The organism is Sphingobium sp. L-44 (assembly GCF_056859495.1).
Window position 1 is genome coordinate 1 of record NZ_JBSXOQ010000046.1, and the last position, 52,929, is coordinate 52,929.

A 52,929-nucleotide genomic window follows, 5' to 3' on the forward strand; every position below is an offset into this window, starting at 1 on the left:
CGATCGGCGATGATGCGTCAGGCGTCATGATCGAGATCGGATATCTCGCATGAGCGGCTGGGGCATGAGGGTGAAGCGCGCAGGCGTAGTCGAGCAGGACCCGTTCACAAACATGGGGCGGATCATCGGCCGGGTGAATACCAACGGCGCCAATGGCTCTGTCACCGATGATGGCCTGCTGACCGGCACGCCCGAATGGCAGGTTGTGCTGCTCAGCACGCCATCGGCCGCGTCGGCCGCGCCGACGATCAGCGTATCGGGCAACAAGTTGTCCTGGGAATATCCCAGCGGCGCCAGTTGGCCCGCCGTCATCGTCTATTGGGTGCGCTGAGATGGCGAGGTTCGGCGCCAGATTTAAGAACGCCGCCACCGGTTCGGTGCAGATCGACGATCTGTACGCGAACATGGCGCTTCTCTCGAAGTCGTCTCACACTGTGGGCGCTTCGGTCGGTAACGACCTGCGCAACACCACTGTCACCTTCACGGCGACGGATATGCCGACGATCGCCTTCAGCTGCACGGCGCCCACGTTCCTCGCTTGGGTCGTGCGGGACAACAGCGCCAACACATGGGCCTTCACCTTCTCGACCTATACGACCAACACATCGCTGGCGATCACCGTCTATCGCTTTGCTGAGCCGCCGGAACTTGGGCCGGGCTGGGGGATCAGGATCAAGCGCAATGGCGTGGTCAAATATGATAGCCGGCACAAATATGCCTCTATCCCCGCCTCGCTGAGGGGCACGTTCGACACCAGCTCCGAGATCGGCGCGGCCGGCCCGTCCACGACGCTGGCATCCGGCAAGACCTATGCTCTGATGATGGGGTCGAGAACCGGCCGCAACACGCGTGTCGTGACGCCGGTGTCCGGCGCCCAGAATGGCTACAATGACAATATGTCGTCGGCCGCGCTGGCAGCCGCGATCAACGGCAACGCGATCACGTCGCGCTACTGCCTCACGCAATTCAGCACGACCTTCTTTCCGGTCCCGCCATCACCGCCTGCGCCCTCCGGCTACAGCTACAACCAGCGCCAATATTCCTGGGCAATCCTCGACGTAACCAACTTCTGACTGAAGGAAACAATGAATGCATAATCTCGTGAAACTCGTGCAATCCAGCGGCAAGGCCATTTTGCTGCCGGCTGATGCCATCGCGGGCGGCATCCTGCGGACGCTCGAACCGCATGAGCGCAAGAAGAACCCGGAAGCAAAGAGCTTCGCCTGGATCATCATGTCGGGCCAGGCGCAGACAGCGCTGCTGCGCGAAAGCCTGGGCTTCATCCTCAATAAGGCTGGCGGTAACAGTGGTGACCGCGTCGTGCTCAAGGGGCTGGGTGGCACCAAGGTCTCGATGCCACGCGGCGCTTTCGTTCATGCGATCGAGAGCGAGCGCGTTCTTCGGGAAGACGACAAGCCCAACGGCAAGGAAATCTCGCGCGAGGATGCGACGATCCTCCAGACCAACCTGCATAGCCCGAACGGCCCGGTGGCCTTCTTCGTCGAGGAAAGTGCTGCCGATTTGTTCGACATCTTCAATGCCGATGCGTCGGAAGATGATGGCAGCGTGGAATATGACGACGATGGCAATCCCATCATTTCCGACGAGCCGGCCACGCCCACCAAGAAGCGGGCGAAGGCCTGATCCTCAGCCCCGCACCTGCGACCAATTCGGGCCGTCCTGGACATTATAGGCGTCCATCAGCTCGTTAAGCGCGCTGCGCGGCTGCTCCAGGCGGGTCAGGTGCGCGCCATCCAGATTGATATTGCTGATATGGTAGGCCCGGCCCTTGTCGTCCAACAGGACGGCCACAAGGCGGGTTGCCCCAAGATGACTGGCAAGATCGCCGTCGGGGATCGGGCCATCGGGCGGGGGCGCGCAGTCCGCCCAGCGCTTCATCTTATCAACTTCAGACTGCTTATCCGCCATGGCCTGCTCCGGATTTCGGGGAGCGGGCACCTTATCACTGCAACCGGAGAATAACCATGAGCGAACATGATTTGGCGAAGGCGTCTACGGACCTCACGGCGGCTGCCTGCGCAGCCGCCAGCGCCTCGTCGGAACTCGAAGGCATCAAAAGTGATGCCCTGACACGGGACGTGCCCTCGACGCTCAGCGAGCGCATCGCCCGCCTTGAGTCTCAAATGGCTACCGTGATGAGCAGCCTCAGCACCAACGCTGGCATTTTGAGCACCCTCGTCTCGAAGAAGGGAGAATAACCATGAGCACTACAAAACCGACCCCGGCTGAGCTGCTGGCCCAACGCAACGAAATCGATCGCCAGATCGCCATCGCCAACTTGGACGGCCTCAAGGCCATCCAGGCTGCGCTGAAGTCCGGCAAGGTCGCCACCCTGGCCACCGATCTGGAAGCGCTGCTGCCCCAACTGGCCCCGTCCGGCGAGATGGGATCGCCGCACAGCCAGGCCAACAACGTCATCACGACCGTTCGCAACGTCAGCAACTTCTTCGACGCTGAAGTGGCGCGCGTGCAGGCGATCGTCGACGCGCAGGCGGCCGCCTGACGCATGTCTGATCCGGGCTCGGCCGCCGGCGAGGCAGGGGGAATTATCGCCGGGGCTGTGGCCGTGCTTTATGCCTTGGGCAAGGGCGCGGCCTGGCTACTCAACTGGAAAGACGCGCGGGCGCAATCCCGTGCCGCCAAGCTTCAGGTCTGGCACGATGAACTTGCCAGAAAGGAAAAGGATCAAGACGAACGCGACCGGCAATATCGGCAGCATATCGAAACCCAGCTGCGCCGGCTGGCCCTCGAAAACAGGGTGCTGCGGCGGGCATTTGAACTGGTGGCCGAGCCGTTGCGCCGGCTGGAGCCGGACAATCCGAAACTGGCGCAGGCGCAATCCATGCTCGATCGCGCTTTCCCGCTCGATCCGGGCCTGCCGATCGACATGGGGGCGCTCCTTTCGATGATCGACGAACCGGGCGGCGAAGCCGAACTGGTCTGATCCACCGCACTACCAAGCTGACAGGGCGCCTCGGGCGCCCTTTTTCATGGAGCACAGAATGCAGAAAATCACCCAATGGCGCCAAGTGTGGCGCTGGTGGAGTGTGCGGCTTAGCGCACTTGCCACAATGGTCTGGGCATATCTTCTGGCATCGCCGGATTTGCTTTGGACTGTCCTCAATAGCCTGCCGCCCGACTTGCGTGACGTGGTGCCGCCGATCGCGCCGGTTGCCGTGTTCTTCGTCGTGACGATCGCGCGGAACCTTCAGCAGGGCCGCGACGATGGCAAATAAGAAGATCGTCTTCGGCGGCACCGGCACCGCTCTGGGCGCCGCTGTCGCCATCATCCTTGCCGGCATCTATCATGATGAGGGCGGCTATGTGAACCATCCGGCCGACCCCGGCGGGGAAACACAGCGCGGCGTGACCAAGTCTGTGGCGCGAGAAGAGGGATACAAAGGGGCTATGATCGCCTTTCCCAAGCAATGCGATGCAGACACGCCGATCTGTTCGGACAAGGTCTATTTCGAACGCTTCATGAAGCGGCCGGGTTACCTGCCCATCATCGCCGCATCGCCAGCGGTGGGCGAAGAGCTTGTCAATTCGGCTGTGAACTTCGGCCCGGCCCGTCCTTCGGCTTGGTTGCAGCAGTCCGTCAATGCGCTGTGCCCAACGGCGCGGCTTAAAGTCGATGCGAAGGTGGGCGCAGGGACGCAGAGCGCATTCATTTCCTGCCAGCAGAGCCTGGGCAAAGTCAGCTTCTGCCTTCGGATGCTTGACCAGATGGATGGGCGGCAGAAGGCCGAATATGACCGGCTTGTCCGCGTCAATCCGCGCCTCAGGGTTTTTCATCGCGGGTGGATCAGCAAGCGGATCGGCAATGTCGATCGCGCCAAGTGTCATGTCGAGCGATGAGCAGCTTGGCAACGATTGCGGGCGGACTGGATAAATTTGGAACGGCGAGCGTGAAAGCGGTCAATTTCTACATCTCAGTTGAGCGCCCAGAATTGCTGGATTTTGACGGGATTTGATTAATTGCGACCTACCCCGCGCCACAGATAAATTTGTTAACTGTGGCGCGGCATTGCTTCCTGCATTAGGCGATAGGGCGAGCAGGGAGGTTTCCATGACGACGATTATCAGTATTTTCAATAACAAGGGCGGCGTCGGCAAGACGACGTATATGTATCATGTTGCGCATATGCTTGCGGAGCGGGGCAACAAAGTCCTGATGGTTGATTGCGATAGCCAGTGCAATCTGACGGCATACAGCCTGAGCGACACAGAAATCAGGCGCGCTTGGGCTGCCGAAGGAAACAGCATCTTCCGCAACATCGAGCCGGTTTACCGAGCTTTGGGCGACATCCGGCAGCGCAGTCCATCCCGCGTCCAGCACGCGAAGGGCGACCTGTTTATCATTCCGGGTGACCTTCGCCTCAGTGATTTTGAAGATCGGTTGGGCGATACATGGAACTCTGCAAAGGGTGGCAGCGAGTCCGACGTTCGCGCGCAATCGGCCATTCACCGTTACGTGGAATTTGCTGCCGAAAAGGTTGGCGCCGACATCGTTCTAATGGACCTGGGTCCGAACCTAGGCGCCCTCAACCGTGCGGTGCTAGCATCATCCACCTACTTCATCACGCCGGTGGCCCCAGATTTGTTCTCCATCCAAGGCACTGAGAACCTAGGGAACAAGCTGGTGGCATGGCGAAAGGATTGGGATCAAGTCAATCAGGCGTGGCGTGGCAATGAAATTAGCATTCCGAACGGGAGCCCCACCTACCTTGGCTATGTCATTCAACAGCATAACGTGCGGTCAAACCCGGAAGGAATGACTGCTGGGTGGCAGATTTATGGTAATGAGCTAGTGCCTGCCATCATGAACAACATTGTCGCAAAGCTGAGGCCTATCGGACAGGTGATTAACTGGACCAGCGTTGATGACTACAAGCTCGGTCAAATCCCGAACCTGCATAGTCTCATTCCATATTCCATGGACGCCAAGAAGCCCATTTTCTACTGCAATGGGTCTGACGGCTTGAAGGGCGCTCATATCACCAAGGCACGAGAGAGCGTCGAGCATTTCGAAGATATCGTCGAAACTCTGGAACAGGTTATCGACCCGGATTTTTGACACGCAGAAGGCGATAAAGTGTCCGGTGTCATTCCGGTGAAAGCGCTCGATTTTCACGGTTCGTTCACGGTTAAATAGCGCACGGTTGAAAACAAAAATAACGGTTTTCTGCCATTTTCTGACATAAGCCATGTGTTGACATCGCAGGGGTCGCAAGTTCAATCCTTGCCACGCCCACCATGATAAGGCCTTGGAAGTCTCCGGATTTCCGAGGCCTTATTTTTTGCCCTTTTCCGGCTATGACGCGCAGCAGCGAGACGGAGACCAGCAGATGACGGCGACATGTGGGATGATGGGCGGACGGCGGGTGCTGTTCGTGATGGCGATCGACGCCGAATATGGCCCGCATCTGCAAGCCCGGATCACCCCGTTGATGACCGGCGTCGGCCCGGTCGAGGCGGCGCTGGCCATGGCCGTGACGCTCGACCGGATGGCGCAGGCGGGCACCCTGCCGGATCTGGTCGTATCGCTCGGCTCCGCCGGGTCGCGCGTCGGCATGTTGGGTGAGGTCTATCAGGTCGCCAGCGTCTCCTGGCGCGACATGGATGCCTCTCGTCTGGGCTTCACCAAGGGGGTGACACCGCTGATCGACCATCCGGTCGATATTCCGCTGGTCACGCCGCTCGAAATCCGCGCCCTGCGCCTGTCGACCGGTGCCAATGTCGTGGGCGGCGAGGAATATGCGGCGATCGACGCCGACATGGTCGACATGGAAACTTTTGCGATCGCCCGCGCCTGCCAGCGCTTCGGCGTGCCGCTGATGGGGTTGCGCGGCATTTCCGATGGGCCGGGCGAGCTGAACGACATGCTCGGCTGGACGCAGTTGCTCTCGCTGATCGACGAAAAGCTGGCAGTGGCTGTCGATGCCCTGGGCGAGGCGCTTTAACAGCCGCCCGGCTGGCGCGCGGCGCCGCGCGGCCAGGACAGTTCATAGGTAACGAGGAAGCCATCATGGTCGGACAGTTCCGGCCCGCTCGGCCCGCCATCGAACATCGCTTCCACCCGGATCGGGCGAACCGAGACCCGATCACCCGGCCAGAAGAATTGCAGATCCTGCGTATCCATCCACGGCTCGTCGCCATCCCAGGACATGCGTACATCGCAGCCTGACGCGGCATCGGCGCAGACGCGATGGACCAGGTTGAGCGCCTGGTAGCGGGAGAAATTCTCCCAGCGCGGTTCGGAATGGCGCATGTTGAAATCGCCGCCGAAGATCAGCGGATAGGCGTCGTCATGGCTGGCATCGATGAAGGCCGAGGCTTCGAGCGCCTGCCGTTCATGGGCGGCGAGATTGCGCGGTCCGGGCGCGCGGGAGGCCCCGCGCGAGTTCATGTGCGTGTCATAGATGTCGATCGGCGTCGGCACGCCGGGCATGGCGATGCGGGCCAGCACGATCCCCTTGTTCGACAGGCAATCGAGGCCAGCGCAGGATTTGCGCCCATAGGCGCGCCTCTGTGTCAGGAGAATCGGATAGCGCGAGGCGACCGCCAGGCCGCTGCCGGAAAAATGAACGCCGATCTCGCCCCGGTCGATATGCGACTTGCCCGGCAGCTTGTCCTTGGTCGACCCGCGCGCGCGGGTCGTGCGATGCGGGCCGGCGGCGATCGCCGGATAGCCGGTATCGGCCACCGCCTGCTTCGCCGATCCGCTGAACATTTCCTGGAACAGCACCACGTCGGGTGCCGTCCCCGCCGCGCGCATGGCGGCCAGACGCTCCGCTATCTGCTCGAGCGAGGGTCCACGCCCGCTGCGTGCCGGCCAGCCCAGCCCCTCGATATTATAGGTCAGCACCGACAGGGTGGTGGTGATCCGCTGCGCATCCGGTGCGGCGAGCGCAGGCGCGACTGCCGCGCTACAGGACAATTCCCGATAGGGGGCCGGCGTCGCACAGGCCGACAGCAGCAGCGGCGCCACACAGGCGCCGAACCGGTGGAGGAAGCGGGAAGTAGCAGCCATATGCTCCTCGTCATCGGATCGGCGCATCATGACGCGAAAGGGCGCCGGCGACAACCGGCGTCTGGACGGGATCAGTCGCCCTCGAACAACAGGATCGCGCGCGAGGGGACACCGTCCTGCTCCAGCGCGGCAAGCCCGCCCAGATCCGGCAGGTCGATCGCGAACAGCGCCATCAGCACCTGTGCGCCCTGCTCGCGCAGCAACCGCGCCGCCGCCTGCGCCGTCCCGCCGGTGGCGATCAGGTCGTCGACCAGCAGCACACGCGCGCCCTGTGGCACCTGTCCTTCATGCAGTTCCAGCCGGTCGGTGCCATATTCCAGCACATAGTCGATGCCGACAGTCTTGCCCGGCAGCTTGCCCTTCTTGCGGACCGGCACGAAACCCTTGCCCAGCTTCAGCGCCAGCGCCGCGCCCAGGATGAAGCCGCGCGCCTCCACGCCGACGATCAGGTCGGGGTCGAGCGGTCCTGCCACCTTCGCCATCTGGTCGATCAGTTCGGCCAGACCCGGCCCATCGGCCAGCAGGGTCGTGATGTCGCGGAACTGGATGCCCGGCTTGGGGAAGTCGGGGATGGTGCGGACCAACGCGGTCAGACTGTCGATGCTCATGGTTGAAGCCCCATAAGGAAAGGGCGCGCTCCCGACAAGGAAGCGCGCCCCGTTCTTTCATGCCATCGGGCGAACGTGCGGTCAGGCCGCCTTCTTCTTGTCTGCCCAGATATTCTGATAGGCCATATAGGCCAGCCCCGTGGCGATCAGCAGGAAGAGGATCGTCGCCACGCCCGCGCGGCGGCGATTTTCCAGCTTCGGCTCGGCCGTCCAGGTGAGGAAGGCGGCCACGTCCTGCGACATCTGGTCGATGGTCGGCTTGGTGCCGTCGCCATAGGTCACCTGGCCATCGGCGGACAGCGGCGGCGCCATGGCAAGGTTCAGGTTGGCGAAATAGGGGTTGAAGTGCAGCCCCTCGGGCGTCTTGGCATCCGGGAAATGCTTGAGCAGTTCGGCCGGCTGTTCCTGGAAGCCCGTCAGCAGTGAATAGACATAGGCCGAACCATGATGGCGCGCCTTGGTCATCAGCGAGAGATCCGGCGGGATCGCATTATTGTTCGCCGCCGCCGCCGCGACATTGTTCGCGAAGGGGGACGGGAAATAATCGGCCGGAATGCCATCGCGGGTCGAGGCCTCACCCGTCGCCGGATCGACGCTGGGGGTCTTGATCGCCCAGTTCTTGGCGATCGCCTTGATCTCCGCCTCGTTATAGCCAATGCCAGCCAGATCGCGGAAGGCGACGAACTTCAGGCTGTGGCAGGCCGAGCAGACCTCCTTGAACACCTGGAAGCCGCGCTGGAGCTGCTGATTGTCATAGCGACCCAGCGGCCCGTCGAACGAGAAGGAGACATGCTTGGGGGCCAGGTGGAACTCATGCTCCACCGTCTTGGCCGGAGGCTCCACCACGTAGGAATAGGCACCCACGAGGAAGGAGATGAGCAGCCAGCCGGCGAAGAAGAGGCCGACAAGGAATGCGCCGATGCGTACCATGCTTGTCTTCCCCCTTATTCGGCCGGGACTGCGGCGGGTTCGCCGTCAGCCTTGGCATATTTGGCCAGCACCGCCTCGGTGATCGAATTGGGCAGCGGCAGCGGCTTTTCGAAGCGCGCGATCATCGGCAGGATGATCAGGAAATGCGCGAAATAATAGGCCGCGGCGACCTGGCTGATCATCACATAGGGCTCTTCCGCCGGCGCACCGCCGCAATAGCCCAGGATCAGCACGTCAAGCACCAGGATCCAGAAGAACGTCTTGAAGGTCGGCCGATAGCTGCCCGAACGCACCGGCGAGGTGTCGAGCCAGGGCAGGAAGAAGAGCAGCAGGATCGATGCGAACATCGCCAGCACGCCCAGCAGCTTGGCCGGCACGAAGAAGAAGTCGACGGTGAAGGCGCGCAGGATCGCGTAGAAAGGCCAGAAATACCATTCGGGCACGATATGCGCCGGGGTCGAGAGCGGGTTCGCCTCGATATAATTGTCCGGGTGGCCCAGATAATTGGGCGCAAAAAACAGCAGGATCGCGAACAGGATCAGGAAGACGCCCGCCCCGAAACCGTCCTTCGCGGTATAATAGGGATGGAAGGGCACGGTATCCTGCGGGCCCTTCACCTCGACGCCGGTCGGGTTGGAGGAACCGGGAATATGCAGCGCCCAGATATGCAGGATCACCACCGCTGCGATCACGAAAGGCAGCAGGAAGTGGAGCGAGAAGAAGCGGTTCAGCGAGGCATTGCCGGGGGCGAATCCGCCCAGCAGCCAGGTCTGGATCGGCTCGCCCACCACCGGGATCGCGCCAAACAGGCCGGTAATGACCTTGGCGCCCCAATAGCTCATCTGTCCCCAGGGCAGGACATAGCCCATGAAGGCGGTCGCCATCATCAGCAGGAAGATGACGAGGCCGAGCAGCCAGACCATCTCGCGCGGCGCCTTGTAGCTACCGAAATAGAGGCCGCGGAAAATATGCAGATAGACGACGATGAAGAAGAAGCTGGCGCCGTTGGCATGGGCATAGCGCATCAGCCAGCCCGCATTCACGTCGCGCATCGTCTGTTCGACGGTGCCGAAGGCGACCAGCGTGTTGGCGCCATAATGCATCGCCATGACCACGCCGGTGACGATCTGGATCAGCAGCGCCAGGCCGGCGAGCACACCGAAATTCCAGAAATAATTGAGGTTGCGCGGCACCGGATAGCCGGCACCGACGGCATTGTAGACGAGGCGCGGCAGCGGCAGCTTCTCGTCGACCCACTGCATCAGCGGATGCTTGGGGGTATAATGTTCAGCCCATGGAAAGCTCATGATGGTCCCCCTCAACCCACAAGAATGGCAGTGTCGGAAGTGAAGCTATACTTCGGCACTTCCAGATTCTTGGGGGCAGGCCCCTTACGGATGCGGGCGGCCGTGTCATAGGACGAGCCGTGGCAGGGGCAGAAATAACCGCCGAATTCGCCGCGATTTTCGCCCTCGCCCGCGCCCAGCGGCACGCAGCCCAGATGGGTGCAGACGCCCATGGTGATCAGCCACTGCTTCTTGCCGTCGACGGTCCGTTCCGCCAGCGTCTGCGGATCGCGCAGCGTGGACGGGTCGACCTTGTCGGCCTCGGCAATTTCCTTTTCGGTGAGCTGGCGAACGAACAGCGGCTGCGACCGGAAGGTGGTCTTGATCGCCTGGCCCGGCTGGATCGCGGAAAGATCGACCTCGGTCGATGCGAGCGCCAATACGTCGGCGCTGGGATTCATCTGATCGATGAGCGGGAGAATGACGCCGACGGCGCCCACCCCTGCGAAGCTCACCGCAGCGATATTGATGAAATCGCGGCGACGCACTCCGTCTTCGCCGGATAGACCTTGCCCGTCAACTTGTTCTGAGTTCGCCATGCACCTCTACCCTTGCAAGACTTCCCTATTCACGCCGGAATGCCTTGAGTGATCCTGATTATCAAGGGAGTTAGGGTATACCCCGCCTCCCCCCGGCGTGGGTCAAAGGTCTGATAACCGGACTGTCAGGGCTTTGCCAACCGCAAAGTCATCCAGACTATGACAAATCGCCGCGCTGCATTATGCGACAGCCATGCGTATCGCTCTCTACCAGCCCGAAATCGCCGGCAATGTCGGCGCCATCCTGCGCCTCGCCGCCTGTTTTGCCGTGCCCGTCGACATCATCATGCCGACCGGATTCGCCTTTTCCGATGCCCGGCTGAAGCGCGCGGCAATGGATTATGGCGCAGCGGCCGAAGTCGTGCGCCACGCCAATTTCGAGGCATTTGATGCCGAAAGACGGGCCGCCGGCCGCCGTTTGCTGCTGATGAGCAGCCACGCGTCGGAACGACTGCCCGACGTGACATTTCGCAGTGACGATGTCTTGCTGATGGGATCGGAAAGCGCGGGCGTGCCCGATCATGTCCGCGATCTGGCCGATATTCGCGTGCGCATTCCGATGGCGCCGGGCTTCCGCTCGCTCAACATCGCCGTTTCCACCGGCATCGCAGTTGCCGAGGCCCTTCGCCAGACCGGGAGCTTCCCCGCATGACGCCTGACATCCGTTTTCCCCTGACCCCGCAGCAGCAGGCGGCCCGAACCTGGTTCGAATCGCTGCGCGACCGGATCTGCGCGGAGTTCGAGGCGATCGAGCGCGAAGCCGGCAGCGACGCCAGCTTCGCCTACACCCCCTGGGATCGCGAGGCCGACGGCGTGGCGCCGGGCGAAGGCGGTGGCGGCGTGCGCGGGGTGATGAAGGGCAAGATCTTCGAGAAGGTGGGCGTCAATGTCTCGACGGTGACCGGCGATCTTGCCCCCGGCTTTGCCCAGACCATCCATGGCGCGGCCGACAATCCGGCCTTTTTCGCCACCGGTATCAGCCTGGTCGCGCATATGGCGAACCCGCATGTGCCGGCCGTCCACATGAACACCCGCTTCCTCAACACCAGCAAGACCTGGTTCGGCGGCGGCGCAGACCTCAATCCGCCCCTGCCGCGCGACGAGGATACGGCGGATTTCCATGCGGTGTTGCAGGCCGCCTGCGACGCCCATGATCCGGCCTATTATCCGCGCTTCAAGGCCTGGGCCGACGAGTATTTCTTCATACCTCATCGCGGCGTGCACCGCGGCGTCGGCGGCATCTTCTACGATCATCTCGAATGCGCGGACGATGCGGCGTTCGACGCCAATTTCGCCTTCACCCGCGATGTCGGCGATGCTTTCCTGGCGGCCTTCCCGCCGATCGTGCGGCGGCGGATGAACGAGGCGTGGAGCGAGGAAGAGTATCGCACGATGCTGGAATGGCGCGGCCGCTATGCCGAATTCAACCTGGTTCATGACCGCGGCACCCTGTTCGGGCTCAAGACCGGCGGCAATATCGACGCGATCCTGATGAGCCTGCCGCCGATGGCGAGCTGGAGCTGACCCGATGGCGCTGACCCCGGTCGATCCGCGCGAGATCGCGACCATCGTCACCCATCTGGAAATGCGCGAACGGCCCAGGCCCGCGCCGATCCCGCCCGCGCCGCTGCGGCTGGTGCCGTGGAAGACGCCGGACCTTGGTGCCTATCGCGCCCTGTTCCGCCGCGTGGGCGAACCGTGGCTGTGGTTCTCGCGGCTGGTGATGCCGGACGATCAGCTCGCGGCCATCCTGCATGATCCCTTGGTCGAGGTCTATGCCGTCACCGACCCGCGCGGCGTGGAGGTCGGCCTGCTGGAGCTGGATTTCCGTAGCCCGTCGCAATGCGAGCTGGCCTTTTTCGGGCTGGTGCCCTCGCTCAACGGCAAGGGACTGGGCAAATGGCTGATGGCGCAGGCCAAGTCGCTCGCCTGGCGCAAGGGGGTGGAGCGCTTCTGGGTCCATACCTGTACGCTCGACAGTCCGGCGGCGCTCGGCTTCTACATCAAGTCGGGCTTCACGCCTTATGGCCGGGAGATCGAAACCTTTGCCGATCCGCGCCTGCTGGGCTTGCTGCCGCCCGAAGCGGCGCCGCAGATCCCGATGTTCGGTCAGCCCGCCGACGCCTGACGATATATACGAGCCAGCATCACCAGCATATAGACCTGGATCACCGTCGACACCGCCGCCGATGCGACGCCGCCCACCAGCCGGGCGGCCTCCGGCCCGGCGGCAAGGCCGGCGAGCGCACCGAAGATCGTCTGCGCCGCCATGCTGGCAATGCCCGACAGCAGGGTGATCAGGATGATGAAGCCCAGCAGCCGCCAGAAACAGCCGCGCGTCAGCGCCCAGGCATGGCGCAACGAGGGCACCACCCCCTGATTGCCGTCGATCACCGCCGGATTGAGCAGCATCAGCCGGACGCTGGCGAAGATGGTGGCGCCGCCGACAAAGGCGCCGAGGATGGCGCCGATGCTGGTGCCCACTGACTCCGAGACGAGGCTGGCCAGGACGGCGACCAGAATCGCGGCCAGCATCAGCCCGCCAATCAGGAACATGGCGAGCAAGGCGGTGCCCAGCAGCACCGGCAGTCGCGCGAAGCCCAGGCGCAACGCCTCCCCCACGCTGATGCCCGGCCGCAGCGCCAGCGCAAACAGCGTCAGCGATCCGAACCAGATGATGACGACACCCAGCAGCATCGCCAGCGCAAAGCCCGGCGGAATATCGGGCAGGCCGGTGCGCTGGGGATTGGCCATCCATTCGGCCAGTTGCGGCGGCGTCATTTCCTGCAGGATCAGCCCCGGCAGGGCCAGGAACAGCAGCGCGACGGGAAAGAGCAGCGACGCTTCGCGGGCGACGAAGGCAACTGCCTCCTCCCACGCCTTGCCGATCGAGACTGCCGCCATATCTAATGCCTACCCCTGTCCTGCGAAATGCGGCCCGAGACTTGATCGCTCGCCCCGCTCAAGTCAAGGAAGCGCCATGACTGATCCCCTGCCCTTTCCTGACGTCGAGTGGCGCAGCGATGCCGCCCCCGTCGACTATCCGACCGCCCTTGCCGATATGGAGGCGCGGGCCGCCGCCATTTATGAGGGCGAGGCACGCGAGCGCGTCTGGCTGCTGGAGCATCCGCCGCTCTACACCGCCGGCACCAGCGCCGATCCGGCCGAACTGATCGACCCGCGCTTTCCTGTCCATGATGCCGGACGCGGCGGCCGCTACACCTATCATGGGCCGGGCCAGCGCATCGGCTATCTCAACATCGACCTGCGCGAACGCGGCAAGGATGTGCGCAATTTCGTCCATCATCTCGAAGGCTGGATGATCGACGCGCTCGCCGATCTGGGCATTGCCGCCCGCCGCGCCGAAGGGCGCATCGGCATCTGGACCGACGACAGGCAGGGGCGCGAGGCGAAGATCGGTGCGCTGGGCATCCGCGTCCGTCGCTGGGTCACGCTGCACGGCTTTTCGATCAACGTCGATCCCGACCTGTCCCATTTTGGCGGCATCGTGCCGTGCGGGATCAGCGAGTTTCCGGTGACCAGCATCGCCGCGCTGGGCGGCAATGCCTCGATGGAAGCCCTTGATGCCGCGCTCAAGGCGCATTTCCCCGCCTTTCTCGGCCGGCTGCGGCGCTGCGGATCGGGCGACGGCACGGGACTTGAGCAATGCGGGACCGCCCGCTAGGGTCCGCCACTTCGCCAGGTGGGGGGCCGCCGGGCATGTTGAGCCATGTTATGGAGACCCGGATGCGCCTTGACGCAAGGATGATGACTGCCGCCCTGTTGATCGGCTGCATGCCGCTGGCAGGCTGCGGCGGTGGCGGCGAAAAGAGCGGCAACACGGTGCAGATGAAGGATATGGAAGTGGTCGATGGCACCGCCACCGACGCCATGACCGATCTGGACGGCGTGCAGAGCGAGGGCACCAGCCTGGCCCTGCCGGACAACCGCACCGAACCCAAGGCCGCTGCCCCGGCCAAGGCGGACAATGGGACCGCACCCGCCAATGATGAGGAAGTCGTGTCGGATCAGTGAGGCTTTTGCCGTTCACTTCCGATATAGCCGCGCTATAGTCGATGCCGTTATGGGGGAATTGGGCGTTCGCGCCGTCAAGACCCCGGCTGAGAGGGTTTATTCAATGACGTTCCGTTTTCGCTCGCGCCAGGCCTTTGCCGCCCTGACGATCGCTGCCGCGTCGCTCGCCGTCGCGCAGCCGGCCGCCGCGCAATTCTTCTGGTCGCCGCCCGACATGTCGGCCCCTGCCCTGACCGACGAAGCCGCCGCCACCGCGCTGGGCCTGCCTGGCGCCACGGCCGACGAGATCAAGGCTGGCCTCACCTGGAACCTGCGCGCCGCGATCAACGTCGCCGCGCTGCAGTGCCAGTTCGAACCGACCCTGCTGTCGGTCAGCAACTACAACGCCATGATCGCCCATCATGACGCCGAACTTGACGCAGCGCAGGCGACGCTGCTCAGCTATTTCCAGCGCACCAAGGGCAAGGGCAAGCCCGGCCAGTCGGCGTCCGACATGTATAATACCCGCATCTATTCGGGCTATTCGACGGTCCAGGCGCAGCGCGGCTTCTGCCAGGCGGCAGCGGCGGTCGGTCGCCAGGCGATCTTCGCCGATCGCGGCCAGCTCAACGTCGTCGCGCGCCAGGGCCTGGCCTCGATCAAGAAGTCGCTCGTCCATGCCGGCGAGCAATATTATGGCGATCCGGGCTGGAACTATCAGCTCGCTTTGCCCTCGCTCGACGCCAAATGCTGGAAAAAGGGCGTGTTGCTGCCCGAATGCCACCAGCAGTGGAACCAGAAGGCGGGCGTCCAGCCCTGATCTGACGAAGACTTAACGCAGGCCCAGATATTTATGGGCCTGCACCGTCAACCGCCAGCGCGGCCGGGCCATCACCAGATCGATGGCCGCGCGGGCATTGTCCACGGCATGGGCATCATCGAGCGGCTGGACCAGCAGATGGTCGAAGCCCCAGCCCTCCATCGCCTCGACATCGGCCAGGCTGTGGCCGCCATCGGGCTGCGGCCAGACCAGCTTCAGCTCATTGCCCTTCATCTGGACCACGTCGCTGCCCGCCTTGGGGCTGATGCAGACCCAGTCGATGCCCGGATGCGCCGGCAAGGTGCCGTTGCTTTCGATCGCGATGGTGAAGCCACGGGCATGGAGCGCGTCGATCAGCGCATCGTCGACCTGCAACATCGGCTCGCCACCGGTCAGGACGATATAGGGGCCTTCCCCCTCGCCCCAGAAGACGAATGCCGCATCGGCGAGCGCGTCGGCGGTCGCGAACTTGCCGCCGCCATCACCGTCAGTGCCGACGAAGTCAGTGTCGCAGAAGCGGCAGACGGCATCGCGCCGGTCCTGCTCGCGCCCGCTCCACAGGTTGCAGCCGGCAAAGCGCAGGAACACCGCACGCCGCCCCGCCTGCACGCCTTCGCCCTGCAGGGTCAGGAACATTTCCTTGACCGCATAGGTCATGTGTCAGGCCTTTCCGGGACGCGTCGCATAGACGGTGGGATCGGGCAGCCCTGCTTCCTCGAAGCCCTTCGAGCGCAGGCGGCAACTGTCGCACAGGCCGCAATGCTTGTTGTCAGGCGTCGGATCATAGCAGGACCAGCTGAGCCCGGCGTCCAGGCCCAGGCGATGCGCCTCGCGCACGATGTCCGCCTTGGTCATGAACTGCAGCGGCGTGTTGATGCGGATCGGATGGCCCTCGACCCCCGCCTTGGTCGCCAGCGTCGCCATTTTCTGGAACGCATCGATGAATTCGGGACGGCAGTCGGGATAGCCCGAATAGTCGAGTGCATTGACGCCGATATAGATGTCGCTGGCCGAAGCGACTTCGGCCAGGCCCAGCGTCAGCGACAGGAAGATGGTGTTGCGCGCCGGCACATAGGTGACCGGGATTTCGTCGCCCACGCCGCCCTTGGGCACTTCGATGTCGGCGGTCAGCGCCGACCCGCCAAAGGCCGTGAGGTCGAGCGGCAGCACGATGTGCGACATGGCATTGAGCGCCGTCGCGACCTTGGCCGCGGCGCGCAGTTCGACGCGATGCCGCTGATTATAATCGATCGTCAGCGCCAGGACGCGATAGCCCGCTTCACGCGCGAGCCCGCCCGCGACCATTGAATCCAGCCCGCCCGAAAGCAGGACGACGGCGAATTTTCCATTCTGTGCGACCATGATGCTGCGCTAGACCTCGTTATGTTGCAGTGCAAGGGGGCCGCCGGTCAGCGGCATGCCCCGACATGGCGCCCTTCGACCATGTTGGAAAAGGGCGCGCCGTCGCTGATCCCCTGCGATCGTATCTGGATGAGGCGCGGCGTTTCGACGCGCAGGTCGGTGCGCGCATTGCCGGCCGCCCCGCAATCGAAGGTCACGGTGGCGGCAGCAGGCGCGTCGCTGACCACGAACGGCTTGCAGCCGGGGCCGGCATTGGCCGGCTCCAGCAACTGATGCGGCATCGTCACGCACAGGCGGCGGGGCGGCGCGGTGGGGTCATCGCGCAGGCGCAATTCCCATTCGCCCGTTTCCAGCTTGGCAAGCGCAGCCAGTTGCGGCGCGTTCGCCGCCCCGGCCCAGCTTGCCATCATCATTGCCGCCGCGGCGCCCAGCGCCTGCAGCCCCAGCCTTGCCATCTTGCGTCCAGACCTTGTCATCGGCGCCGGGGGAGCGGCGCCATGCTTCATCCTGTTGTGCCGCGCAATTGCGGCAATTTGATAGCGCGGGGCGAACGGCCCTGCCGCAATTGCCCCGCGCCAGCTTTCAATGGGTCACGAAACTGTCGAGCGCGAGCGGGAACAGCCGCGAGCAGAAGGCGCAATCGACGCCGATAATGCCCTTCTCGTCCGCCATCGCCACCCGCTCGTCCGCCGGAAAGCGGCCGATCACGTCGCGAATATGGGCAAGGTCACAGCGACAGCCCTTGGCAAGCGCCGTCGTCTCGGTGACGCGCACCTCTTCCTCCTCATGGAACAGGCGCCAGGCGATGTCGGTCAGCGGCAGGTCGAGATCGGTCAGTTCCTCGTCGCGCAGCGTGCCGGCCAGCGCCTGAACATGTTCCCATTCGGGATGATCGTGGCGCACATGCAGGCGCTCGCGCCCCACTTCGCCTTCAGGCAGATGCTGGAGCAGCAGGCCCGCCGCGACACAGCCTTCGCCCGGCTCATGCCGGGTCGCGATCTGGACGATGCTGGGGATCTGTTCGGACTGGAAGAAATAATGCTCCGCCGCCTCGGCCAGTGACGATCCGTCCAGCGGCACGATGCCCTGATAGCGCTCGCCGGTCGCCGCCTGGTCGAAGGTGATCGCCAGATAGCCCTTGCCGAACAGGCCGAACAGGGTCGGGTCGCTGCCAATTTCCGCCAGCCGCTCGGCATCGAACTTGGCATAGCCGCGCAGCTCGCCGCCCTTGTAATCGGCCACCAGCAGGCTGACGACGCCATTTTCGGTCTGCGCCTGCAGGGTCAACTGACCGCCGGCATCCTTGAGCAGGCTACCGAGCAGCGCGCCCAGCACCAGCGAGGACGCCAGCACCCGCTCGATCGCCGGGGGATAGGCATGGGCGGACAGCACCTGGTCCAGCACCGGCCCCAGCCGCACGAAACGGCCGCGCACATGGCGCGAGGGGATGGTGAAGCCAAGGGCCTGATCGACATTGGAACTGGTCACGATATTTCCTTCCGATCCACCCGCCCCGAAAGCCGCGAGGGCCCGTCCTCCGCTTCCCAGCGCAGGACAGGCCCCGTCATCTTTCAGGGCGAACGGAAAATTTCGCCCGAATATAGGGTGAGCTTACAGCTTTCCAAGCGCCCAGAGCAGAACCGACTTCTGGGCATGGATGCGGTTCTCCGCCTCGTCCCAGATCAGCGACTGCGGACCGTCGATCACCGCTTCGACCACTTCCTCGCCGCGATGGGCGGGCAGGCAGTGGAGGAATCTGGCGTCCGCCTTGGCGCCCGCCATCAGTTCCGGCGTCACCTGATAGGGCATCATCGCCGCCAGCTTCGCCTCGGCATGGGCCTGGCCCATGGAGATCCAGGTGTCGGTGACGACAACGTCGGCGCCGGCCACGGCCTGCGCCGCATCGCGGGTCAGGGTGATGGTCGAACCCGCTGCCTGCGCTGCGGCGGCAAAGGACGGATCAGGATCATAGCCCTCAGGAATGCCCATGCGCACGTCGAACTTCATCAGGCCGGCAGCCTCGACGATCGAGTGGAGAACATTATTGCCGTCGCCCAGCCACGCCCATTGGCTGCCCGGCAGCGCCAGCCCATGTTCGACCACGGTCAGCAGGTCGGCGACGATCTGGCAGGGATGCGACAGGTCGGTCAGGCCGTTGATGACCGGGACGCTGGCATATTCGGCCATTTCCTCGATCTTGGCATGATCGTCGGTGCGGATCATGATCGCATCGGCCATGCGACTGAGCACGCGCGCCGTATCGGCCACGGTCTCACCACGGCCGAGCTGGCTGGTCGCGCCGTCCAGGATCAGCGAATTGCCGCCCAACTGGCGGATTGCTATATCGAAGCTGACGCGGGTGCGCGTGCTGTTTTTCTCGAAGATCATCGCCAGCGTGTGGCCGGCCAGCGGCGCATCGGCGTCGACCCAGCCCTTGGGCTTGCCTGCCCGTGCCGCCTTGCGATCGATGGCATCAGCGATCATCGCGGCGATCGCGTCGCCGCCCGCATCGGTGAGATTCAGGAAATGCTTGGTCATTATACCCCCTTCACCCACACCCCGTTCGGTTCGAGCTTGTCGAGAACTGTTCTCGACGACGCTTCTCGACAGGCTCGAAGCTGCTCGAACCGAACGGAGGGGGAAAGATTGGTCTCAGGCCGCCTTGGCGTCCGCGAAGCTCCGCGCACCAGCGGAAATCTTCTCGATGCACTCGGCGATATGGCTTTCGTCGATGACGAGCGGCGGCAGGATGCGCAGCACATTCTGGCCCGCCGACACTGACAGGAATCCATGATGGTCGCGCAGATGGCCGACAAAGGCACGCGCGTCATAGGCGTCCTTCATCTTGACGCCCAGCATCAGCCCCATGCCGCGCACATCCTCGAACATGTCGTCATGATTTGGGATCATCTGCTCCAGCGCAGAGCGCAGACGCGCGCCCATCGCCGTCACCTGCTCCAGGAAGCCGTCCGCCAGCACCTCTTCCAGCACCGCGATGCCCACCGCCATGGCGAGCGGGTTGCCGCCATAGGTGGAGCCATGGGTGCCGAACACCATGCCCTTGGCCGCTTCCTCGGTGGCGAGACAGGCGCCGAGCGGGAAGCCCGCGCCGATGCCCTTGGCCACCGCCATGATGTCGGGCTTCACGCCATATTGCTCATGGGCGAAGAAGGTGCCGGTGCGGGCATAGCCGCACTGCACTTCGTCCAGGATCAGCAGCAGGCCATGCTCGTCGCACGCCTTGCGCAGGCCGGTCAGGAATGCCTGGGTTGCCGGGGTCACGCCACCTTCACCCTGCACCGGTTCCAGCAGGAAACCGGCGGTATTGTCATCGATCGCGGCCAGTGCCGCGTCGAGATCGTTGAAGGGCACGACCTGGAAACCGGGCAGCAGCGGCTCGAACCCGTCGCGCATCTTGGGCTGGCTGGTCGCCGAAATGGTGCCCAGCGTGCGGCCGTGGAAGGCGTTGTCGAAGCTGATGATCTTGTGCCGGTGCGCTTGCCCATTGGCATAATGATAGCGGCGCGCGGTCTTGATCGCGCATTCGACCGCTTCGGCACCCGAATTGGTGAAGAAGACGGTGTCGGCAAAGCTGTTATCGACCAGCTTCTGCGCAAATTCCTCCCCCAGCGGCGAACCGTAGAGGTTGGAGATATGCATCAGCGTCGCAGCCTGATCGGCAATGGTCTTCACCAGCTTGGGGTGGCCATGGCCCAGCAGATTGACGGCGATGCCGCTGGCGAAGTCGAGATAGCGCTCGCCGCGCTCCCCGATCAGGTAGCAGCCCTCGCCTCGGACCGGACGCACATCGCACCGGGGGTAAACGGGCATGAGCGGCGTAATCGACATGTGCCTTCCCTTTCTGGGTTGATGCTGCGCGTCCGTGCGCATTGGATATAACGCAAAAAGGCGGCCCCCGCCGGGCCGCCCTTGTGCGAGTGCCGCCTATACAGGCCACCGGAAGGGGGTGCAACCCCGCAACCGGACCAGTCAGCAGCCTATGGACTGATCGCCCCGCGAGCGATCAGGGCTGGCCGATCTGGCTCCAGGCATCGGCAATCTCGCCGACCATGGCGCGCGCCTGCTCGACCGGCGCCGCATCATGCTCCTTGGCGCTGACCAGCAGCAGGCGGCGGGCCTCACGATAGATGCGCGCCAGGCCGGTGGCGATGTCGCCGCCCTTGTCGAAATCCAGGCTGGCTTCCAGCGCGAACAGGATCGACATGGCGCGCGCCTGCTTGTCGGACACCTTCAGCCGGTCGCCATTGCGTTCGGCCAGCGCCGTGGCATCGAGCGCGATCAGCAGTTCGTCGAACAGGATCTTGACCAGCGCGTGGGGCGTGGCGCCCTCGATCCGGCTGCCCGAATGCACCGCCGCATAGCGTCGTGCCGCTGCCGTACCCGCAAAGCTGTGATTATAGAACATGCGTCAAAATCCCCGGTTAATCGTCACTGCTATTCCAGGCATCGATCTGCTGCTGGAGATAGCTTTGGGTTGCGTTGAGCGCAGACAACTTGGTCTGCATTGCCGAATAGATGGAAGTCAGGCGCGTCTCATAGTCGGCCATGTCCTCGTCCAGCTTTTCGAGCTGTTCGGTCAGGCTGTCGGCCAGCTTCTCATAACGGTCCTGCGCCGCCTTGATCGGGCCGTTGTCCAGCTCGATATTGTCGCGCACGCTGTCCATCAGGCCCGAAAGGCCCAGATTGTCGGCGGTCGACTTGGCGGGATTGAGCATCTTGGTGATGCCCGCCGGATCGGCGGCCAGCGCCTTGTCCAGCGTGTCGGTGTTGAGCGTCAGCGTGCCGTCGCGGTTGGTCGCGATGCCGATATCGGCCAGCGTCTTGTAGCTGCCGGTCGAGGCCAGCTGGGTCGAGGTGATCTTCGAGAGCTGCGACTTCATGTCGCGCACCGCCGACACACCGTTGAGGACGCCCGCGGTCGATGAATCCGTGCCGGTCGAGGTCGACGTGTTCAGCGCCTTCATCAGCGTATTATAGGCGTCGACAAATTCCTGCAGCAGATCCTTCATCGTCGCGGTCGGCTGCGTCATGGTCAGGTTGACCGCGCTGTTGACGTCCGCCGCGGTCAGTTCGATCCGCAGATAGGGGATCGCATCGTCGATGGTGTTGCTGGCATATTCATAGTCGGTGCCGTCGAGCGTGATCTTCGCATTGGCCGGGTCCGACGTCGAGGTCATCGCGCTGCTGTTGAGGCCGGCGAGAACGCTGGTCGAGCTGTCGGCCGAGCTGGTGATGGTGAAATCATTGGCGGCGCCGGTTTCGCCCTTGAACACCAGCCGCGTGCCCTGTGCATCGGTGACGACGCTCGCGGTCACGCCGATGTCGGCGGCGTTGATCGCCGAAGCCAGGCCGGAGAAACTGTTATTGCTCGAATCGACGGTGATCGTGGCGGTCTTGCCGCCCGCCGTCGTGATGGTGAGCGAGCCGGTGCCGACCGCCGTGCTGCTAGTGGCACCGCTGGTCGCGGTCGAGGCGAAGATGCGGGCGGTCGCCAGCGACTTCACCACCAGCTGTGCCGGCAGACCAGCCGGCGTGCCGCCGCTCAGCAGGCTGACCGACGCGATGTTGGTGTTGGTCGAATTGGGCGTGCCGGTATATTCGGCACCCGACAGGACGCTGGTCAGTGCATCAGCGAAGGTGTCGAGCGAGCTGATGGCCGACGCCAGTGCCGAGATGCGGGCATTGTTGGTCGTCTGCTGGGTGGTGATCGCGGACTGGCGCGGGTCGCGGGTCGCGCTGACCAGGCTGGTGACGAGCGCGCTCGTGTCGATGCCCGAATTGGCACCCAGCGCCGACAGGATGCTGCTCCCTACCGATGTCGTCGTCGTTGCCATGGGCCGTCCTTTCAAATGAGAGAACGGCCGTAGCGCGAAGATGTTTAGGAATGATTTTCAAGCTGATGGCAAAGCCCGCAAAAAAGCGGGCATGCCGTGATCAGATCGCCGATGCGGACAGGATCTGGTCGACGGTCCCGCGCGCGACATGCGCCTGGGCCGCATAGGCATAGCTGGCCTGCTGGGCGATCCGCTTGGCCAGATCGGCGGCCTGCTCCACCGCCTCGCGGGTGGCGGGCGGCAGCGGAATGTAGATGAAGGGCTGCGGCATCATCGCCTGGACGGCGGCCGATGCACCATCGACCGACACATCCCCCTGCCCGGCGCGCATATCGGCCAGGATATCGGCGATCCGGGCATGGATGCGCGCATATTCGGCGGCGCCGGCGGCATCTTCGTCGACCGCAACGATATCGACTGCAAAACTCTCCTGCCTGCGCGCATCGCTGGCAGACATGTTGCCCTGCTCGGTCGAAGATTCCGTCGCTGAAACCGGCTGAACGGCCGCAGCCGGCACCGGCGCGCGAACGACGCTCCGATCCACTGGCGAAATCTCGCTACGCGAAAAATACTCGTTCATGACGCACCATCCTAATGCGTCCCCGTAAACAGAATACGGACAAGCGTGGCTAAACTTTAATTCACCATCGCCCTAATTCTTCGATCAACTGCCAAGTATCAGCAAATTCTCTACAATTTCTTTCCATCCGGATCGAAACGTAGATCTTCGGGCACGGTAATGAACGGACGGTCCATTTCCGTCGCCATCTTGTTCTCGACCCGGAAGACGAAGGCCAGCACCGTCGCCACCGCCATGTAGAGACCTTCATTGACGATCTCGCCAGCGCGCGAGGTGAAGTAGATGGCGCGCGCCAGTTCGGGATATTGCAGCACCGACACGCCATGATCCTCGGCCAGTTCACGGATCGAGGCCGCGATCGCGTCACAGCCGCGCGCGACCACGACCGGCGCGGCATCCACGCCGGGCCGATAGCGCAGCGCCACCGCGAAATGGGTCGGGTTGGTGATGATGACGCTGGCCTCTGCCACCGCCTGGCGGGTCGATCCGTTCAGCACCTCGAACTGGCGCCGGCGGATCTGCCCCTTGAGTTCGGGCGAGCCTTCGCTTTCCTTATGCTCGTCCTTGATGTCCTGCTTGCTCATGCCCAGCCGCTTGGCGCGCTGGAAAATCTGCATCGGCACGTCGATGCCGGCGATCACGAACAGCCCGCCTGCCATCACCAGGCAGACCAGGATGAACATGTTGCCAAGGTCGCTGATCGCATTGCCGACCCCCGCCTTGCCCAGGCCGATGATCGCGGTCAGCCGGTCCCAGATCATCCAGAAGCCGACCGCGCCCAGCAGCCCCACCTTGGCGATCGACTTGACCAGTTCGATCAGCCCCTGCGCGCCGAACATGCGCTTGAGGCCCGAAGCCGGGTTCATCTTCGACGCCTTGGGCGCGAAGGCACCGGGACGAAAGCCCAGCGATCCGAGCAGCGCCGGCGCCGCGATCGCGGCAAAGAAGGTCGCGAGCAATACGCCGCCCACCGGCAGCGCGATGTCCGCCAACAGGCCGGTGCCGCGCGTCACCGGCGAGAAGTTCACGATATCCTCGCGCCCGAAGCGCAGCGCGCGGGTCAACATGCCCGACAGCGCGTCGATCAGGCCCGGACCCGCGACCGCCAGCCAGCCGATGCCGGCCATCACCACCAGGGCCGTCCCCAGTTCGCGGGACTGGAGGATGTCGCCTTCCTTGGCGGCATCCTGCAATTTCTTCTGTGTCGGTTTTTCGGTCTTTTCACCGCCCTCGGATCCGCCCGCCATGGCTCAGCGCCCTTCCGAGATGGCGCGGGCCTGTTCCAGCCCCGACTTGAGCGCGATGGTGATCCCCTCGCCCATCACCGGCACCGCCATCGCCAGCAGCACCAGTCCCGCCATCACCGCCATCGGCATGCCGACGGCGAACAGGTTGAGCGCAGGTGCGGTGCGCGCCAGCATGCCCATGACGATCTGCACCAGCACCAGCGCAAAGCCGACCGGCAGCGCGATCGTCACCCCGGCGCCCAGCAGCGAGCCGCCAAACTGGATCATGTGCCAGACCGCATCATTGCTGAGCATCGCCGCGCCCGGTGGCAGCGCCTTGTAGCTCTGCACCACGAAGCTGACGAGCAGCAGATGGCCGTCCATCGCCAGCAGCAGGAAGGTCGAGAGGATCGACAGGAACTGGCCGACCGCCTGCGTCCCCTGCCCCGACCCCGGATCGACCATCGCGGCAAAGCCCAGCCCCATGGTGTTGGCAATCGCCTCACCCGCGACGAAGGCGGCGGAATAGCCGATCTGCACGGCAAAACCCATGGCAAGGCCCGTCAGCACTTCGCCGGCGACCAGCATCACGCCTTCGAAACTGGCCACGCCGTCATGCGGCAACTGGATGGTGACGCTGTTGAGCGCCGCCATGCCAAGCGCGAGCGACAGGATCAGGCGCAACTGAAGCGGCATCGCGGGCGCACCGAAGACGGGCGCGGCCAGAAAGGCCGCACCGGGGCGGATCATGGCGATCAGCCATATCCACAATTGCGTCTCGACGCCTGCGAAGCCGGGTGCGATCATTGGAGCAGGTCCGGTATCCGCTCGAATATCTCGCGCGTGAAGTCAGCGATCAGCACCATGATCGACCCACCGAACAGGGTCAGCATCGCACCCACGACCAGAATCTTGGGAATGAAGCTGAGCGTCTGTTCGTTGATCGACGTCGCGGCCTGGACCATGCCGATCAGCACGCCCGCGACCAGCGCCGGAATCAGGATCGGCGCCGTCGCCAGCGCCGTGATCCACAGCGCATGCTGTGCCAGGCCCATGAAGAAATCCGCATTCTCCATTGCCGCCCTCCTATGTCGCGAAGGAGCCGGCGAGCGACCCCATCGTCAGCGCCCAACCATCGACCAGCACGAACAGCAACAGCTTGAAGGGCATGGAGATGATCGTGGGCGACAGCATCATCATGCCCAGCGCCATCAGGGTCGATGCGACGACCAGGTCGATGATGAGGAAGGGCAGGAAGATCATGAAGCCGATCTGGAACGCGGTCTTCAACTCGCTGGTGACGAAGGCCGGCAGCAGGATCGTGAAGGGGATGTCGTCGGGCGTGCGGAAGGCCGGGGCCTCGGCCATGTTGGCGAACAGCTTGAGGTCGCTCTCGCGCGTCTGCTTGGCCATGAAGCCGTGCAGCACCTTGCCCGAACGGCCGACCGCTTCCTCGATCGATATCTGGCCCTTGCCATAGGGATCATAGGCCTGGCCGTTGATCTGGTCGATCACCGGTCGCATCACGAACAGCGACAGGAACAGGGCAAGCCCCACCAGCACCTGGTTGGGCGGCGTCTGTTGCAGGCCCAGCGCCTGGCGCAGCAGCGAGAGGACGATGATGATCCGGGTGAAGCTGGTCATCATGAGGATCAGCGACGGCAGGACCGACAGCAGGCTCATGAGGACGAGGATCTGCAGCGACAGCGACAGCGAGCGGCCGTCGCCCGAAATCTGACCCATCGCGCGGGTCAGCGCGCCGCCATTGTCGACCGGCGCCGGCGCGGCCGGAACCGCCTGCGCCAGCGCAGGATCGACCAGCATCAGCCCGGCGGTCAGCAGGATGCCGCCGACCAGCCAGTGACTAGCGCGCACGATAGGGGTCGCCTTCCGCGATCTTCTCGATCCGGCCACGGGTGACCGACAGCAGGATCTTCTTGCCCTCGAACTCGACCACGGCCAGCTTGCCGAACGTGCCCATCGGCAGCGCTTCCAGCAGCTTCAGCGACCGGTCATTCTGGCCGACCATCATGCCGGGCTGATATTTGCGCCACAGCCACAAGGCACCAAAGGCCATGCCGCCCACAAGCGGCAGCAGGATCAGCAATTTGACGAAATACCAGAACATGCACGCGCCCCGCGTTTAGGTTAATGCGTCATCCGATCCGCAAGAATGGGCCGCAAGGCAAGCGCAAAAGCACGGCCCTGCGATCAGCCGCGCCGTTCGACCCCGGCCATGCGGGTTTCGGTGGCGGCGATATCGACGATGCGGATGCCATAGCGGCCGTTCACCGTCACGACCTCGCCCTTCGCGATCAGCGCGCCATTGACCATGATGTCGAGCAGTTCGTCGGCCTGGCGATCCAGTTCCACGATGCTGCCTTCGGCCAGGTCCATGACTTCGGCCAGGCGCAGCGAGGTCGATCCGACCTCCACCGACATGCGCACCGGAATATCGGCCAGCAGCTTGAACTGGCGGTTCGCCGCCATGCGGCTGGCGCTGTCTTCCCCACGGGGATCCATCATCGGGGCGTCGCTCATATCACTCATTGTTCCGGTCCCTGTGCAATCTTTTCAATCTGGAAGGCGGCACGGCCATCCTGTTCGCCGATCGTGCCGTGCGCGACGATCCTGTCGCCGACGATCAGCGGCAGGCTGCGGCCGATCGTCACGGGTATGATGTCGCCGGCCTTGAGCTGCATCAGCTCCGCCAGCGAGAGATTGGGGCGGGCCAGCACGGTGCGGGCCGGCAGGCGGATGTCGCGCATGCGGCGCGCCACGCGGGCCTGCCATACCGGATCGACATGCTCGTCATCACTTGCGACCTTGCTGCCCATCAGCGCCTCGACGCCGCGCAGTGCCGCCAGCGGGAAGACCATGTCGATCGACCATTCGCGATCCCGGTCCAGACCGACGCGGAAGCGCTGCACCACCATCTGGTCGGCGGGCTGGGCAGCGGCAGCGAAGCCGATGCCGGTTTCACGCAGCAGCAGGCCGGGTTCCAGGGGCAGGACTTCAGACCAGCATTCGACCATGCGGGCCATGATGGTTTCCGACAGGCGGGCGATCAGCCGGTCTTCGGTCGGGGTAAATTCGCCGCGCGCGGGCAGCGCCCGGTTGCCAAGGCCGCCATAGAAGCAGTCGACCAGGGTCGAGATCATGGTGGCGTCCATGCACAGCAGCATCTGCCCCTTCAGGGGCAGCAGGCGATAGATGGACAGGCTGCAGAAATTGGGCGCGCCGGCCGACCAGGCGCCAAACTCCACGACCCGTGCATCCTCGGCCACGACATGCGGGCGGATGCCGGAAATGGGTTCGATCAGCGCACGGATACGCCGGCCGAGCTTTTCACCCAGCCGGTCGAGGCCCGACAGCATTACCGGAGCTTGCGCGTCCCCCCGCCCGAAGGCGAAGGATTGAACGTGATTCATGTCTGTCCCCTGCCCTCGGCCAGGGGACTTCCCAGCGTTCAGGCAGCGCTATTGAATAACGAAATTGGTAAAATAAACGTTATCGACACCGCCATAGCCGGTCTTCTGCTTGAGTACATCGTTGATGATGCCCCGGATTTTTCCTTGCAGCATGCGCTTGCCGTCGGGCGTGACCAGTTGCTCCTCGGGCTGTTCGGCGAGCATCATCAGCACCTGACTGCGAATCGCCATCTCGTGCATCTTGATCGCGGCGATCACGCGATAGTCATAATAGGTCGACACCGCGACGGTGATCTGGGCGAAGGCGTCGGTGTCCGTCATGTTCGACGTGAAGGGCGCCTGAAGCTGAAAATAGGTGGCCTGATAGGCGGTCGGATTGGCCGGCGCGGGCAGGTCGATGCCCTTGCCCGGCGCATGGGCGGCCGACGGGGCATGCCCCTCGCCACCAGCGCTCGCATGGCCACCGCCTTCGCCACCACCACCGCCGCCTTCACCGGCCCAGCCATGGGCGGTGGCGACAGCCTGCGCATCCTCGCCCGCCAGGACGAGCACGGGCTTGTTGGGATCTTCCTTGGGGCCCTCGGCCTTGGGGCTGAAGAAGCCGGCGGCGTACAGCCCACCCGCAGCGCCGGCACCGCCCACCACCATGGCGACGGCGACCAGCAGGATGAGCTTCATCCCCCCACCCTTCTTCTTCTTCGCCTTGGGTTCATCGCTCATCGTTCACGTCCCCTGGAATATCCCGTCCCGGCCGTCAGGCGTAGCGCGCGCGGCGGACGTCACCGGCGCTATCGCCGGTGTCACCATGGTTAAGAACGGCCGGATCGCTCCCGGCTTTATGGCCAAGGCCATTATTTTCACGGCCCTGCCAGCGCCCCTGCGACGAGGATTGGCCCATCGATTGGCCCGCCATCTGGCCGGCACTCTGCCAGGCGCCCTGCTGTTGAGAGGCATTGCCCTGCTGGCCGTTCGACTGGCTGCCGGCCTGGCCATTGGCATCGGCCTTGGCCGCTTCGGCGACATGCGGCGCGCGCTCGATCTTCACCTCATGGATGCGCACGGCGGCAAGGCCCGCGTCCAGCTTCAGTCGGTCACTATCCTGGCGCAGCGCCATTTCCGCCGCCTCGCTGGCGACGGTCAGGCTGACCGCCGCGCCATCGCCATCCTGGCGGATATCGACCTGGATCGGGCCAAGCTGGTCCGCATTGATCTGGAACCGGCCCTGTGCGCCATTGGCCGACAGGCCGGCAATGTCGCGGGCCAGCCCGTCAATCCACTGTCCCGACACGCCCATATCAACCACCTGCTGGCCAAGACTGGCCGACAGATCGACCGCCGGCATCGCCGCCGGGGTGACCGAAGGCGCCAGGGGCGCAGCAGCCTGAGGCACGGACATGTCCGCGCCACGATGGGCCGCGGCCGGAGTGGCAGCGACCAGCGGGTCGACGGCCGTGGCCGCCTTGTCCGGCGCGGGATCGCTGACCGGCGCTGCCGCATCGGCGCTGTCGCGCACCGGCGTCGCCCGGCGGTTCATATGGTCGCGCACCAGTTGCAGCAGTGACAGGGCTTCCGCCTTGGCCGGCTTGGCGGCCACGGGCGCGGCCGGGACGTCGGTGCCGCCGGATGCGATCTCGAAATCACCCTCGTCCGGGCTGCTGGTCGCAGCCACCGGTGCGGTCTTCTCGGTCGGCTTGGCGGCCGCCACGACCGTTCCTACCGGCATGTCGGCGTCCGTCGCCGGTGCTGCCGCCACGGCGGGCATCACCTGCTCGACCGGGCGCGGTGCAATCGCGGGCTGCGGGGCGGCCTGGACCGGGGCCTGCACGACATTCGGGGCCGCGTTGGCGGCTGGCGCAGGCTGGGCCGGGATCATCGCAGCGACCAGTTCGGGCGTCATTGCAGGCGCCGCCACGGGCGCTGCAACGATCTGGTCATCCTGCCCATCCGCGCCGACCACCGGGGCCATCACCGCTTCCTGTCCCACGGCCGGTTTCGAAGGGGCCTGGGTTTGGGACAATGAAGGTGACAGCGAAGGAGACACGCTCAAAGGCATCTCCTGGGTCGGCGCGGATGGAGCCGAAGATGCGGGGGCATCGATCGGCGCCTGCGGCAAGGGGGGGAGTGCAGCAGGCAAGGAATGGGCAATCGGATCGGCGACAACTGGCGCGTCGCTGTCGACGGGCGCATCGGCCGTCACCATGTCAGCTTCGCTATCAGCATCGGCGATGCCGTCGGCCTCGGGCGCGACCATCGCAGCCGGCAGAGGCTGCGGCGCGTGCGTCGGCACGGTCTTGATCGGCGCGTCGGCAAGGGCGAGCGCGATCGGGCCTTCGGCTTCCACCGGCAGCGGCGCGGCCATATCGGCAGTCGGAACCGGCGCCGGAGTGCGGATATCGGCAGGCGCAGGCGCGACCGCCAGCGCCGGGGTCGGCAAGGGCAGCGGGAGGGCTTCGGCGTCAGCCTCGCCTTCGGGCAGGACGATCGGCGCGGGCTCGGCCGATACGGGCGCAATGACCGCCTGATCCTGAACCGGCGCAGCGACAGGCAGGACCGGCTCGGCGACCGGCAATGCGGCCTCAACGACCGGCAGCGCCGGTTCTGCGGTCGGCTGGACCACCATGGCCCGCTGGGTCAGAAATTCGGCGGTGTCCGGCAGAGCCGGCGCCTCAATTGCATCGGGCGTCACGACCGGCGCATCGCCCTCCACCACCTCAGCCACCGGCAAGGCGGCCGCGCCCACGGTCGTGGCCGGCGCAGCCGGCTGCGGCGCGCCATCGACATCGCTCAGCAGCGCGGCGAAGTCGGCCGCCCCCTCGGCAACCGCCGAAGCACCGGCCGCCGTCGCACCGGCCAGCGGCGTCGAGGAGAAGAGCAGCGATTTGAGGCTGGCGAGCATGGTCATGTCAATTGTCCCCCGTGCGCTGCATGCGGCGATAGCGCGGCAGCGCGGCAAGCTTGTTCTCGCGCCATTCTTCCAGCGCGACGCGGGCCCGATCCTTCAGGCGCGCGGCAATTTCCTTCTCGCGGTTGGCCGCGATGCTGAGCCCTTCCTTCGCCTCCACCTTGCGGCGAGCGTCGTAGAGCGCGCCGTCGAGCTGGCGACCGGCCTGCTCCAGACGGCTGGCCAGTTCCTGCATCGATGCAAAGGAGGCACCGGTGGCGCCGCCCTGAACGCCGAACAGCTCGCCCCGCACCCGGCGCAGACGTTCGAGGTTGGTGGCGATCCCCTCCGCCTCGTCACGGGCGCGCGCGGTCTCGGCCATGGCCATGGCATGCTGGACATGGCGCACGCGCAGCACGCGGTGACGGCGGGACACCAGCCCCTTCACGCGCCGAACTCCGCGATCAGCGCGTTGGCGCTGGTATCAAGGTCGATCCGGCTCTTCTGGTCCTGGCGGATGAAGTTCAGGATTTCCTGGCGACGCTGCACCGCCTCGTCGATCACCGGATCATTGCCGGGACGATAGGCGCCCATCAGGATGAGGTCGCGATTTTCCTCATAGGCGGCCCAGAGGCGGCGATAGGCGGCGGCGGCCTGGCGATGCTCGTCGGGCACGACGTCGGCCATCACGCGCGACAGGGACTTGCCGATGTCGATCGCCGGGAAGATCGCCTGTTCCGACAGGCTGCGCGACAGGACGAAATGCCCATCAACAATGGCGCGGGCGGCATCGACGATTGGATCGTCGGTGTCGTCGCCATCAGCGAGAACGGTGTAGAGCGCAGTGATCGAGCCGCCAGTGCGGGCGTCGACGCCGGCCCGTTCGACCAGGCGCGGGATCAGCGCCAGCGCCGAAGGCGGATAGCCCTTCATCGCCGGCGGTTCGCCGAGCGCCAGGCCGATCTCGCGCTGGGCATGGGCGCAGCGGGTCAGGCTGTCGATCAGCAGCAGCACCTTCTTGCCGCGAGCGCGGAAATATTCGGCGATGGCGGTGGCGCGCGCGGCGGCGCGCAGGCGCAGCACCGGCGGATGATCGGCCGGCACGGCAACCACGATGCTCTTGTGCATCGCATGCTTGAGCTTGGTTTCGAGGAAGTCGCTGACCTCGCGACCACGCTCGCCGATCAGGCCGGTGACGACGATATCGGCTTCCGCGCCGGCGATCATCTGGCCCATCAGCACCGACTTGCCGACACCCGAGCCGGCGATGATGGCGATGCGCTGACCGCGCCCGGCGGTCAGCAGCGCGTTGACGGCGCGCACGCCAAGGTCGAACGGCTCGGTCACACGGCCGCGATCGAGGACATTGCCCTTCACACCGTTGAGCGGCCAGACGCCGCCGGCGATGATCGGCCCCTTGCGGTCGAGCGGCTGGCCCATGGCGTCGATGACGCGGCCGATCAGCCCCTCACCCACCTGCACCATATTGGCCTGGCTGTCGGGTTCGACACGAATGCCGTTTTCCAGCGGCGCGTCAGCGTCGAGCGGCACCAGCAGGGTGCGTTCGCCACGAAAGCCGACGACTTCGGCGCGGCAGACCGACCCGTCGCTGGCCAGGACGCGGGCCCCCGAACCGATCGGACGGCGGAAGCCGGTGACTTCCAGCATGCCGGCATCATGGCTGACCAGACGGCCGACATGGCGCGGCTGGCGATTCTGGACCTGAAGATGCTCGAACAGGGTTTCGGCCTGCGCCAGCTCGGCGCGGATCATGCCTTACCCTCCATGTCGTCCATCAGGGCGCGCAGGCGCGCCAGACGAACGTCCGGGCCATCCTCGACCCAGCCGTCGGCGGTTTCGAGGCGCACGCAGCCGCGCTGCATGCTCTTGTCCGACACCAGCGGCACGCCGATCTGCTCGCCTTCGAGCAGGGCTACGTCGTCAGGATGCAGATGCAGCGCGCTCTTGTCGCTGCTGTCATCGATGAAGGCGGCGACCGCTTCGCAGCGCTGGGTCAGCCGGTCGAGATCGATCTGCACTTCGCCGACAATCTGTTCGACCAGGCGGACGACCGTGGCCGACAACATGGTCGACAGGCTGCCGCTGGGTGCCGGCGCCAGCATTTCAAGCGCGGCGGTCAGGCGGTTGCGCGCCTCGATCTCGTTCGCCTGATCCTCACCGGCGGCGCGATAGCCTTCCTCGAACCCCTGCGAGAAGCCCGCCATATGGGCTTCGTCGATCGGATCGGTCTCCGGTTCGGCATGGATCGGCGCGCGGGCGGGGGCCGCGACGACGTCGCCGGGCAGCGCCGAATAGAGGCTGCGGAAGCCGTTGCTGGCCACCTGGCCAACGCCGATCATCGGCACGCTCGATACGTCATGGCTGGCTTCGGCGGCCCAGATCTTAGACAAAGTCGTTCCCCTTGCCACCCAGCATGATGGTGCCGGCATCCGCCATGCGGCGGGCGGTGGCGATGATCAGCTTCTGCGCGTCGATGACTTCGGCCAGGCGGATCGGGCCGCGTTCCTCGATCTCGTCGGCGATCGCCTGTGCGGCGCGGGCCGACATGCAGCTGAAGATCTTCGCCTTGAGCATGTCGTTCGCACCCTTGAGCGCCACGACCAGCACCTGGCTGTCGACGGTGCGCATCAGCGTGCCCAGATTCTTGTCATCCATGTCGATCAGGTTATCGAAGACGAACATTTCCTCTTCGATGGTCTGGGCGATCATCTTGTCGCGCTTGGCGACGGCCTTCATGATCCGCTGCTCATTGTCCTTGCGGACATTGTTCATGATCGCGGCCGCTTCGACCGTGCCACCGCGCTGCGACGCTGCACCCTGCTTGTTCACCGGACCGCGCAGCAGCAACTGCTCCAGATCGTCCAGCGCCTCGTTCGACACCGGGCCGAGCGTGGCGATGCGATAGACGATCTCTTCCTGATATTCGGTCGGCAGCAATTGCAGCACGTCGGCGGCAACCGGCGCTTCCAGATGCGCCAGCACAATCGCCATGATCTGCGGATGCTCCATCTCGATCAGGATGGCGATTTCCTTGGCGTCCATCCACTTCAGCATTTCCAGCTGGGTGGAGCGGGTCGGCGGGGTGATGCGGGCCAGGATGGTTTCGGCCCGTTCCTCGCCCAGCGCCTTGGTCATCGCGCCGCGGATATGGCGGGTCGCGCCATAGCCGATGGTGGTGCGCTTCTTGGCCTTGGTGACGAAATGGTCGAGCGCCTCGTTCACTTCCTCGGGATCGACATCCTGCACGTCATACATGGCATAGCCGAGCTGACGGACTTCTTCGGGCTCCAGGCGCGACAGGATCTGGGCCGCTTCATCCTCATCGAACAGCATCAGCAGGACGGCGGCGGCGGCGCTGCCCTTGAGCGCCTCGGGACGGCCGGGGACGATCTCAGGCATTTTCCTTCTTCCCTTCCTTCAGAAGGTCGCGGACCACCAGGGCGGCGCGATCGGGATCCTGCTTCACGAAATTGCGGATCAGGTCGGCGCGCTGGGCATAGTCATAGGTGGACGAGATCATGTCGAGCGTCACCGGACGGCTGGGATCGGGATTTTCGGTCGCCTGCTTGGTCAGTTCGCCCGAGATTTCGCGACCCAGGCGCTGCCCGGCTTCGGCGGTCTCCACGACCTTCGCTTCCTGGGCAGCGGCGCGGCGCTTGAGCAGCGGGCGGCCGATGCCGAAGATCACCAGCAGCGCGACCAGCAGGGCCGAGACATTGCGGATCAGCGGCGACATCCAGTCGGCCTCATACCAGGGCGCCTTGACCTCTTCGGCCTTGGCGAAGCTGCGGGCCGACAGAGCGACGACGTCGCCACGGGCCTGGTCGAAGCCGACGGCGCCCTTCACCAGCGCTTCCAGCGCGGCGATTTCCTGGGCAGAGCGCGGCTTGCCATCAGCGCCGGTGTCGAGCGCGACCGCGACCGACAGGCGCTTGACGGTGCCGACAGCATCCTTGGTGACCGACACTTCACGGCCCAGCTCGAAGCTACGGTTGAAGGTTTCCTCGGTCTTCATCGGCGGCAGGCCCGGCGTGGCCGGCTGCTGCTGTTCGGTGGTCTGGCCCTGCGTCACGGCCTGGCCGTTCGGGTTGGTCTGGGTCACGGTCGGGTTGACCGGCGCCTGGTTGCTGAGCGCGCCGGGAATGCCCGATGCCTCGCCAGCCTTCTGGCCCCGCTCGTCCGACGACCAGCTGCCCTGCTCGGCACGCAGGCGCGCCTCGTCCTGGGGGAAGCTTTCGCGGGTCGCCTGGCGTTCGGCGAAGTTCAGTTCGGCATGGACTTCGGCCGAAAATTTGCCGTCGCCCAGGATCGGGGTCAGCAGCGCGACCACCGACTGGCGATAGCGATCCTCGATCCGGGTCTGGATGGCGAGCTGGCGATCGTCGGCGGCATTGCCGTCATTATTGCTGAGCAGGCGGCCATTCTGGTCGACGACCGAAATATCTTCCGGGTTCAGTTCCGGGATCGACGAGGCGACGAGATGGACGATGGCGCTGACCTGCGCGTCGGTGAGCGTGCGGCCCTGCGACAGGCGCAGCATCACGGAAGCCGAGGGCTTGGTGCGTTCGCGCAGGAAGACGCTGGGCGCTTCGACCGCGAGATGGACCTTGGCGCTCTCGACACTGTCGATCGCCTCGATCGTGCGGGCGAGATCGGTTTCGCGGGCGCCGCGCAGCTTCTCATTCTCGACCGCGCGGCTGGCGCCCATCGGCAGGCTGTCGATCATGCTGTTGCCGTCGGGCGCGCTCTTGGGCAGGCCCTGGGCGGCGAGCATCATCTTCGCCTTGAAATAATCGCCCTCGCCAACGGTCATGCCGCCGGCATTGTCGAAGTCATATTTGATGCCATTCTGGTCGAGCACCTGGGCGACGGCAGACTTGTCGGCATCGGGCAGGCCGCGGAACAGGTCGCGCTGCGGCGGTTCGCGCAGGGCCAGCCAGGCAGCGCCAGCCACCGCGACGGTGCCGAGCAGGCCGAGCAGCGGCAGGCTCTTGGCCACGGCCGGCTGCTTGATGAAGCCCGCGAAGCGCGCCTTGAGCGCGTCGACGCCCTTGGCATTGCCGAAGCTGGCACCGGTGACGGCCGGGAGGGCCGGGGCAGCGGCCGAGCCGCCATCGATGGTGAGTGCGTTCTCGCTCATGGGTTAGACCGGCATGCTCATAATGTCCTTGTAGGCGGACAGGAGTTTGTTGCGGACCTGGAGGGTCGCCTCGAAGCTGACCGATGCCTGCTGCTTGGCCAGCATGACCGCAGCGATATCGGTGGTTTCGCCCCGCTCGAACGCCGAGGCGGCATCGCCGGCCTGGGTCTGCAGGCCGTTGACCTGCTGGAGCGCGTTGTTGAGCGCGTCGGTGAAGCCGCCGGGCGCGGTGCCCTGGGTGGCGCCCGCGCCGCCAGCCGAACCGACATTGCCGGTCGAGGCGACGTCGCGCAGCGCGGCGTTCTTCTGCAGGATGGCATTGCGCATCGCCATCACGCTGTCGGTGGGAGAGATACCGGTCATGCCCTAACCCTCCTTAAGCCGCAGCCAGCTCACGCATCTCGGCGAGCCGATAGCGCAGCGTGCGTTCGGAAATGCCCAGCTTGCGGGCGGCGGCGGCGCGATGGCCGTCGGTCTCGCGCAGGGCGGTGCGGATCGCTTCCAGCTTGGAATGATGGGCAACGTCGCGCAGGCGGATCGGTTCGGCCGGTGCGGCAGCGACTGCGGCCACCGGCGTCGCCGAAACGATACGCAGCGGCTGCGGCGCGCCGGCGACATGCAGGTCGTCGGCCTCGATGCGCTCGCCGTCGCGCAGCACCAGCGCGCGCTGCAGCACATTGCCCAGCTCGCGGGCATTGCCCTGCCAGCGATGAGCGGCCAGCTTGTCGAGTGCGGCGGCGGTCGGCCAGACAAAGCCGTCCTTGCCGGCATCCTGGTGGCGCAGCAGCATGGCGGCGGCGATCGCGGCGATGTCGCCGGGACGTTCGGCCAGCGGGCGCAGTTCCAGCGCCATGACATTGAGGCGCCAGTAAAGGTCTTCGCGGAAGCGGCCGGCGGCGACTTCGTCGGCCAGGTTGCGGTTGCAGGCGGCGACGATGCGGACATTGACCGGCACCGGATGAGTGGCGCCAACCGGCAGCACTTCGCCTTCCTGGAGGGCACGCAGCAGCTTGGCCTGGAGCGCGAGGGGCAGCTCGGCGATTTCGTCGAGGAACAGGGTGCCGCCGTCCGCGGCCAGGAACAGGCCGTCCGAGGCATTGGATGCGCCGGTGAAGCTGCCCTTCTTGTGACCGAACAGCATGGCTTCCATCATGGTTTCGGGCAGCGCGGCGCAGTTGACGGCGATGAAGTCATGGGTGACCCGACCGGACTGGGTATGAAGGAAGCGCGCCATGCCTTCCTTGCCGGTGCCGGTGTCGCCCTGGATCAGGACGGTGGCATCGCTGCGCGCCACGCGGCCGGCCAGTGTCATCAGGCGGGCGCTGGCGGCATCGCCAACGGCCGGGACCGAAGCCGGGCGGGCCAGTTCGGCGATCAGCGCGAAGGCAAAGCCCATGTCTTCGAGGCCAAAGGCGACGCGTGCGGGCAGGCCATTGGCCGCCGGCACCAGCGACGGCTTGCCGTCGACCAGGTTGATGAGGATATCGCGATGGGTGGCATGGCCGATCTCGGTCGCGAGAAGGACGCGGCGGCTATCCCGCTCACGCGGGCTCTGCGCATCCACGATCCGCACCGTGTACAAGGCATTTTCGAGCCAGTGCTGCAAGCCCGGAACGAGCGCGCAGACCCCACGGCTCACGTCAAGCGATGACATGAACTGTCCCCAGTGTCTTGGCAGGTTTGTGCCCCCGCACGCCCCTACCCCCTTCGATGACTTAAATTTACGCCGGCGTGGTTATTAGATGGTTAACGCGGCCATTAACTTGCCGGTGACCGGCAATTTTTTTCCGCTCCGCCGGCAGAAAAATTGCACTCTATATATACGCGCACGCGTAGAGGGCTGTTTTTCCATCTTTTTCCAGAAAAATCGCATTGACCCCTAAAAGCTTTTCGCGGCCCGCCGTTATCCCCTTTCGAGGCCGCAAGCGTCAGACGACAGCGACCTGATGAACGGAAAGGGAATATCATGACTGTTATCGGAACCAACTCGTCGGCGCTGCGGGCCACCAATGCTTCGGCCGCCTCCAGCAAGGCTCTGTCCACCGCCATGGAGCGCCTGTCGACCGGCAAGCGCATCAACTCGGCCAAGGACGACGCCGCCGGCCTCGCCATCGCTTCGTCGATGACCTCGCAGATCAAGGGCATGACCCAGGGCATCCGCAACGCCAATGACGGCATCAGCCTGGCGCAGACCGCAGAAGGCGCACTGGGCGAAGTCACCAACATGCTGCAGCGCATGCGTGAACTGACCGTCCAGGCCGGCAACGACACCAACGACGACACCGCCAAGGGCAACATCAAGTCGGAAATCGACCAGCTCGCCACCCAGATCGGCAAGGTTCTGTCGGACACCAGCTTCAACGGCATCAAGCTGTTCGACGGTTCGGCCGGTCCCGCCTCTGACGGCAAGATCAACATCCAGGCTGGTGCCAACTCCAGCGACGCGATCGAAATCGACCTGGGCAATGTCGAAGACGACACCGATGTCGCCGCCGTCGTGACCGCTGGTGCGACCACCACCGCCCTCGACGTCACGGCCGGCACCTTCGACGTCGGCGCAGCGCTCGACCTCTACGACTCGGCCCTGAAGGCGATCGACACCTCGCGCGCCAATCTCGGTGCGGTGCAGAACCGCCTGGAATCGACCGTCAACACGCTGACCGCGAACGTCACCAACCTGACCGACGCCAAGAGCCGCATCGAAGACGCCGATTTCTCGACCGAAACCACCGCGCTCGCCAAGGCCCAGATCCTGAGCCAGGCATCGACCGCGATGCTGGCCCAGGCCAACCAGAGCCAGCAGAACGTCATGAAGCTGATCCAGTAATCCGGATCGGACACCGAAAATGACGGGTTGAGGTATTGGTCACCGGCAACCCGCCATGTCACCCCCGGCACATCAACAGTCCCCACCGTGCCGGGGGTAACACCTTCGATCAAACGGCCAAATTCGAAGCCTCCGTCCCCCCGGACGGGGGCTTCATCGCGTTTGATTACAGGCACATCTTGCAATGCCGCGATCAGCACCCATGATGGACGCATGACCATGATCGACCGGCGCGCCTTGATCGCTGCTTCGGGCGCAGCGCTGCTGCTCCCCCGCCCTGCCCTTTCCCAAGCCAGAAACGACCGTTTCTCCTGGGATGGCATCATCACCATGGCGCAGAAGCTGGCGCGCGCGCCCTTTTCCGAAACCCCGCCCAATCCGGTCGCCGCCAAGGTCGGTTATGACCAGATGCACCAGGCCCGGTTCCGCGACGAGAAGACGATCTGGGGCGACCTGCCCGGCGACACCGGCGTCCGCCTGTTCCCGCTGAGCGGCACGGCCCAGCAGCCGGTGCAGATCGCGTTGGTGGACAAGGGCGTGGCGACGCCGCTGCGTTATGATCCCGCCATGTTCGAGACGCCGGACGGCAATGCCGTCGCGGACCTTGGTCCGGACGCGGGCTATGCCGGCTTCCGCATCATGAATGCCAGGCGCGACGGCGACTGGCTGTCCTTCCTGGGTGCCAGCTATTTCCGCGCGCCCGGCCCGACCAAGCAGTTCGGCCTGTCCGCCCGCGCGATCGCGATCAACACCAGCATTCCGGGCAAGGAGGAATTTCCCCGCTTCACCCATTTCTGGCTGGAGCGGACCGGCGACAACAGCGTCACCGTCTATGCCCTGCTCGACGGGGCATCGATCACCGGCGCGTTCCGCTTCGTCAACCGGCTTGGCGCCAAGGGGGTGACACAGGACGTGACCGCCGCCCTCTTCCCGCGCCGGCCGATCCCCGAACTGGGCCTGATGGCGATGACCAGCATGTTCTGGTATGACGAGGCGCACCGGACCAAGGGCACCGACTGGCGCCCGGAAATCCATGATTCCGACCTGCTCTCCATCGCCAGCGCCGATGGCAGCGCGCAGGCCCGGCCGCTGGTGAACCCGTCCGTACCGCGCGTCGATGGCTTTGCCGAGACCAGCCCCAAGGGCTTTGGCCTGTTGCAGCGCGACCGCAATTTCGACCATTATCAGGATGACGGCGTCTATTATGACCGTCGCCCCTCGCTATGGGCGACGCCGTCTGCGCCGCTGGGTGCAGGACAGGTGCGGCTCTACACCTTCCCGACCGACAGCGAATATACCGACAATGTCTGCGCCTATTGGACACCGGCCAAGGCCGCGCGTCCCGGCAGCCGGATCGACGCCGCCTATCGGCTGGACTGGACCGCGGACCGGGCACCCGCCGGCAGCAATCTGGCGATCGTGCAGGCGGTCTGGCGCGGTCGTGGTGACGAAGCCGGGGTCGAGCGACTGGTGATTGACTTTGCCGGCCTGCCCGCCGATGCGAAGCCTGACCTGTGGACCGACATCGGCAATGGCACCATCGTCAAGAAGGGCGGATATCCGGTGCTGGGCCAGGCAGGATTGTATCGCGTGGCGATCGACATCCGCAAATCGGGCGACAGGGCGGCGGATATCCGGGTTCAACTTCGCTCTGGCAATCGCGCGTTCAGTGAATATGTGCATTATCCGATAGGCGCATGAAGGGAACCACGCGGGTAGCGAAAGGTTCTAGCGCTCGGGTTAACCAGGAATGGGTCTGACATGACATCGACAGGAGGCACGAACGTGGCCGATGGGGCCACGGGGTCGCAAGCGCTTGTCCGGGCGTTCGAAAGCGTGCCGGCAGAAGCGCCGCTTGCCATGCCGGTGCAGGATTTCACGACCGCGCCGGGTCGGATTCATCGGCCGCTGAACATCGACCTGTGGGCCCGCCGGCTGCTGGTCGTGCTGCTGGCACTGCTGCCCGCCGCGCTTGCCGCGCACGAGATGCGCCGGTCGATCGGCCTGGACGGCATTTCCTTCTGGGAAGGCGTCTATCTGGCCCTGTTCATCCCGCTCTTCGCCTGGATCGCCTTCGGCTTTGCCACTGCCGCGATCGGCTTCCTGCTGCTGACGGTCGGCAAGGGCAAGGGCGTTCGCCCCTATATCCCGCGCGATCGCACGCCGCTCAAGGCGCGCACCGCCATCCTGCTGCCGGTCTGCAACGAGGATTTCCTGGGCGTGCTCGGCCGCCTGTCGATCATGGAACGATCGCTGTCGCAGGTAATGGGCGGCGAGCGCTTCGAATTCTTCATCCTGTCGGATTCCAACCCGGAAAATGGCGAGACCGAGCGCAAGGCCTATCTGGAAATGCGCAAGGCCTTCTCGCGCCCGGTCCATTATCGCCGTCGCGCCCGCAACATCGGTCGCAAGCCCGGCAATATCGAGGAGTGGGTCACCCGTTTCGGCGGCGCATATGACCATATGATCGTGCTGGATGCCGACAGCGTGATGAGCGGCCAGACCATGGCGCGCCTGTCGGTCGACATGGAACGCCACCCGCATCTGGGCCTTATTCAGACCGTCCCGACGGTGATGGGCGCGGCCACGCTGTTCGCCCGCTGGCAGCAATTTGCCAGCCGCCTGTTCGGGCCGATCTCGGCCGCCGGCATGATCTGGTGGGCCGGGTCCGAAGGCATGTTCTGGGGCCATAATGCGATCGTGCGGGTGCGTGCCTTCGCCGAAAGCTGCGGCTTGCCCGAACTGCCGGGCCGTGCGCCCTTTGGCGGCCATATATTGAGCCATGACATGCTGGAAGCGGCGCTGCTGCGCCGGCGCGGCTGGGACGTCCACATGGTCACCGCCGACGACAGTTTCGAGGAATTTCCGCCGGCCATGCCTGACCTGTTCACCCGCGATCGTCGCTGGTGCCAAGGCAATATCCAGCACGTTCCGCTGCTGGCCAAAATCAAGGGGTTGCACCCGGTCAGCCGGTTCCAGCTGTTCGTCGGCGCCTCGGCCTATTGCACCTCGCCGCTATGGCTGGCGATGATGCTGGTGGTTCTGGGCGGCGTCGCCACCGGCGTCTGGCCGCCGGCCGCCGTGCTGCCGTCCAGCACGCTGCTGACGGTAACCGCAGTGCTGCTGTTCGGTCCCAAGATATTGGCGATCGGCTGGGCCATGGCCGACCCGTCGCGGCGGATCGGCTTTGGCGGCGCAGTGCGGATGACGCGCGGCGTGATCGCCGACATAATCCTGTCGATCCTGATGGCGCCGGTCGCGATGCTGACCCAGACGATCAACCTGTTCAGCATCCTGATGGGCCGCAAGGCGAGCTGGAACGGCCAAACCCGCGACCGCGACGGCATGGCGATCCTGGGTGCGATCTGGCTGTTCAAATGGCATATATTGCTCGGCGTCGGCCTGGCCGTGCTGGCCGTGCGTGCCAATGCGATCGGCTGGATGAGCCCGGTGCTGGCCGGCCTATTCGCCGCCCCCGTTCTGGCCGCGCTGACCGCGCGCAAGGATCTGGGCCAGCGGGCGGAAAATAGCGGCCTGTTCCAGGTGCCCGAACCGTGGTGGCGGACACAGAATTACCGGCCGCTGCGTTTCCGCTGGCCGGTTCCGGGTCGCAAGGCATCGGTATCGCGTCCCGCCAACGACGGTTGACGGGCGCACGGGCCGGTCAGTTCCAGTCGCTGAGCTTGCCACGCAGCTTGTCGAGCGCCGACTTCTTGATCTGGCACACGCGCGCGGCACCGATGTCCAGCGTCTGGCCGATTTCCTCCAGATTGAGTTCCTCGACGAAATAGAGTTGCAGCACCAGTGCCTCGCGCTCGGGCAGTTCGCCGATACATTTGGCGAGCGCGCCTTTGAGCGATTCCCGCTCCATGATGTCGTCGGCACGATCCTCGACATCGGCGAACCACATGGACTGGTCGGAATAGACCTCATCCATGCTGGTGTGCTGGACCATCTCGGCGCCATCGGCCGCCTCGCGATAGTCGGCGGCATCCATGCCCAGTTCAGCGGCCATTTCCGCTTCGAGCGGCGCCCGACCCAATTTCTGTTCCAGCTTCGCGCGGGTGGCGGCCAGCTTCTTGCGGGTCGCCATGGCGGAGCGGCACAGGGTGGAATGGCGCCGCAGATGATCGATCATCGCGCCGCGCACGCGCAGCTGCGCATAGGAGGCAAAGCCCAGGCCGCGATCCTCGAAGCTGTTGGCAGACTCCACCAACGCGACCATGCCGATCTGCAGCAGATCTTCCACCTCGATCGCGCTGGAGACGCGGCCATGGACATGCCACGCGATCTTGCGCACCAGCGGCATATAGCGGCGCGCCAGCTGTTCGGGGGAATTGGCAAGCCCTGCCCGTCCATAGGTGAGGACATCCGAGCCTGCAGCGACCTTATTCATATACATTGGTCAGTCTCCTCAGGCGACGCGTTCACGCGGCAGCGGATCGTGCCGGGGCGTGGGACGCTGCTCGCCACCGACGACGGCGACAACCTCGACACCCTTGCCGTCCGGGATTTCCAGGAAGGACAGCACCGGGGTCTCGGGCAGATGGGGTTTGAACAGCCGGGCGAGCGCGCGGCGCGCGACCGGTGAAGTGACGATGGCGAAATTGCGCGCCTGGCCCAGCATCGGCCGGGCGGCATGCACGACCGATTCGACGATGCGGTTGCCCAGGCTCGGCTCGATCGGATGCTTGGCGTCGCCGGCGACACGCATCGCCTGCGCCAGCATCGCTTCCAGATCGCCGTCGAGGGTGATGACCGGCAGCGGCATCTTCACCGGGACGAGGCCCTGGATGATGAGTGCGCCGATGCGCTGGCGCACCGCTTCGACAAGCTGTTCGTGGTTCATGTCGGGACGGGCCGCATCGACCATCGCCTCGCAGATGCGGCGGAAATCCTTGAGCGCGATCCCTTCCGACAGCAGCGCGCGGCACAGCGCGGAAATCTGCGTCAGGCTGAGCGTGCCGGGAGTGAGGCCATCGACCAGCTGCGGCGCGACATCCTTGAGATTGTCGAGCAGCTTGCGGGCTTCGTCCAGACCGAACATCTCGGCCGCGTTCATCGCGATCAGCTGGTTGAGATGGGTGGCGACCACCGTCGGCGGATCGACCACGGTATAGCCGGCGACCACCGCCTCGCTGCGCTTGGCCGGCGAAATCCAGACAGCGTCGAGGCCGAAGGTCGGATCCTTGGCCGGGCGACCGGCGACCGTGCCTTCCAGCATGCCGCTGTCCAGCGCCAGCAGATCGTCGGGCCAGATATCATCCTCGCCCACGACGACGCCGGCGATGGTGATGCGATACTGATTGGGTTCGAGCGCCAGATTGTCCTTCACGCGGACCATCGGCACGACAAAGCCCAGTTCCTTCGACAACTGGCGACGAATGCCGGTGATGCGGGCCATCAGCGGCGCGCCCTTGCGCTCGTCGACCAGGCCAATGAGGCCATAACCGATCTCCAGACCCAGGATCGCGCCATCGGACACGTCGTTCCATTCGATGATGGCCGGGTTGGGCGGCGGGGCGACCGGTTCAGGTTCGGCCGCCTTGCGCTGGCCGGCCTTGCGCAGCTGCCAGGCGATACCGCCGGCGATGGCAGCGGCCGTCAGGATGATGAGATGCGGCATGCCCGGCAGGATGCCGAGGAAGCCGAGGATCGCGGCAACGGGCACCCAGGCCTTGCCGGTGCCGAACTGGCCGGCGACCTGCGCCGAAAGATCCTGTTCGGACTTGACGCGAGTCACGATCGAGGCGGCAGCGATCGACAGCAGCAGCGCCGGGATCTGCGCGACCAGCGCGTCACCGATGGCGAGCAGGATATAGGTTTGGGCCGCATCACCCATCGCCAGGCCATGGCTGACCACGCCCAGGATGATGCCGCCGATGATGTTGATCGCCAGGATCAGGATGCCGGCGATCGCGTCGCCCTTCACGAACTTGGACGCACCGTCCATCGAACCGTAGAAATCCGCTTCGGTCGCGACTTCGGCGCGGCGCAGCTTGGCTTCCTCGGGCGTCATGAGGCCGGCATTGAGATCGGCGTCGATCGCCATCTGCTTGCCCGGCAGGGCGTCCAGGGTGAAGCGGGCCGACACTTCCGACACGCGGCCCGCGCCTTTGGTGATGACCACCAGGTTGATGATCATCAGGATCGCGAAGACGAAGATGCCGACGACATAGTCGCCGCCGATGAGGAAGTGGCCGAATGCCTCGATCACCTGGCCCGCGGCGTCCGATCCCTCATGGCCCGACACCAGCACGACGCGGGTCGAGGCGACGTTGAGCGCCAGGCGCAGCAGGGTCGCGAACAGCAGCACCGTCGGGAAGCTGGAAAAGTCGAGCGGCTTGGCAGCATTCAGCGCCACCATCAGCACGGCAAGGCTGATCATGATGTTGGTGATGAAGCCAATGTCCAGCATCACCGCCGGCACCGGCACCATCATGAACAGCACGACCATCAGCGTGGCGAACGGCAACACCGCTCCCTTGGCGGCGCTCATCCAGATCTTCGCTTTGACTTGGGTGGGAGTCATGAGAGGCCGTTACCTTCCGAGGGTGGCGAGCATGAGATAGGCGAGACGCGCCGTCTGCGGTTCCGGGCGGACGGTAACGTCGGCCTGGGTCGCAAGGCGCTGGGTTTCGATCCGCACATAATCGGCGGGAGCGACGGTCTTCGCACCGCTGGGCAGCCCAGCTGCGCCAGATGCGTCGGCATATTGGACATTGCCGGTGCCGATCGAATCGACACCTTTTTGCAGCTTGCTGGCGAAGCGATCGCGAATATCGGCGAAGCTGCGGGCATTGCCCTGTTTGTCATAGAAGATCGAGCGATTGGCGCGGGCCGCCGCCGGGAAGATCGAGGCGGCCGTTGCGCCAGGCGCGCGATCATTCATCGACAGGAATTTGGAGGCACCACCTACGCCCAGGAAATGGGCGAGGTAGAGATCGACCGGCTCGGCCTCACGACCCAGGCGGCTTTCCAGATAGGCCTTGTTGTCGGCGGCATGTTCCGCCGCCATGACCGAGGCGGTCTCGGGATGCTTGCGCAGATCCAGGATCTGCTGACGCAGGTCCGGGTCCGACACATAATAGCGGCCATTGCTGCCCTTGCTGATCGCGTCAGCCGCCCAGCCCAGCCCATATTCGGCGCCATGCTTGTCGACGACGGCGAGCCAGCTCTGGTCGACGAACTGATAGAGACCGGTGGCGGAAGAGGTGGCGGCACGGGCGCTGGGGTTCAGGCTGGATTCGATCTTGGCCTGACCAAGCAGGTAGGAGAAGTCCACGCCGGTACGACGGCTCGCCATCGCAATCGCGTTGGTGACGCGATTACCGGCCGAAGCTCCCGTTGCTGAAATGTCTGCAAGTGCCGACACTGACCCACAATCCCCATTTGGTACCGTGGGCTATTAGAGCAATGCTTGTGCCAAGATTTGGTTAACGCGGTTAAACAAGATTCTGCGTAAAACGAAAAACGGCGCCGATTGGCGCCGCTTTAGCCCGAAAGCAAATTTATTTTTGTCAGCGCCGACCGTAGGTGAGCGGCGCATTGCGAGCGCCGTTGGAGGTCAGGATCGCGAGTCGCTGGCTGGTATAGTCCGCCAGCACATTGGTGCGGACGCGCGCCGCTTCGATCAGCGGCAGGAGCCGGTTGAGCCGTTCGACCACATCGGGTTCGGAGCGCCAGGCGCCAATCGCACGGGCGGCAGCGGCCGCCGTGCTGACCCTGGTGCTGGCAGCTTCGATCGCGGCCGCATCATTGCCGTCCAGCGCAGCGCGCAGGTCGTCAAATGCGGCGAAGAGACCATCCAATGCAGCAAGGCCGAGGGGCATGAAGGAATGTCCTGTTTAGGCGGGAAGATCGAGCGCCATCATCCGGTCGGCGATCACCGACGGGTTGACGGGATAATTGCCCGAAGCGATCGCGGCCTTGATGGCAGCGATGCGGTCCATATCGACAGGCGCGCCTTCGGCCGCCATACGCGCCGCCGGGCTGGCCGACGTCGATGCCGACGCGGTGGTGCCGGTCGATCCGGTTGCCGATGCGGCGCGGGTCTTGCCCCCTTCGCGCAAGCGGTTAGCCTCGATTGCCGAACTGATGCTCTGGCCGACTGAGTTGATCATTGGTTCATTCCTTCACTCGTCCCTTGAACGCTATAACGGACAAGTTCAAAAATTATTAAATCCCGGAATGCGCACTACGCCCATGTCCACGATCTGGGCAAGTACAGGCGATGACTTCTTGTCTTCGCGCACGCGAATCGTCTCGCCAATTGCGCCATCTTCATCGGCGATCATCATGCGCGATACGCTGAAACTGGCATTGCCGGCCATGAGCTGGACCGGATCGCCGCGTTTGACGACCGATTCCTTGACAACCGGCCGCGCGGCCGGGGCATAGCGGCCGACCGGGCCGGAGGCAGCTGCGGCGGCCCCCGCGACCAGCGGCACACGGATGCGCCAGCCCAGTGCATCGCACTTGACCATGGCGGCGCCGAAGATCGGCCCTTCGACGCTGGGCGTGGTCGGGCAGGCTGCAAGGCGGAGGCGACGATCGACCGGCGCCAGCGGGCCACCGGGTTCACCCATGTTCGCGCCGACGGTCATCGCGACCAGGCTGTCGATGCGATCCAGATTCTCGAACTTCTGCTGCGCCAGCGCGGGCTGCGCAGCGGCGCAGGCCAGGGCGATGGCGAGGAACTGAACGGGTCTGGTCACGGCGTTTCTCCGAAAATGCGGACTTTCGCCATGGTTAAAAGCAACAAACGTGCCAGTTAAGGATCAGGGCTTCACGGTCTCGCCCGGTGCGATGCGGATCACCTGCCCCTGCCCGTCGGCGCTGTCCGCCTGATCCAGGCCGCGGATGAGCAGCCGATCGCCGCCTATGCCCTGCGCCTTGAGCGCACGCGCCACGGCGCCAAGCCGCGCCGCCGCCAGATCCCAGTCGTCAAAACGCTGTCGCGCCCGGTCCTGCCCCTGGCTGCGCAGTTCGATCATGCGGTCATCCTGCATATAGGGCCGCACCGCCGCGCGCAGACGTATCTGCCCTTGCGGCGTCAGCATCGCCTCGCCCGGCGCAAACAGCTCTGCCGCGCGCAGTTCGATCGCGGTGCGGGCGGGACGGCCACCAAATTGGCGACTGACCTCCGCCAGCATCGCATCGCGGCGCTGGCTGCCGGTCGCCTGGAGCAGCACGAAGAAGCCGAGCAGCAGCATCAGCAGATCGGCAAAGCTGACGGCCCAGCGATTGCGCCGGGCCGCCGTTGCGGCCGATGGAATTGCAGGCGCGGTCATGCGACTTCGCGGATCGATGCGCGGCGCAGCGGCGCATTTTCGCGCCGTGCGATCGCCAGCATGCGTGCCACCGCCTCCTGCTGCCAGGCCAGTTCCTGTTCGGACAGGGTCGCCAGACGCGCAGCGATCGGCGCGGCGAGCAGATTGGCGATGACCACGCCATAAAGGGTTGTGAGCAGCGCAAGCGCCATGGAAGGACCAAGCGCGGACGGATCATCCATCGCCGCGAACATGCCGACCAGCCCGATGATCGTGCCGGCCATGCCCAGTGCCGGCGCCGCATCGGCGACCGACAGCCAGACATTGCGCACCCTGGCGTGACGCTGGGCGCGATCGGCCAGGGCCTGCGACGCCCAATTTTCGAATTGTTCGACGCGATCGCAATTGGCAAGGCGACGCGCGGCATCGACCATAAAGCCGCTATCGCTCTTCACCCGATCGATGCACATCAGGCCGCGCAACTGGGCCACCTGGTCGATCTGGAGCAGGGCCGTGCGCGCCGCATCCCGGTCGCGCAGCGGATCGGCGCGCAGCAAAGGCCGCAATGCCACGCAGGCCCGGCCGACCGCCTGAACGCCATTCTGCGCCAGCGCCACGACCGCGACGCCACCCAGCATCGCGGCGAGCGTGAGCGGATCGAACAGATGCGCCAGAATCCCGATCATGCCACCTTCCGTTCCGCCATGCTGACCGGGCGGCAAAAGATTGCCGCCACCCGGCAAATTTTTGCCGCCCTTGCCGCCCGATGCCGCGAAAGCCCGAATTTCCGGCGGTTTGCCGCACCATCCTGCGTCACCCACGCAAATTGGCACGGTCCTTGCGGATATCCGGCTGGATCGCTCGCATCGAACGCCATCAGGCAGGAGAACGGCGGGGAGATCGAAAGCTTTAGGCCCGAAAGGGCAAAAAGGGACTGACGGGAAATGTCGCTGGAAGACGGTTTGTTCGGGATCCATGGAAAGGCGCTGGCGCTTCGCTCGCAGCGTCTGTCCCTGCTCGCGTCGAACATCGCGAACGCTTCGACCCCCAATTACAAGGCGCGCGACATCGATTTCGATGCCGCGCTCAAGGAAGCGACCGCCCAGAGCGACCGCGGCCCGGCCGATGTCGGCCAGGCAGTGGACGATGCCATGGGCTATCGCGTGCCGTTGCAGCCCAGCCTTGACGGCAACACCGTCGAACTGAGCACCGAACAGACCCTGTTCGCGGAAAATGCGGTGAAATATCGCACCACCCTCTCCTTCCTGGAGGGCCGCATCAACACCATCAACCGCGCGCTGAAGGGAGAATGAGCATGAGCGGTTCAGGCCCCATGAATGTGTTCGACATTGCCGGCCGCGCCATGAGCGCGCAGCTGGTGCGTCTGAACGCCACCGCATCGAACATGGCCAATGCCGGCAATGTCACCGGCAGTGCCGCCGAAGCCTATCGCGCGATCAAGCCGGTTTTCCAGTCGGTTACCGACAGCCCCGGCGTGTCGACGGTCAAGGTCGCCAATGTCGTGACCACCAATGCGGAACCGACCAAGCGCCACGACCCCAATCATCCGCTGGCCGATGCCAATGGCGATGTCTGGGAATCGGCGGTCGATAGCAATGCGGAGATGGTCGACATGATCGAGACCGCCCGCATGTACCAGAATAATGTGCAGGTGCTCAACACCGCCAAATCCCTGATGCTCGAAACCATAAGGATCGGCAAATGACGACGACGTCTACCGTCACCGATAGCGCAGGCCTTTCGGTCTACAACCCGAATGCCAATGTCGGCACGGGCAGCGCGACCATGGATCAGTCGAGCTTCCTGACGCTGCTGACCGCGCAGATGCAGTATCAGGATCCGTTCGAACCGGTCGACAATACCGAGATGGTGTCGCAGATGGCGACCATCACCCAGTCGACCGGCATCGCCGAAATGAACCAGTCGCTGAAATCGCTGGCTTCGGAACTGAGCGGCACGCGGCTTGGCGATGCAGCCAGCTGGATCGGCAAGTCGATGCTGGTCCAGAGCAATGTCGCGGTGCCCGATTCCAGCGGCTATTATGCCGGCCAGATTACGCTGAGCGGCGCCAGCGATGCCGTCAGCGTCGACCTGGTCGATGGCGACGGCAATGTCGTCAAGTCGATCGACCTGGGCGCGCAGAGCGCCGGCGAGGTCGCCTTCTACTGGGATGGCAAGGATGATGCGGGCGAAACCGTTTCCTCCTCCGCCCTGCAGGTCAAGGTCAATGGCGGCACCACCAGCCAGGTCGCGACCTGGGCCACCATCGCCGCCGTCCAGTCACCCGCCGACGGTTCCTCCTCCAAACTGATCACCGCACTCGGCAGCTATGCGCCGACCGACGCGATCAGCCTGATGTAATTTCACCCATCCTTTTCACCCAAGGAGCTACGCCATGTCCTTCTATGTTTCGCTTTCCGGCCTCAAGGGCGCACAGGCCGACCTGTCCGCCGTCTCGAACAATGTCGCCAACGTGAACTCGACCGCCTTCAAGAAGAGCAAGGCCCAGTTCGGCGACATCTTCGCCGCTGCGCCGATGCAGACCACCCACCAGGTCGCCGGCCAGGGCGTGCGTGTGCAGGGCATCACCCAGCAGTTCACCCAGGGCACGATCGAAACCACCGACAAGACGTTGGACCTGGCGATCTCGGGCGAAGGCTTCTTCACCGTGAAGGGCGAAGATGGCACCATCAGCTATACCCGCAACGGCGCCTTCTCGGTCGACAATGACCGCTATGCCGTCGACACCACCGGGTCGCGCATCCAGGTATTCGCGGTCGATCCCGACACCGGCGAGATCACGACGCCGCCGACCAATTCGACGACGCCCAGCGACCTCACCGACCTGCAGATCCCGACCACCTACAAGGGCGAAGCCGATGGCGCGCAGCTGACCAGCGTGGGCGTGGGCAAGGACGGCCTAGTGTCGGCCATCTATGCCGACGGTTCGACCGTCTATCTGGGCCAGGTCGCCATGGCATCGTTCAACAGCCTGGAAGGCCTGCGCCAGCAGGGCGACGCGCACTGGACCTCGACCGTGGAAAGCGGCAACGCGATTATCGGTACGCCCAACCAGGGCATGTTCGGCGCCGTCAACTCGGGCTCGCTGGAACGTTCCAACGTCGACATCACCGACGAACTGGTCCAGCTGATCGCGGCCCAGCGCAACTTCCAGGCGAACTCGAAGGCGATCGAGGCGGCCAACACGCTGACCACCACCATCGTCAACATCCGTAGCTAAGGCTTAGGGTAGAAGGGGTAGCCCATGGACCGGCTCGTCAACACGGCACTAACCGCGATGCGCGGTGCGATGGCCCGCCAGGCGTCGATCGCGAACAATCTCGCGAACGCCAACACGGTCGGCTTTCGCGCCGAAATCGCCAATGCCGAGACGCGCTGGATCAAGGGCGATACCTTCGATACCCGAGCCCAGGCCTCCGAACAGGTGATCGCCGCCGACATGGCGCAGGGGGCGGTCACCGAAACCGGCAATCCGCTGGACGTGGCAATGAACGGCGACGCACTGCTCGCCGTTCAGGCCCCGGACGGACAGGAAGCCTATACGCGCCGTGGCGACCTGAAGGTCAATGACAGCGGCCTGCTGACCACCGGCGACGGCCTGGCTGTGCTGGGCCAGGGCGGCCCGATCACCCTGCCCCAGATGGACAGCGTATCGATCGCCCAGGATGGCAGCATCTGGGGCGTGCCCCAGGGCGGCGATCCGGCCAATCCGCAGCAGGTCGACAAGCTGAAGCTGGTCAATGCCGCCGGTTCCAGCATCGCCAAGGGCACAGACGGGCTGTTCCGCGAAGTGAATGGCGGCGCCCTGCCCGAAGATCCGATCGCGACCGTCACATCGGGATCGCTGGAAGGATCGAACGTCAACGCCACCGCCGCGCTGGTCCAGATGATCGAGGCCAGCCGCGCCTGGGAAACCCAGATCAAGATGATCGACACCGCCAAGCAGATGGATGACGGCGGCGCATCGCTCATGAAACTGGATGGTTAATTTTGGCACGCATCTTGCTGTGAACGACGCATGAGCATCCCTTCGGGGAGCCGCACGGAGATTGAACGATGACCAACGCCGCCCTTCATGTCGCCCGCACCGGCCTTGACGCGCAGAACACGAAGATGCGCGTGATCGCCAACAACCTGGCGAACGTCAACACGACCGGCTTCAAGAAGGACCGGGCCGACTTCGAGACGCTGGCCTATCAGCAGATCGTCGCCGCCGGCGCCAACAGCGACAGCCAGAACAAGTTCGCCACCGGCCTCAATCTGGGTTCGGGCGTCTCGTTGCAGGGCACCAGCAAGATCAACACGCAGGGCACGTTGCAGGAAACCGGCAATGCGCTGGACATGGCGATCGAGGGATCGGGCTATTTCCAGGTGCAGCAGGCCGACGGTTCGACCGCCTATACCCGCGCCGGCAATTTCAGCGTCACCGCCGAAGGCACCGTCGTCACCAGCGACGGCCTGCCGCTGATCCCGCAGATCACCGTGCCGCAGGGCGCGACGTCGGTCACCGTCGGCAATGACGGCACCGTGTCGGCGACGCTGCAGGGTGAAAGCGAACCGACCCAGCTGGGCCAGATCGAACTGGCGAGCTTCATGAACCCGGCAGGGCTTCAGTCGATCGGCGGCAACCTGCTGGTCGAAACCGCAGCCAGCGGCACGCCGCAGGTCGGCACCGCAGGCCTGGAAGGTCGCGGCCTCATCCGCTCGGGCAATCTGGAAACCTCGAACGTCAACATCGTCGAGGAACTGGTCGACATGATCGAGACCCAGCGCGCCTATGAGGTCAATTCCAAGATGATCAAGGCGACGGACGAAATGCTCCAGTACGCCAACCAGAATATGTGAGCCGGCTGATGCGCGCGCTCTCCACTTCGCTCGTCGCTCTCGCCATGGTCTCCATGGCCGCGTCGCCCGCCTTCGCTGCAAAGAAGAAGCGCGAGGTCGAGCGCGAATATTATGCGCCGACCGTCATCGCCCAGCC

Annotated in this window: 67 protein-coding genes (1 of these 67 only partly in view); 27 read left to right on the top strand and 40 right to left on the bottom strand. The window is 64.8% G+C overall.

From position 1 onward, the window contains the following. Nucleotides 1-49 precede the first annotated feature (49 nt). Genes AC13EK_RS03490 through AC13EK_RS03500 form a run of 3 tightly spaced genes read left to right on the top strand, consistent with a single transcriptional unit; the run spans nucleotide 50 to nucleotide 1,644 of the window. Entirely contained in the window at nucleotides 50-331 is a 282-nt protein-coding gene (locus tag AC13EK_RS03490) for a hypothetical protein (protein WP_483022034.1), read from the top strand. Between the two features lies 1 nt (nucleotide 332). Beyond that, nucleotides 333-1,073, top strand: coding sequence for a hypothetical protein (locus AC13EK_RS03495; RefSeq protein WP_483022035.1), 741 nt, complete (start codon nucleotides 333-335; stop codon nucleotides 1,071-1,073). A 16-nt stretch (nucleotides 1,074-1,089) separates the two neighbouring features. Beyond that, nucleotides 1,090-1,644 carry a hypothetical protein gene (locus tag AC13EK_RS03500; RefSeq protein ID WP_483022036.1) on the top strand — a complete coding sequence of 185 codons (555 nt, stop codon included), beginning with the start codon at nucleotides 1,090-1,092 and terminating at the stop codon, nucleotides 1,642-1,644. A 3-nt stretch (nucleotides 1,645-1,647) separates the two neighbouring features. Here the strand turns inward: AC13EK_RS03500 and AC13EK_RS03505 are convergent, their stop codons facing one another. After that, a complete protein-coding gene (locus AC13EK_RS03505) occupies nucleotides 1,648-1,899 on the bottom strand; it encodes a hypothetical protein (protein WP_483022037.1) in 252 nt (83 codons plus the stop codon). Nucleotides 1,900-1,985: 86 nt separating this feature from the next. Here AC13EK_RS03505 and AC13EK_RS03510 point away from each other — a divergent pair, with 86 nt between their 5' ends. The 7 genes from AC13EK_RS03510 (at nucleotide 1,986) to AC13EK_RS03540 (ending at nucleotide 5,984) form a co-directional block, all read left to right on the top strand. Beyond that, nucleotides 1,986-2,219, top strand: coding sequence for a hypothetical protein (locus AC13EK_RS03510; protein WP_483022038.1), 234 nt, complete (start codon nucleotides 1,986-1,988; stop codon nucleotides 2,217-2,219). Nucleotides 2,220-2,221: 2 nt separating this feature from the next. Next, the gene (locus AC13EK_RS03515; RefSeq protein WP_483022039.1) at nucleotides 2,222-2,524 is read left to right on the top strand and encodes a hypothetical protein; all 303 of its coding nucleotides are present in this window, start codon (nucleotides 2,222-2,224) and stop codon (nucleotides 2,522-2,524) included. Nucleotides 2,525-2,599: 75 nt separating this feature from the next. After that, entirely contained in the window at nucleotides 2,600-2,965 is a 366-nt protein-coding gene (locus tag AC13EK_RS03520; protein WP_483022040.1) for a hypothetical protein, read from the top strand. Between the two features lie 58 nt (nucleotides 2,966-3,023). Beyond that, nucleotides 3,024-3,257 carry a DUF7940 domain-containing protein gene (locus tag AC13EK_RS03525; RefSeq protein ID WP_483022041.1) on the top strand — a complete coding sequence of 78 codons (234 nt, stop codon included), beginning with the start codon at nucleotides 3,024-3,026 and terminating at the stop codon, nucleotides 3,255-3,257. Continuing rightward, a complete protein-coding gene (locus AC13EK_RS03530; protein WP_483022042.1) occupies nucleotides 3,247-3,879 on the top strand; it encodes a glycosyl hydrolase 108 family protein in 633 nt (210 codons plus the stop codon). Before AC13EK_RS03525 ends, AC13EK_RS03530 begins: the two co-directional genes overlap by 11 nt. Nucleotides 3,880-4,090: 211 nt before the next feature. Beyond that, nucleotides 4,091-5,098 (top strand): ParA family protein, encoded by a 1,008-nt coding sequence (locus tag AC13EK_RS03535; RefSeq protein WP_313737197.1) that lies wholly within the window; start codon nucleotides 4,091-4,093, stop codon nucleotides 5,096-5,098. Nucleotides 5,099-5,369: 271 nt separating this feature from the next. Next, a complete protein-coding gene (locus AC13EK_RS03540) occupies nucleotides 5,370-5,984 on the top strand; it encodes a 5'-methylthioadenosine/S-adenosylhomocysteine nucleosidase (RefSeq protein ID WP_069335760.1) in 615 nt (204 codons plus the stop codon). Here AC13EK_RS03540 and AC13EK_RS03545 read toward each other — a convergent pair. The 5 genes from AC13EK_RS03545 to petA all read right to left on the bottom strand — a co-directional run bounded on the left by AC13EK_RS03545 (nucleotide 5,981) and on the right by petA (nucleotide 10,477). Continuing rightward, entirely contained in the window at nucleotides 5,981-7,054 is a 1,074-nt protein-coding gene (locus AC13EK_RS03545) for an endonuclease/exonuclease/phosphatase family protein (protein ID WP_069335761.1), read from the bottom strand. The genes AC13EK_RS03540 and AC13EK_RS03545 overlap by 4 nt on opposite strands. A gap of 71 nt (nucleotides 7,055-7,125) precedes the next feature. Beyond that, on the bottom strand, nucleotides 7,126-7,662 hold the full coding sequence (locus tag AC13EK_RS03550) for an adenine phosphoribosyltransferase (RefSeq protein ID WP_004208158.1): 537 nt from the start codon (nucleotides 7,660-7,662) through the stop codon (nucleotides 7,126-7,128). Nucleotides 7,663-7,743: 81 nt separating this feature from the next. Next, entirely contained in the window at nucleotides 7,744-8,592 is an 849-nt protein-coding gene (locus AC13EK_RS03555) for a cytochrome c1 (RefSeq protein ID WP_037507701.1), read from the bottom strand. Between the two features lie 14 nt (nucleotides 8,593-8,606). Further along, nucleotides 8,607-9,899 carry a cytochrome b gene (locus tag AC13EK_RS03560; protein ID WP_069335742.1) on the bottom strand — a complete coding sequence of 431 codons (1,293 nt, stop codon included), beginning with the start codon at nucleotides 9,897-9,899 and terminating at the stop codon, nucleotides 8,607-8,609. An 11-nt stretch (nucleotides 9,900-9,910) separates the two neighbouring features. Further along, the gene (gene petA / locus AC13EK_RS03565; protein WP_026109474.1) at nucleotides 9,911-10,477 is read right to left on the bottom strand and encodes a ubiquinol-cytochrome c reductase iron-sulfur subunit; all 567 of its coding nucleotides are present in this window, start codon (nucleotides 10,475-10,477) and stop codon (nucleotides 9,911-9,913) included. 193 nt (nucleotides 10,478-10,670) lie between these two features. Between petA and AC13EK_RS03570 the strand changes: the two genes are divergently transcribed. From AC13EK_RS03570 to AC13EK_RS03580, 3 genes are read left to right on the top strand one after another with little or no spacing between them, the layout of a single operon-like run. Beyond that, nucleotides 10,671-11,129 carry a tRNA (cytidine(34)-2'-O)-methyltransferase gene (locus AC13EK_RS03570; protein WP_004208162.1) on the top strand — a complete coding sequence of 153 codons (459 nt, stop codon included), beginning with the start codon at nucleotides 10,671-10,673 and terminating at the stop codon, nucleotides 11,127-11,129. After that, nucleotides 11,126-12,001: an oxygen-dependent coproporphyrinogen oxidase gene (hemF, locus tag AC13EK_RS03575; protein ID WP_483022043.1), complete on the top strand. Its 876-nt coding sequence runs from the start codon at nucleotides 11,126-11,128 to the stop codon at nucleotides 11,999-12,001. The genes AC13EK_RS03570 and hemF overlap by 4 nt, the downstream gene beginning before the upstream one ends. Nucleotides 12,002-12,005: 4 nt before the next feature. Further along, a complete protein-coding gene (locus AC13EK_RS03580; protein ID WP_069335740.1) occupies nucleotides 12,006-12,605 on the top strand; it encodes a GNAT family N-acetyltransferase in 600 nt (199 codons plus the stop codon). On the opposite strand, the gene AC13EK_RS03585 is transcribed toward AC13EK_RS03580, so the two are convergent. After that, entirely contained in the window at nucleotides 12,587-13,381 is a 795-nt protein-coding gene (locus tag AC13EK_RS03585) for a DUF7847 domain-containing protein (RefSeq protein WP_004208165.1), read from the bottom strand. The genes AC13EK_RS03580 and AC13EK_RS03585 overlap by 19 nt on opposite strands. A 76-nt stretch (nucleotides 13,382-13,457) precedes the next feature. Between AC13EK_RS03585 and lipB the strand changes: the two genes are divergently transcribed. The 3 genes from lipB (at nucleotide 13,458) to AC13EK_RS03600 (ending at nucleotide 15,311) form a co-directional block, all read left to right on the top strand. After that, the gene (lipB, locus tag AC13EK_RS03590) at nucleotides 13,458-14,162 is read left to right on the top strand and encodes a lipoyl(octanoyl) transferase LipB (protein WP_069335739.1); all 705 of its coding nucleotides are present in this window, start codon (nucleotides 13,458-13,460) and stop codon (nucleotides 14,160-14,162) included. 62 nt (nucleotides 14,163-14,224) lie between these two features. Continuing rightward, the gene (locus AC13EK_RS03595; protein ID WP_048938722.1) at nucleotides 14,225-14,512 is read left to right on the top strand and encodes a hypothetical protein; all 288 of its coding nucleotides are present in this window, start codon (nucleotides 14,225-14,227) and stop codon (nucleotides 14,510-14,512) included. Between the two features lie 103 nt (nucleotides 14,513-14,615). Next, the gene (locus AC13EK_RS03600) at nucleotides 14,616-15,311 is read left to right on the top strand and encodes a hypothetical protein (protein WP_037507691.1); all 696 of its coding nucleotides are present in this window, start codon (nucleotides 14,616-14,618) and stop codon (nucleotides 15,309-15,311) included. Nucleotides 15,312-15,323: 12 nt separating this feature from the next. Here the strand turns inward: AC13EK_RS03600 and queE are convergent, their stop codons facing one another. The 25 genes from queE to AC13EK_RS03725 all read right to left on the bottom strand — a co-directional run bounded on the left by queE (nucleotide 15,324) and on the right by AC13EK_RS03725 (nucleotide 37,461). After that, a complete protein-coding gene (gene queE, locus AC13EK_RS03605; protein ID WP_069335738.1) occupies nucleotides 15,324-15,968 on the bottom strand; it encodes a 7-carboxy-7-deazaguanine synthase in 645 nt (214 codons plus the stop codon). Between the two features lie 3 nt (nucleotides 15,969-15,971). Beyond that, on the bottom strand, nucleotides 15,972-16,673 hold the full coding sequence (gene queC / locus AC13EK_RS03610; RefSeq protein WP_004208170.1) for a 7-cyano-7-deazaguanine synthase QueC: 702 nt from the start codon (nucleotides 16,671-16,673) through the stop codon (nucleotides 15,972-15,974). Between the two features lie 47 nt (nucleotides 16,674-16,720). Continuing rightward, complete coding sequence (locus AC13EK_RS03615; RefSeq protein ID WP_037507688.1) at nucleotides 16,721-17,128, bottom strand: DUF3617 domain-containing protein; 408 nt, start codon at nucleotides 17,126-17,128, stop codon at nucleotides 16,721-16,723. A gap of 127 nt (nucleotides 17,129-17,255) precedes the next feature. Next, nucleotides 17,256-18,161, bottom strand: a complete 906-nt coding sequence (hslO, locus tag AC13EK_RS03620) for an Hsp33 family molecular chaperone HslO (RefSeq protein ID WP_004208172.1) — start codon at nucleotides 18,159-18,161, stop codon at nucleotides 17,256-17,258. A gap of 123 nt (nucleotides 18,162-18,284) precedes the next feature. Next, nucleotides 18,285-19,211 carry an ornithine carbamoyltransferase gene (gene argF, locus AC13EK_RS03625; RefSeq protein WP_069335737.1) on the bottom strand — a complete coding sequence of 309 codons (927 nt, stop codon included), beginning with the start codon at nucleotides 19,209-19,211 and terminating at the stop codon, nucleotides 18,285-18,287. Between the two features lie 114 nt (nucleotides 19,212-19,325). Continuing rightward, nucleotides 19,326-20,522, bottom strand: a complete 1,197-nt coding sequence (locus AC13EK_RS03630) for an aspartate aminotransferase family protein (RefSeq protein ID WP_069335736.1) — start codon at nucleotides 20,520-20,522, stop codon at nucleotides 19,326-19,328. A gap of 175 nt (nucleotides 20,523-20,697) precedes the next feature. Continuing rightward, entirely contained in the window at nucleotides 20,698-21,099 is a 402-nt protein-coding gene (locus AC13EK_RS03635) for a flagellar export chaperone FliS (protein ID WP_004208175.1), read from the bottom strand. A 16-nt stretch (nucleotides 21,100-21,115) separates the two neighbouring features. Continuing rightward, nucleotides 21,116-22,528 (bottom strand): flagellar filament capping protein FliD, encoded by a 1,413-nt coding sequence (fliD, locus tag AC13EK_RS03640; RefSeq protein WP_069335735.1) that lies wholly within the window; start codon nucleotides 22,526-22,528, stop codon nucleotides 21,116-21,118. A gap of 100 nt (nucleotides 22,529-22,628) precedes the next feature. Next, a complete protein-coding gene (locus AC13EK_RS03645; RefSeq protein ID WP_026109657.1) occupies nucleotides 22,629-23,108 on the bottom strand; it encodes a hypothetical protein in 480 nt (159 codons plus the stop codon). A gap of 110 nt (nucleotides 23,109-23,218) precedes the next feature. Beyond that, nucleotides 23,219-24,355, bottom strand: coding sequence for a flagellar type III secretion system protein FlhB (gene flhB / locus AC13EK_RS03650; RefSeq protein WP_069335734.1), 1,137 nt, complete (start codon nucleotides 24,353-24,355; stop codon nucleotides 23,219-23,221). Nucleotides 24,356-24,358: 3 nt separating this feature from the next. Next, nucleotides 24,359-25,141 carry a flagellar biosynthetic protein FliR gene (gene fliR, locus AC13EK_RS03655; RefSeq protein ID WP_004208179.1) on the bottom strand — a complete coding sequence of 261 codons (783 nt, stop codon included), beginning with the start codon at nucleotides 25,139-25,141 and terminating at the stop codon, nucleotides 24,359-24,361. Further along, a complete protein-coding gene (gene fliQ, locus AC13EK_RS03660) occupies nucleotides 25,138-25,410 on the bottom strand; it encodes a flagellar biosynthesis protein FliQ (RefSeq protein ID WP_004208180.1) in 273 nt (90 codons plus the stop codon). Before fliQ ends, fliR begins: the two co-directional genes overlap by 4 nt. Nucleotides 25,411-25,420: 10 nt before the next feature. Further along, nucleotides 25,421-26,158: a flagellar type III secretion system pore protein FliP gene (fliP, locus tag AC13EK_RS03665; protein WP_169863187.1), complete on the bottom strand. Its 738-nt coding sequence runs from the start codon at nucleotides 26,156-26,158 to the stop codon at nucleotides 25,421-25,423. Nucleotides 26,159-26,198: 40 nt separating this feature from the next. After that, nucleotides 26,199-26,462, bottom strand: coding sequence for a FliO/MopB family protein (locus tag AC13EK_RS03670; RefSeq protein ID WP_004208182.1), 264 nt, complete (start codon nucleotides 26,460-26,462; stop codon nucleotides 26,199-26,201). Between the two features lie 83 nt (nucleotides 26,463-26,545). Continuing rightward, nucleotides 26,546-26,884: a flagellar motor switch protein FliN gene (gene fliN / locus AC13EK_RS03675; RefSeq protein ID WP_004208183.1), complete on the bottom strand. Its 339-nt coding sequence runs from the start codon at nucleotides 26,882-26,884 to the stop codon at nucleotides 26,546-26,548. Continuing rightward, the gene (locus AC13EK_RS03680; protein WP_029547899.1) at nucleotides 26,881-27,765 is read right to left on the bottom strand and encodes a flagellar motor switch protein FliM; all 885 of its coding nucleotides are present in this window, start codon (nucleotides 27,763-27,765) and stop codon (nucleotides 26,881-26,883) included. Before AC13EK_RS03680 ends, fliN begins: the two co-directional genes overlap by 4 nt. 48 nt (nucleotides 27,766-27,813) lie before the next feature. Next, nucleotides 27,814-28,485 (bottom strand): flagellar basal body-associated FliL family protein, encoded by a 672-nt coding sequence (locus AC13EK_RS03685; protein WP_010338843.1) that lies wholly within the window; start codon nucleotides 28,483-28,485, stop codon nucleotides 27,814-27,816. Nucleotides 28,486-28,519: 34 nt separating this feature from the next. Next, a complete protein-coding gene (locus AC13EK_RS03690) occupies nucleotides 28,520-30,667 on the bottom strand; it encodes a flagellar hook-length control protein FliK (RefSeq protein ID WP_069335733.1) in 2,148 nt (715 codons plus the stop codon). 1 nt (nucleotide 30,668) lies between these two features. Next, entirely contained in the window at nucleotides 30,669-31,094 is a 426-nt protein-coding gene (locus AC13EK_RS03695) for a hypothetical protein (RefSeq protein WP_010338845.1), read from the bottom strand. Then, nucleotides 31,091-32,419 carry a FliI/YscN family ATPase gene (locus AC13EK_RS03700; RefSeq protein ID WP_010338846.1) on the bottom strand — a complete coding sequence of 443 codons (1,329 nt, stop codon included), beginning with the start codon at nucleotides 32,417-32,419 and terminating at the stop codon, nucleotides 31,091-31,093. The genes AC13EK_RS03695 and AC13EK_RS03700 overlap by 4 nt, the downstream gene beginning before the upstream one ends. After that, a complete protein-coding gene (locus AC13EK_RS03705; protein WP_069335732.1) occupies nucleotides 32,416-33,057 on the bottom strand; it encodes a FliH/SctL family protein in 642 nt (213 codons plus the stop codon). The genes AC13EK_RS03700 and AC13EK_RS03705 overlap by 4 nt, the downstream gene beginning before the upstream one ends. Further along, nucleotides 33,050-34,066, bottom strand: a complete 1,017-nt coding sequence (fliG, locus tag AC13EK_RS03710) for a flagellar motor switch protein FliG (RefSeq protein WP_017500447.1) — start codon at nucleotides 34,064-34,066, stop codon at nucleotides 33,050-33,052. Before fliG ends, AC13EK_RS03705 begins: the two co-directional genes overlap by 8 nt. Beyond that, nucleotides 34,059-35,807: a flagellar basal-body MS-ring/collar protein FliF gene (gene fliF / locus AC13EK_RS03715; RefSeq protein ID WP_069335731.1), complete on the bottom strand. Its 1,749-nt coding sequence runs from the start codon at nucleotides 35,805-35,807 to the stop codon at nucleotides 34,059-34,061. The genes fliG and fliF overlap by 8 nt, the downstream gene beginning before the upstream one ends. Before the next feature lie 3 nt (nucleotides 35,808-35,810). Continuing rightward, complete coding sequence (gene fliE / locus AC13EK_RS03720; RefSeq protein WP_010338848.1) at nucleotides 35,811-36,170, bottom strand: flagellar hook-basal body complex protein FliE; 360 nt, start codon at nucleotides 36,168-36,170, stop codon at nucleotides 35,811-35,813. Nucleotides 36,171-36,183: 13 nt separating this feature from the next. Next, nucleotides 36,184-37,461, bottom strand: coding sequence for a sigma 54-interacting transcriptional regulator (locus AC13EK_RS03725; RefSeq protein ID WP_029547900.1), 1,278 nt, complete (start codon nucleotides 37,459-37,461; stop codon nucleotides 36,184-36,186). Nucleotides 37,462-37,773: 312 nt separating this feature from the next. On the opposite strand from AC13EK_RS03725, the gene AC13EK_RS03730 reads away from it, so the two are divergent. The 3 genes from AC13EK_RS03730 (at nucleotide 37,774) to mdoH (ending at nucleotide 42,282) form a co-directional block, all read left to right on the top strand. After that, the gene (locus tag AC13EK_RS03730) at nucleotides 37,774-38,634 is read left to right on the top strand and encodes a flagellin N-terminal helical domain-containing protein (RefSeq protein ID WP_010338850.1); all 861 of its coding nucleotides are present in this window, start codon (nucleotides 37,774-37,776) and stop codon (nucleotides 38,632-38,634) included. 213 nt (nucleotides 38,635-38,847) lie between these two features. Next, on the top strand, nucleotides 38,848-40,335 hold the full coding sequence (locus AC13EK_RS03735) for an OpgD/OpgG family glucan biosynthesis protein (protein ID WP_277788094.1): 1,488 nt from the start codon (nucleotides 38,848-38,850) through the stop codon (nucleotides 40,333-40,335). A gap of 60 nt (nucleotides 40,336-40,395) precedes the next feature. Further along, nucleotides 40,396-42,282 (top strand): glucans biosynthesis glucosyltransferase MdoH, encoded by a 1,887-nt coding sequence (mdoH, locus tag AC13EK_RS03740; RefSeq protein ID WP_069335729.1) that lies wholly within the window; start codon nucleotides 40,396-40,398, stop codon nucleotides 42,280-42,282. Nucleotides 42,283-42,298: 16 nt separating this feature from the next. Here mdoH and AC13EK_RS03745 read toward each other — a convergent pair whose 3' ends face one another. From AC13EK_RS03745 to AC13EK_RS03780, 8 genes are all read right to left on the bottom strand, one after another. Further along, entirely contained in the window at nucleotides 42,299-43,036 is a 738-nt protein-coding gene (locus AC13EK_RS03745; protein WP_010338853.1) for a FliA/WhiG family RNA polymerase sigma factor, read from the bottom strand. 12 nt (nucleotides 43,037-43,048) lie between these two features. Continuing rightward, on the bottom strand, nucleotides 43,049-45,166 hold the full coding sequence (gene flhA, locus AC13EK_RS03750) for a flagellar biosynthesis protein FlhA (RefSeq protein ID WP_004208198.1): 2,118 nt from the start codon (nucleotides 45,164-45,166) through the stop codon (nucleotides 43,049-43,051). A gap of 9 nt (nucleotides 45,167-45,175) precedes the next feature. Further along, nucleotides 45,176-46,009, bottom strand: a complete 834-nt coding sequence (locus AC13EK_RS03755; RefSeq protein ID WP_069335728.1) for a flagellar biosynthesis protein FlgJ — start codon at nucleotides 46,007-46,009, stop codon at nucleotides 45,176-45,178. Between the two features lie 145 nt (nucleotides 46,010-46,154). Continuing rightward, entirely contained in the window at nucleotides 46,155-46,466 is a 312-nt protein-coding gene (locus AC13EK_RS03760) for a hypothetical protein (RefSeq protein WP_004208200.1), read from the bottom strand. Between the two features lie 15 nt (nucleotides 46,467-46,481). After that, a complete protein-coding gene (flgM, locus tag AC13EK_RS03765; protein ID WP_004208201.1) occupies nucleotides 46,482-46,757 on the bottom strand; it encodes a flagellar biosynthesis anti-sigma factor FlgM in 276 nt (91 codons plus the stop codon). Between the two features lie 45 nt (nucleotides 46,758-46,802). After that, nucleotides 46,803-47,351, bottom strand: a complete 549-nt coding sequence (locus AC13EK_RS03770) for a flagella basal body P-ring formation protein FlgA (RefSeq protein ID WP_037517563.1) — start codon at nucleotides 47,349-47,351, stop codon at nucleotides 46,803-46,805. Between the two features lie 63 nt (nucleotides 47,352-47,414). Beyond that, nucleotides 47,415-47,927 (bottom strand): OmpA/MotB family protein, encoded by a 513-nt coding sequence (locus tag AC13EK_RS03775; protein ID WP_069335727.1) that lies wholly within the window; start codon nucleotides 47,925-47,927, stop codon nucleotides 47,415-47,417. Further along, nucleotides 47,924-48,592: a motility protein A gene (locus tag AC13EK_RS03780; RefSeq protein ID WP_170828620.1), complete on the bottom strand. Its 669-nt coding sequence runs from the start codon at nucleotides 48,590-48,592 to the stop codon at nucleotides 47,924-47,926. Before AC13EK_RS03780 ends, AC13EK_RS03775 begins: the two co-directional genes overlap by 4 nt. On the opposite strand from AC13EK_RS03780, the gene AC13EK_RS03785 reads away from it, so the two are divergent. From AC13EK_RS03785 to AC13EK_RS03820, 8 genes are all read left to right on the top strand, one after another. Then, nucleotides 48,572-48,844: a hypothetical protein gene (locus tag AC13EK_RS03785; RefSeq protein ID WP_170828619.1), complete on the top strand. Its 273-nt coding sequence runs from the start codon at nucleotides 48,572-48,574 to the stop codon at nucleotides 48,842-48,844. The two genes, AC13EK_RS03780 and AC13EK_RS03785, sit on opposite strands and share 21 nt — an antisense overlap. Nucleotides 48,845-48,850: 6 nt before the next feature. Then, nucleotides 48,851-49,219: a flagellar basal body rod protein FlgB gene (gene flgB / locus AC13EK_RS03790; protein WP_004208205.1), complete on the top strand. Its 369-nt coding sequence runs from the start codon at nucleotides 48,851-48,853 to the stop codon at nucleotides 49,217-49,219. Nucleotides 49,220-49,221: 2 nt separating this feature from the next. Beyond that, complete coding sequence (gene flgC / locus AC13EK_RS03795; protein WP_004208206.1) at nucleotides 49,222-49,632, top strand: flagellar basal body rod protein FlgC; 411 nt, start codon at nucleotides 49,222-49,224, stop codon at nucleotides 49,630-49,632. Beyond that, nucleotides 49,629-50,288: a flagellar hook assembly protein FlgD gene (locus AC13EK_RS03800; protein ID WP_004208207.1), complete on the top strand. Its 660-nt coding sequence runs from the start codon at nucleotides 49,629-49,631 to the stop codon at nucleotides 50,286-50,288. Before flgC ends, AC13EK_RS03800 begins: the two co-directional genes overlap by 4 nt. 34 nt (nucleotides 50,289-50,322) lie before the next feature. Beyond that, nucleotides 50,323-51,168 carry a flagellar hook-basal body complex protein gene (locus AC13EK_RS03805; protein WP_037507666.1) on the top strand — a complete coding sequence of 282 codons (846 nt, stop codon included), beginning with the start codon at nucleotides 50,323-50,325 and terminating at the stop codon, nucleotides 51,166-51,168. Between the two features lie 24 nt (nucleotides 51,169-51,192). Continuing rightward, nucleotides 51,193-51,936: a flagellar basal body rod protein FlgF gene (locus tag AC13EK_RS03810; RefSeq protein ID WP_004208209.1), complete on the top strand. Its 744-nt coding sequence runs from the start codon at nucleotides 51,193-51,195 to the stop codon at nucleotides 51,934-51,936. Nucleotides 51,937-52,004: 68 nt separating this feature from the next. Next, on the top strand, nucleotides 52,005-52,793 hold the full coding sequence (gene flgG / locus AC13EK_RS03815; protein WP_010338863.1) for a flagellar basal-body rod protein FlgG: 789 nt from the start codon (nucleotides 52,005-52,007) through the stop codon (nucleotides 52,791-52,793). A gap of 8 nt (nucleotides 52,794-52,801) precedes the next feature. Further along, a protein-coding gene (locus tag AC13EK_RS03820) for a flagellar basal body L-ring protein FlgH (protein ID WP_004208211.1) crosses the window boundary here: on the top strand, nucleotides 52,802-52,929 show its 5' portion. The gene runs 553 nt beyond the window's last position; the window shows 128 of its 681 coding nt (coding positions 1-128); it begins with the start codon at nucleotides 52,802-52,804; its stop codon lies off the right edge, out of view.

Excerpts from the sequence above, each read along its gene's own strand:
- queE (WP_069335738.1), bottom strand. The coding sequence starts at position 15,968 with ATGACCTATGCGGTCAAGGAAATGTTCCTGACCCTGCAGGGCGAAGGC.
- AC13EK_RS03730 (WP_010338850.1), top strand. The coding sequence starts at position 37,774 with ATGACTGTTATCGGAACCAACTCGTCGGCGCTGCGGGCCACCAATGCT.
- fliP (WP_169863187.1), bottom strand. The coding sequence starts at position 26,158 with ATGCTGGTCGATCCTGCGCTGGCGCAGGCGGTTCCGGCCGCGCCGGCG.
- AC13EK_RS03685 (WP_010338843.1), bottom strand. The coding sequence starts at position 28,485 with ATGAGCGATGAACCCAAGGCGAAGAAGAAGAAGGGTGGGGGGATGAAG.
- AC13EK_RS03680 (WP_029547899.1), bottom strand. The coding sequence starts at position 27,765 with ATGAATCACGTTCAATCCTTCGCCTTCGGGCGGGGGGACGCGCAAGCT.
- fliF (WP_069335731.1), bottom strand. The coding sequence starts at position 35,807 with ATGAGCGAGAACGCACTCACCATCGATGGCGGCTCGGCCGCTGCCCCG.
- queC (WP_004208170.1), bottom strand. The coding sequence starts at position 16,673 with ATGGTCGCACAGAATGGAAAATTCGCCGTCGTCCTGCTTTCGGGCGGG.
- AC13EK_RS03505 (WP_483022037.1), bottom strand. The coding sequence starts at position 1,899 with ATGAAGCGCTGGGCGGACTGCGCGCCCCCGCCCGATGGCCCGATCCCC.
- hemF (WP_483022043.1), top strand. The coding sequence starts at position 11,126 with ATGACGCCTGACATCCGTTTTCCCCTGACCCCGCAGCAGCAGGCGGCC.
- flgM (WP_004208201.1), bottom strand. The coding sequence starts at position 46,757 with ATGATCAACTCAGTCGGCCAGAGCATCAGTTCGGCAATCGAGGCTAAC.
- AC13EK_RS03645 (WP_026109657.1), bottom strand. The coding sequence starts at position 23,108 with ATGAACGAGTATTTTTCGCGTAGCGAGATTTCGCCAGTGGATCGGAGC.
- AC13EK_RS03560 (WP_069335742.1), bottom strand. The coding sequence starts at position 9,899 with ATGAGCTTTCCATGGGCTGAACATTATACCCCCAAGCATCCGCTGATG.
- AC13EK_RS03490 (WP_483022034.1), top strand. The coding sequence starts at position 50 with ATGAGCGGCTGGGGCATGAGGGTGAAGCGCGCAGGCGTAGTCGAGCAG.
- AC13EK_RS03800 (WP_004208207.1), top strand. The coding sequence starts at position 49,629 with ATGACGACGACGTCTACCGTCACCGATAGCGCAGGCCTTTCGGTCTAC.
- AC13EK_RS03630 (WP_069335736.1), bottom strand. The coding sequence starts at position 20,522 with ATGTCGATTACGCCGCTCATGCCCGTTTACCCCCGGTGCGATGTGCGT.
- AC13EK_RS03615 (WP_037507688.1), bottom strand. The coding sequence starts at position 17,128 with ATGGCAAGGCTGGGGCTGCAGGCGCTGGGCGCCGCGGCGGCAATGATG.
- AC13EK_RS03525 (WP_483022041.1), top strand. The coding sequence starts at position 3,024 with ATGCAGAAAATCACCCAATGGCGCCAAGTGTGGCGCTGGTGGAGTGTG.
- fliN (WP_004208183.1), bottom strand. The coding sequence starts at position 26,884 with ATGAGTGATATGAGCGACGCCCCGATGATGGATCCCCGTGGGGAAGAC.
- AC13EK_RS03535 (WP_313737197.1), top strand. The coding sequence starts at position 4,091 with ATGACGACGATTATCAGTATTTTCAATAACAAGGGCGGCGTCGGCAAG.
- AC13EK_RS03810 (WP_004208209.1), top strand. The coding sequence starts at position 51,193 with ATGGACCGGCTCGTCAACACGGCACTAACCGCGATGCGCGGTGCGATG.
- AC13EK_RS03515 (WP_483022039.1), top strand. The coding sequence starts at position 2,222 with ATGAGCACTACAAAACCGACCCCGGCTGAGCTGCTGGCCCAACGCAAC.
- AC13EK_RS03670 (WP_004208182.1), bottom strand. The coding sequence starts at position 26,462 with ATGTTCTGGTATTTCGTCAAATTGCTGATCCTGCTGCCGCTTGTGGGC.
- AC13EK_RS03745 (WP_010338853.1), bottom strand. The coding sequence starts at position 43,036 with ATGTATATGAATAAGGTCGCTGCAGGCTCGGATGTCCTCACCTATGGA.
- lipB (WP_069335739.1), top strand. The coding sequence starts at position 13,458 with ATGACTGATCCCCTGCCCTTTCCTGACGTCGAGTGGCGCAGCGATGCC.
- AC13EK_RS03700 (WP_010338846.1), bottom strand. The coding sequence starts at position 32,419 with ATGATCCGCGCCGAGCTGGCGCAGGCCGAAACCCTGTTCGAGCATCTT.
- fliG (WP_017500447.1), bottom strand. The coding sequence starts at position 34,066 with ATGCCTGAGATCGTCCCCGGCCGTCCCGAGGCGCTCAAGGGCAGCGCC.
- AC13EK_RS03530 (WP_483022042.1), top strand. The coding sequence starts at position 3,247 with ATGGCAAATAAGAAGATCGTCTTCGGCGGCACCGGCACCGCTCTGGGC.
- AC13EK_RS03550 (WP_004208158.1), bottom strand. The coding sequence starts at position 7,662 with ATGAGCATCGACAGTCTGACCGCGTTGGTCCGCACCATCCCCGACTTC.
- AC13EK_RS03785 (WP_170828619.1), top strand. The coding sequence starts at position 48,572 with ATGCGCCAGAATCCCGATCATGCCACCTTCCGTTCCGCCATGCTGACC.
- AC13EK_RS03510 (WP_483022038.1), top strand. The coding sequence starts at position 1,986 with ATGAGCGAACATGATTTGGCGAAGGCGTCTACGGACCTCACGGCGGCT.
- flhB (WP_069335734.1), bottom strand. The coding sequence starts at position 24,355 with ATGGCGGGCGGATCCGAGGGCGGTGAAAAGACCGAAAAACCGACACAG.
- AC13EK_RS03570 (WP_004208162.1), top strand. The coding sequence starts at position 10,671 with ATGCGTATCGCTCTCTACCAGCCCGAAATCGCCGGCAATGTCGGCGCC.
- flgG (WP_010338863.1), top strand. The coding sequence starts at position 52,005 with ATGACCAACGCCGCCCTTCATGTCGCCCGCACCGGCCTTGACGCGCAG.
- AC13EK_RS03635 (WP_004208175.1), bottom strand. The coding sequence starts at position 21,099 with ATGTTCTATAATCACAGCTTTGCGGGTACGGCAGCGGCACGACGCTAT.
- AC13EK_RS03585 (WP_004208165.1), bottom strand. The coding sequence starts at position 13,381 with ATGGCGGCAGTCTCGATCGGCAAGGCGTGGGAGGAGGCAGTTGCCTTC.
- flgC (WP_004208206.1), top strand. The coding sequence starts at position 49,222 with ATGAGCGGTTCAGGCCCCATGAATGTGTTCGACATTGCCGGCCGCGCC.
- AC13EK_RS03555 (WP_037507701.1), bottom strand. The coding sequence starts at position 8,592 with ATGGTACGCATCGGCGCATTCCTTGTCGGCCTCTTCTTCGCCGGCTGG.
- AC13EK_RS03500 (WP_483022036.1), top strand. The coding sequence starts at position 1,090 with ATGCATAATCTCGTGAAACTCGTGCAATCCAGCGGCAAGGCCATTTTG.
- fliQ (WP_004208180.1), bottom strand. The coding sequence starts at position 25,410 with ATGGAGAATGCGGATTTCTTCATGGGCCTGGCACAGCATGCGCTGTGG.
- AC13EK_RS03540 (WP_069335760.1), top strand. The coding sequence starts at position 5,370 with ATGACGGCGACATGTGGGATGATGGGCGGACGGCGGGTGCTGTTCGTG.
- fliE (WP_010338848.1), bottom strand. The coding sequence starts at position 36,170 with ATGACCGGTATCTCTCCCACCGACAGCGTGATGGCGATGCGCAATGCC.
- flgB (WP_004208205.1), top strand. The coding sequence starts at position 48,851 with ATGTCGCTGGAAGACGGTTTGTTCGGGATCCATGGAAAGGCGCTGGCG.
- fliR (WP_004208179.1), bottom strand. The coding sequence starts at position 25,141 with ATGATCGCACCCGGCTTCGCAGGCGTCGAGACGCAATTGTGGATATGG.
- AC13EK_RS03580 (WP_069335740.1), top strand. The coding sequence starts at position 12,006 with ATGGCGCTGACCCCGGTCGATCCGCGCGAGATCGCGACCATCGTCACC.
- AC13EK_RS03595 (WP_048938722.1), top strand. The coding sequence starts at position 14,225 with ATGCGCCTTGACGCAAGGATGATGACTGCCGCCCTGTTGATCGGCTGC.
- AC13EK_RS03690 (WP_069335733.1), bottom strand. The coding sequence starts at position 30,667 with ATGACCATGCTCGCCAGCCTCAAATCGCTGCTCTTCTCCTCGACGCCG.
- argF (WP_069335737.1), bottom strand. The coding sequence starts at position 19,211 with ATGACCAAGCATTTCCTGAATCTCACCGATGCGGGCGGCGACGCGATC.
- AC13EK_RS03735 (WP_277788094.1), top strand. The coding sequence starts at position 38,848 with ATGACCATGATCGACCGGCGCGCCTTGATCGCTGCTTCGGGCGCAGCG.
- fliD (WP_069335735.1), bottom strand. The coding sequence starts at position 22,528 with ATGGCAACGACGACGACATCGGTAGGGAGCAGCATCCTGTCGGCGCTG.
- AC13EK_RS03805 (WP_037507666.1), top strand. The coding sequence starts at position 50,323 with ATGTCCTTCTATGTTTCGCTTTCCGGCCTCAAGGGCGCACAGGCCGAC.
- AC13EK_RS03760 (WP_004208200.1), bottom strand. The coding sequence starts at position 46,466 with ATGCCCCTCGGCCTTGCTGCATTGGATGGTCTCTTCGCCGCATTTGAC.
- AC13EK_RS03725 (WP_029547900.1), bottom strand. The coding sequence starts at position 37,461 with ATGTCATCGCTTGACGTGAGCCGTGGGGTCTGCGCGCTCGTTCCGGGC.
- AC13EK_RS03495 (WP_483022035.1), top strand. The coding sequence starts at position 333 with ATGGCGAGGTTCGGCGCCAGATTTAAGAACGCCGCCACCGGTTCGGTG.
- AC13EK_RS03780 (WP_170828620.1), bottom strand. The coding sequence starts at position 48,592 with ATGATCGGGATTCTGGCGCATCTGTTCGATCCGCTCACGCTCGCCGCG.
- AC13EK_RS03600 (WP_037507691.1), top strand. The coding sequence starts at position 14,616 with ATGACGTTCCGTTTTCGCTCGCGCCAGGCCTTTGCCGCCCTGACGATC.
- flhA (WP_004208198.1), bottom strand. The coding sequence starts at position 45,166 with ATGACTCCCACCCAAGTCAAAGCGAAGATCTGGATGAGCGCCGCCAAG.
- mdoH (WP_069335729.1), top strand. The coding sequence starts at position 40,396 with ATGACATCGACAGGAGGCACGAACGTGGCCGATGGGGCCACGGGGTCG.
- AC13EK_RS03545 (WP_069335761.1), bottom strand. The coding sequence starts at position 7,054 with ATGGCTGCTACTTCCCGCTTCCTCCACCGGTTCGGCGCCTGTGTGGCG.
- AC13EK_RS03775 (WP_069335727.1), bottom strand. The coding sequence starts at position 47,927 with ATGACCGCGCCTGCAATTCCATCGGCCGCAACGGCGGCCCGGCGCAAT.
- petA (WP_026109474.1), bottom strand. The coding sequence starts at position 10,477 with ATGGCGAACTCAGAACAAGTTGACGGGCAAGGTCTATCCGGCGAAGAC.